This is a genomic window from Colwellia sp. 5_MG-2023 (assembly GCF_030547795.1).
GTDB lineage: Bacteria > Pseudomonadota > Gammaproteobacteria > Enterobacterales > Alteromonadaceae > Colwellia.
In genome coordinates this window covers 1-54901 of the sequence record NZ_JAUOPW010000027.1, presented here as the reverse complement: position 1 = coordinate 54901, position 54901 = coordinate 1, and the positions used below count along the sequence as shown (strand labels likewise).

Here is a 54901-nt window from a genome sequence, read left to right as displayed (position 1 = left end):
TCAATGGCAAACACCTGCGTTAGGCTAAGTAATTTATCCTCTACCCAACCTCGCCTGTGGTCAAAATTTTTCCCTGTGTTTTTATCTTCACCGCACAAAAAGGCACGACGAACACAACGTGAAATACAGTGATAATAAGGTGTATCAGCTAAGCTAATAAGTTGTTTTCTTGGGGTTGTCATGGAATCCTTCCCACTTACAGTTTATTTATTAACCTTAGTAGAGAAATCTGTGTTGTTCAAATTTAAGCGAGTGCCCGCTTAATTTCTTTAAAAAATTTGAGCGACTGTCCTAATTAATTTTTTAAACGCCTTGTTATATTGCTCTTATCAAAAGTGCTATTTAGGTAGATTACCTTCTACTAAATTTTGCTAATATTTCTTCATCAGTTTCTTCTTGCTCGATCTCTGATGAATAGAAAAAACTAATTGATTGATCATCGCAAAATAGTAAATAAAGATCAGGCCTAAGCAATCTTGTTTTATTATCATTAAACGGTGATCTATTTCCACTTCTACGGACATCATAGCAGAACCGTCTATTGGGGTTCTCACTGTCACTTGAGGATAAATCGTTAACCATTGGATCTTTTAACCAATCAGGTTTATTTAAAGTAATTTGGGTGGGTATAAACCTAGCAAAGTTTTCAGTGAATTGTGTCAATATATCACCAAGATTGGGTGCATATTCTATACCAAAAAACTCTCTAAATTCTTTTACGTCTTCAGTTCTGATAATAAACCCGTTCACATTCACAGGAATGGTTATATTTATACTCGCATCGCACCTTCTCATTATTTTAGTTTTCATGAGAGCAAATTTAGGTTTCTTTTCATTACCCAGATACAACTTAGCTAAAACTATATAGTTAAAATTATTGTATTGAAATGGAAAAGCATCAATAACCCAACCATTATCCTCCATATCTTTTTTAAGATGCCGAAAGTTTTCAAAAACACTCATATTATTTTCCATTCTAGATTAAAATTTACCTACTACTGTAAAACTATTTCAAAAAATTTATTAAATTTTCATCAGCTTAGTAAAATCACATAGTCTCACAGCGAGGCAAACGCGAACATATAGCAATATAACGCCAAGTTAAGCCGTGCAATGCGTGGAGTTTTTTTGTGCAATAATTCGCGAAGCGAAGCACAAAAAAAACGGAACGTATTGCGTCGGACTTAAACGCCTTGTTAGATGACATATTAATTAAGTGCCACCTAAATTTAAATTGATATTTTCTATACTCACAAATTTTGTGACAGCATGGAAAACTTGATGAAACAGATTGTACTAAATTTTTCGATGAATGACGAAACACTTTGTTAAGTAAGGCTTCGATGCATAATTGACAACTTATGCCGGAACTTAAAACCAAAAAATAATAATCAAAATCCCAGAAATACAATGAAAATTAATAATTGTGAGACATCTAACAGCTTTATTATGATGCAACATACCTTCTTTCTACAAGAGGATATCAATCGTCCATAATTTTATAATATATTCACATTACTCGATTGTTATCAGCAAATCAATTAGTTAAAAACATACCATTTGACTGGTTGACGTGTGAAAGGAGGCATTTTTCCTTCTTTCTTGTAGAAAGGAGAAACCACAAAAAGTTGTATTTATATACAGCTACATTTAAGCAGCTATAAAATCAAAGTAATTGACCAATATTACTTTGAAAAAAATCCAAGAAAATGCGGGTTTTCATCGCAACATTTCTACTTTGATACAGCACGCTTAAACGTTGCGCCGTCGGTTTTTTAGTTAGTGATAAACGTTGTAGCTGCTCTTTTTGAGACGAAGACTGTAAAACATAATCAGCAAGCTTACACAAACCAAGATTTTTCTGAGTCGCCTGTAAACGCATTTCAGGGCTAGAGAGCGTAATACGGTTCTGACCATAAACGGCTTGTAATTTATTATTATCACGAAAAAACCATGGCTGGCCATCCTCCGATAGAATACAGGGGTATTGAGATAAATCTTCTGGTGTTTTAATGTTGCGCGTATCAAATTCTGATGACGCATAAATAGATTGAGGAAAACTTAATAGTTCTTTTCCTATCCAATTAGATGCTGGTAATGTCTGCTCGTGCAACACAAAACATAAGTCGTAATGATGATCAAATTCAGGCATTGCTGCTGAGTAATGTTGACAGTTCAAGGCAATTTTTGGATATAACTGCACAAAATCTACAATCAAGGTACTGATCACTTTATTGAAGAATTCTAACGGTAATAGAATATTCAAATTACCTTGTGGCTGGTCTATCAATGAGCCAATTTTCTCTTCCACTTTGCTCAACGCATCAATGTGGTTTTTACAAGCACAATAAAGTAAGCGCCCGCTTTCTGTTAACGTTTGGTTACGTGTAGTACGTATCAATAACTCACTACCTAACTTATCTTCTAACTGCGCTAGCCGCCTACTTAATGTTGATTTAGGCATGTTGAGTTTTTTGGCGCCCGCGGTAAAAGTCCCAGCTTCTACTAATACAACAAAAAGTAATAGATCATCTAAATTCGTTATCATTAAACATCACTGTTTCATTTATGGAACAATAGTTCTCATTAAACACGGCTAATCAAGTTAATACAACTTGAATATACTTCGGTTTGTATATTTATTTGGAAACCTATTTGTAAACTTAAGGAATAAAAAATGACTGTTCAAACACAATTAAATACCGTTAAAGCCATCACTGCAGAAGAATATGAGACAGAGGTACTGCAATTTGAAGGAGATGTTCTGGTTGATTTTTACGCCCAGTGGTGTGGGCCGTGTAAAATGATTGCGCCTGTAGTAGAGCAAATAGCACAAGAGAACGAAAGCCTTAAAGTAGTTAAAATTGACGCAGATAATAGTCAAGAGCTAATGGTAAAATATGGTATTAGAGGTCTTCCAACACTGCTGTTATTAAAAAATGGTGAACCAATTGCAACCAATGTTGGGGCTTCATCGGTCAGTAAAATTAGAGCTTTCGTTAATCAATAAGCTCGTACTAGCTAAGTAAATACCAACTAAGTTAAGATCGACCTAGCAAGCAAGGTTTTATCTGACTTAGGTTGGTACCTTTTCCCCTATTTTATTCTGTTGTCATTTCATTGATAAAAGCATTTTATTGATCTAATTCAAGCAAATTAAAAACTATTTCATTACAATACCTCCATAATACCCGAGTAAATTACTCAAGAATTTTACAAGGTAACAATGATGCAAATTACCGACCTAGAAAAAGATCAAAAAATCACACCACTACTACGTTTAGGCTTCCGGCCATTTTTTCTTAGTGGTGCTATTTTCAGTATGGTGGCGGTCATACTTTGGTTATTAATGTATAAGGGCACAATCACTTTATCACCTTTGGGTGGTGGTTATTGGTGGCATATTCATGAAATGATTTTTGGTTTTGGCTGTGCAATTATTGCAGGATTCTTACTGACCGCTGTACAAAATTGGACTGGAGCGCGTGGTGCTCAAGGTAGCACATTACTGATGTTGTTCTTAATTTGGCTTACGGGCCGTATTGCCCTGCTGTTTCCTGACATATTTGGCCATTCATTAACAACGATTCTTGATTTAAGCTTTCTGCCTGCCGTTGCTTTTGTTTTAGCAAAACCACTGATAGCGATTAAACAATATCGCAATTTATTTTTTGTTCCTTTATTACTATTGTTTTCTATTGCCAATTTAGAAATGCATTTAGCGATTTATTATCCTGACACCTTTACCATCAATTATTCAGCCTACGCAGGCGTGATGCTAGTCACTTTTTTAATGTCTGTAATGGCGGGGCGCGTTACGCCTATGTTTACTGCTAACGGAACGAATACCCCTAAAGCAACCCCTTTACCATGGTTAGATCTGCTCACTAATGGTAGCTTAGGTATCGCCATGTTGTATTTGTTATTAGAGCCTGTTATCGGCTTTGCTGATTTAAGTTTTGGCGTGTTATTAATTATTGCTGGGGGCTTTCAAACAATGCGCTGGTTAAGATGGAAGCCTTGGTTAACGCTTGAAGTCCCCCTATTATGGTCTTTACATATCTCAATTAAATTTATTGCTTATGGGTTAATCATTTTAGGCGCTAGTTACTTAACGACTGAAATACCAAGTAATCATATTTGGCATTTGCTCACTATTGGCGGCATGGGTGGTTTAATTTTAGCTATGATATCAAGGGTGTCACTAGGTCATACCGGTCGCCCATTATCTCCTCCAAAAGCAATGACATTGGCTTATATATTCATTACACTGGCTGCACTAATGCGTGCTATTGGTCCCTGGATTGCGCCTGAAAAAACGCTATTATTTATCGATATTAGTGGATCTTTTTGGCTATTAGCATTTGGAGTATTTGTAATAACTTATGCGCCTATGTTAATGCGCGCTAGAAAAGATGGTCGCCCTGGATAAAGCAACGTAGCCTTATTAATGCTAAGTGGCGAAAAACTGCTAACATGCAAGATGACAATAAAGACAATAGGAAATAATTCAATTTGAAAGCCGTTTTTTTAGATAGTAAAACTTTTAGCGCAAACATATCTTTTGCGACAATAGAGCAAGCAGTTACTAGCCTTACTTGCTACCCAACAACGACAACAGAGCAGATACTTGAACGCTGTATAGATGCTGAAATTATTATCACTAACAAAGTAGTTTTTACCGCTGAAATGTTAGCGCAACTACCACAGTTGAAGTTAATTTGTATCGCTGCTACCGGGTATAACAATATTGATATCGACGCGGCAAACCAACACAATATTGCTGTTACCAATGTTAGTGGGTATGCTGGTAATTCTATTGCGCAATATGTCTTTGCTCAAATACTTGAGTATTATCAACAAACATCACACCATAATAACAATACCGCTCAGGGGCATTGGCAAAAAAGTGATACTTTTTGCTATCATGGCAATGCAATTACCGAGCTTTCAGGTAAAACCTTAGCCGTTATTGGCTACGGATGTTTAGGAAAAACGGTGGTCGATCTTGCGACGGCCTTTAATATGCAGGTATTAATTAGTGAACGCCCAGGTAGTACGACAGTGCGCCAAGGCAGAGTTAGCTTTGACCAAGCGATAGCACAAGCAGATATTATCAGCTTACATTGCCCGCAAACCAAAGACACAACCAACTTAATTAATAAAAACGTTTTAGCTAAGATGAAGCCTAACGCATTGTTAATTAATACCGCACGTGGTCCATTAGTCAATAGCATTGATTTACTGGCTGCATTAAAATCTAAACAAATAGCTTACGCTGTGCTTGATGTATTAGAGCAAGAGCCACCACCGGCTGATCATCCATTACTCATCGCCTTACAAGAAAACAGTGTCGATAATTTAAAAATTACGGCGCATATTGCTTGGGCAAGTAATGAATCGCAGCAACGGTTAATTGATTTGCTTAGCGAGAATATTGCCGCCTTTAAACAAGGTAAAAAGTTGAGTCGCCTCGACAGCCTTTAATTGGCCTAACATTAACTAAGCCAAAATTAAGTAGGCTAAGATCAATTAGCCTAGCATCGACGGCCGACAATTAATTAACCTAGAAATAGTTGTCTTTAATCATACCGTAATGAAAATATCCCCATTGCCCTACTCTGCGTAATGGGGCAAAGGGAAATTTAGGTAATGCTGTGTTGTACAAAGGCAGGTTTGGTAATGTTTTTCCTACCACTTTCTCGGCTAAACGTTTACCTGCTTGTACCGAAAATGACACACCGCTGCCACAATAGCCCATGGCATAAAAAATATTTTCATCCTTAGTACCTTTGTCACCTTGGTAAATATGCGGTAAATCATCAAGTGCCATACAAATCCAACCTGACCAAGCATAGTCAATATTCAATGCAGTAAGCGCTGGAAAACTGGTTTTTAACACCGATAACAATCGTTTAGCATAATAAGGATCATCAGCGCTTTTACCTGTAATAGCACCTCTTCCGCCAAATAAAATACGGTTATCAGGTAGTTTTCGGTAATAGTACTTTAGTGCGCGTGTATCCATCACCACATTACTCGTTAAAAAGTTACACGCCGCTAATTGCTCGGCCGATAACGGCTCAGTCACTATAATCTGTGACAATACAGGTAAGGTTCTATTCGTTATTAAAGGATGAAACCCTTTAGGTGTATATCCATTAGTGGCAATAACTACTTTTTTAGCTTTAACAGTGCCTTGCGGCGTAGTAAGCACAATATCCTGTCCAGCTTGATGCTTGGATTTACTTTGTGCAAACTGTACTGGTGTTGACGTATGTACTTTTACGCCCGCTTGACGTGCTAATTTTTGATAACCCCACGCTAATTTAAGCGGATTTAACCCAAAACCATCTTGATAGCGAATAGCGCCATAGGCATTTTCATCAGCCATAAAATTCTGATGTAATTCATTTTTTGAGAGTACTTGTACATCATAATTAAACATTTTTTTCTGCAATGTCGCCTGTGTTTGCAGTGACTTAAACATATTCGGATTATGAGCAACTTTAATATAACCGGCCTCTTGTTGGTCGCAATCAATCCCTTCGCCAATTAAGCTATTAACGGTTTCTACACCTGCGCACATTTCTTGATAGATACCACGCATAACTTCCTCACCCCATTGCTTTTGCATTGTAGTGTAAGGTTTTCTGCCAGATGATTTTAAAATAAAGCCAGCATTTCTACCGCTACATCCCCACGCTGTTTGATTCGCTTCAAATATATGTGCCTGAACACCATGTTCGCGCGCCAAATGTAGCGCACAAGAAAGTCCGGTATAACCCGCTCCTATTATGGCAATGTCAATTGTAATATCTTTGGTAAGCGGTCCGTCATCTTCAGGTTTATTCTCGCTATGCCCTCCAGAAACATCTGCCCAATAACTATTAGGATAATGAATACCACAACCAGGTGAATCATCTAACATGGGATCGTACATCTTTCATTCTCTCAATTACTGAAATTTACTAGCTGTCTCATAGACAGTCATTGTTTATCACTCTAATCTGACTAGGTGAATTAACTCTTACTCTATATGAGCATTAAGCATGAATACACTTTATATTATAGTGAGATGATTTTGTTATTTTTTATTTATTTGCGGTATGATCGCTATACTCACCAAAGCAAGTGTGAGCTTATTGATAAACCTTAATGCGGAGTTTTTATAAATATTATGCCACATGTTAGTTACGAAAAATTAACACCACAATACTTCAAACAGGTTATTCATTTAGCTAATGAAGTACATGGTGATGGCTACCTCAATGAAGAAAGCATCGCCGACTGGGCTTCACGTGGCATAAGTAAAAGTGAAAACTGTTGTTATGTCGCATTATGGAATTCAGATGCAAGCCCTGACAAAACAGAGCTCGATAAAAAACTTATTGGTTTTCGGATTACTTTTGCGCCAGAGCATTGGAATATAGATCAATGGTATAGCCCAGAGTTATGGCAAGTACCTAAAGAGCAATGCTGTTACTTCAAGTGTAATACTGTAGATGAAGCATATCGTGGTTTAGGTATAGGAAAAGCATTATTACAACTCTCTATTCAAACCGCTAAAAAGCAAGGCGCTCAAGCTGGAATATCACACCTTTGGAAACAGAGCCCTAATAATAGCGCTGTCGCTTACTTTACGCATTGCGGTGGGGAATTAGTTAAATCTCACCCAGATAAATGGAACGAAGACAGTAAGCAGGGATATAACTGTACTTTGTGTGGGTATGACTGCCATTGTGAAGCTGCGGAAATGATTATTTATTTTAAATAACGCCATTCCAACCTGCTAAATCAATTTACGTTGAGCACTATATCTGCTGAAAGGATTTGAACTTGTCGCAACTCTTCGACAGAAAGCGCGCCATAAAATCTAGGATAACTCCAACCATAACCCCATCGAAAACTTGTTGGTAAATAAGGTGTACCACCCACCCTGACACCCGCTAACATCAGTGCAGCAATAGTAGGCTCGCCTACTTGTGTTACACACATTTTTAAACGGTTATCCGATGCTAATCGTTGTTGATAGGTGCCTCCTTGCCAATAATCAAAATCATGTCGTTGGCAACAGGTTAACCACAATTTCTTTTGTGCAAAAGTACCGTCAGGAAATGCACTACAGCCATCACTTGTAAAAGGCTTTAACGTGTCAGCGAATACAACAGATCCAAAGATCCCAAACGTAAGTACAATGAAAATACGTATCAACATGCTAACGCACACTTTTCATTAATGCTGCTAACCTTACAATTTTGATATTAGATAATTGGCGATAATCAAAATAAGGACAAACAATAACACTTTCTTGCTGGTTAATCGCAAACTCCTCATCAAGCCAAGTCAGTGGTGCCGTTAATAGTTGTGAGTTAACTAATGACTTAGCATAGGTTTTTCCCATAATAATATGGATAACTTTTTCGTGTGAAAAGGCTGTTTGGTTATGACTCGATAAAATCGGTGCATTGAATAATAATGCGGTATTGGAATGGGCTTGTAATAAAAAGCTGTCCCTATACTCTTGCCATGTAGGGGCTAATTTTTTGAAAGAAAAAAGTTCTGTATCTAAGCTATAGAGTAGCTTTGCGTAAACATTAAAAACCTTACGCCAGCCGTTACCGCAATGTTGCACTATATTAGCAATATCACCTGAGCTAAGCGTGGTTAATTGATTTAATTCTTGATATTGCTCCATTGGTGGCTGATTACCAATATATACCGCTATGCTACAACACTTATCCCCAAAACCAACATTTTGAGCAACGTTAAGCATTTAAGCACCAATCTATTGGAGCGACACCTTGCGCTACCAACCAATTATTTGCTTTGGAAAAAGGCTGACTGCCAAAAAAACCGCGATAAGCGGATAGCGGTGATGGATGAGGACCATTTAATATAAGGTGTTTTGCGTTATCAATATTGCGCCCTTTCTTTTGTGCGTGAGCGCCCCAAAGAATAAAAACACAGCCCTTATTGTGTCGATTAATTTGTTCAATTATTTTGTCGGTAAAAGCTTCCCAGCCTAACTTAGCATGTGAATGCGCCATGCCTTGCTGTACTGTCAGCACAGTGTTTAATAATAAAACACCTTGTTCGGCCCAAGCGGTTAAATTACCGTGTTTCGGCGTAACAAAACCTTCAATATCGGTAGTTAATTCTTTGTATATATTCACTAATGAAGGTGGGACTTTGACGCCAGACTGAACAGAAAAAGCTAAACCATGAGCTTGAGGAATGTCATCAGGCATGCCTTGTTTTAAGGCCGCTTTTCCTGAAACACCATGATAGGGATCTTGGCCTAACACAACCACTTTTACATCTGCTAAGTCTGCAAACTCAAATGCTCTGAAAACATCTTTTTCTTCAGGAAAAATAGTAATTCCCTGCGCTCTTTGATAAGTAATTTCAGCCTGTAGCTGGCAATAGTAATCTTGCAATTGTTCATGCTTAATTATCTGCTGCCAGTGAGGTTTGATCATAATAAACGCTTATTTCTGTGTGTTACTTTAAAAGATAAGCACGTAAGTCTGCAAAGTCGGTACTCATATCTTGCGATAAGATTGGCTCGCCTGCACAGTCTGCTAGCTCTTTTGGTAACCCTAAAGGCTGACCTAAAATACTTTCAACCACATCTTTAAATTTAGCAGGGTGAGCAGTTCCTAAGAAAACGCCAAACTCACCTTCTTCAGCACTATGCTTTAATGCTTTATAAGCAACAGCTGCATGTGGTTCGCTAATATAACCTAACTTACCTAAACCAATAACTGTAGATTGTGTTTGCTCTTCGTCAATTGAAACTGATGTTACACAGCCATCTTCAACAATACCTGACTTAAGCATGTGTTCTACACGCGGCCAGTTATTAGGATTACTCACATCCATTGCGTTAGAAATAGTAGCAACCGTGGTATTAGGGGTCCACTCACCTGTTTCTAAATAACGTGGCACAGTATCGTTTAAGTTAGTTGCGGCAATAAAACGCTTAATTGGTAAACCCATTGCTTTAGCAAACAAACCAGCAGTTAAGTTACCAAAGTTACCGCTTGGAATAGAAAAAACAATATTTTCTAAATCGCTTTTAGCACGAGAAAGTTGAGCAACAGCTTCAAAGTAATAACAAATTTGCGCTAATAAACGGCTAATATTGATTGAATTAGCAGAGTTCAAACCAATAGTATTAGCTAGCTCTTTATCGTCAAAAGATTTTTTAACTAATGCTTGGCAGTCATCGAAATCACCATCAACCATCAATGTTTCAATGTTACCACCTAAGGTAGTAAACATTTTTTCTTGAAGCAGTGAAATTTTACCTTTAGGGTACATAATTACTACACGGATATTATCAATACCATGAAAAGCATGAGCAACAGCAGCACCAGTATCACCAGAAGTAGCTGTTAATATTGTTAACGGCTTCGTTTCACCTGTCGCTTTAGCATCTTTGGCAACAAATGCTTGTAAACATTTCGCCATAAAACGGGCACCAAAATCTTTAAATGCTAATGTTGGTCCATGAAATAATTCGAGAATAGCACGATCGTTACTAATAGGTTGTAACACAGCAGGAAAATTGAAAGCATCTGTAACAATTTGGGTTAATTCAGCTTCGCTAAGGTCATCTTCGACAAAAGGATGTAAAATCTTAACGCTACGCTCAACAAGTGGCAGTGCTAATAATTCATCGATATTGTCAAATTTAGGCATAGTTTCAGGAAAAAACAGCCCCTGATTTTTACCTAAACCTTGCTTAACTGCTTGAGCAAAACTTACTTGCTCGTCATTTTCTTTTAAGTTATAAAATTTCACTGTTTTATCCTACTAATTCTTAAATATGTTTAGCGACTTATAGCCATGCTATTAAACTTCTACTGCACCCGCTTCATCTACTTTGCAAACATGTACAAAGCCTAGTGCTGTTTGTAAATAATTTTCTTTAAGCCATAACGCATAACGTTGTGCTTGTTGTTCGTTATCACATATACAAAATAATGTGGGGCCCGAACCAGAAATACCAACCGCGTGAGCGCCTTCAGCCATTAAATAATCATGGGCTTGTTGATATTTCGGTAATAAATTAACTCTATAGGGTTCAGCAACAACATCCGTTAATACTGAAAATGCTTGCGCTTTGTCTTGTCGATGACACGCATCAACAAACGTTGCTAAATTTTGACCATAGCTTATCACATCAGCACGACTATAACTTGTCGGTAATACATCACGAGCCGCTTTAGTTGACACCTCAATACCAGGATAAGCCATAACATAATAGCAATCATTGAAACCAGGTAAAACTCGGCTAATAACTTCGCTATCTGGCACCATTAACTGTAGACCACCTAAGTAACAAGGTGCGACATTATCATAATGTAAACTACCGCTAATTTGCGCTTCCATTTGCCCGGTCATTTTCAATACAGTTTTTTCGTCAAAGCTGAAATTATGGTGTTTACTGTAAAAAGTATTTAAGCCGGCAAGTGCTGCTACTACCGAACAAGCACTAGAGCCTAACCCACTACCTACAGGCATTTTTTTGTCTAAGGTCATTTTAACAGTAACAACGGTTTGCCCTTGGGCAACCAATGCTTGATTAAACAATTGCAAACATGACCAAACAATATTATTTTCTTTTTCTTTAGGTAATTTATCAGCAAAAGCACCAACGACGACTAAACTGTCTTCCGTTGCGCTTTCTACAGTGACAACATCACCAAGTAAAGTGCCATCAACAGGTTTAACAGCTACGCCTAATACGTCAAACCCGACACTAAGATTGCCAATAGAAGCTGGAGCGAAAACAGAGGTACTCACTGATGAAGAAGATAAAGTAGACATTAGTGTTGTTGCTCCCACGCTAGTGTTCTTAATATATCACCAAAAACACCAGCCGCTGTTACTGCAGCGCCAGCGCCATAACCACGTAAAACAAATGGTAGTGGTTGATAATAACGGCTATGTATTGCCAATGCATTTTCGCCATCTTTAATACTATAAAGTGGATGGCTAGCATCTACCGCTTCAATAGAAACCTGACATTTCCCATCAACAATATTACCAATATAACGTAACACTTTTCCTTCGGCTTTTGCGGCTTCACAACGAGCATTCACAGCAGCGTCTAGTTTTGATAAGTTATTCATAAAAGTATCAACATCACCACTATCATCAAAATCACTTGGTAATACTGATTCAATGTTAATATCAGAAAGTTCAAGCTGCATGCCAGATTCACGCGCCATAATTAATAATTTACGCGCAACATCCATTCCACTTAAATCGTCACGAGGATCAGGCTCAGTAAAACCATTTGTTTTAGCAATAGCCGTTGCTTCTGATAAAGACATACCTTCATCAAGCTTGCCAAAAATATAAGATAACGAACCTGATAATATACCTTCAAAACGTAATAATTCATCGCCTGCTTTAATCAAGCTTTGTAAGGTATCGATTACTGGTAAACCTGCACCTACCGTTGTTTCATATAAGAATCGACGATTAGTTGCTTGTGCGGTACTACGTAATTGTTGATAGTATTCCCATGAATCAGTATTGGCTTTTTTGTTTGGTGTCACAACATGAAAACCTTCCGCCAAGTAATCTACATAGCTCATAGCCAATGCTTCATTAGATGTTGAGTCAACTAAAACAGGGTTAATTAAGTGGTTATCACTAACAAAAGTTTTTAAGTTTTTAGCATTAACTTCAACGGCATTTTTATTTTCAATGCCTTGCGCCATCGCTTCTTGCCAGTTATCTAAATCAATACCTTCTTTTGCAAAGACCATACCTTTTGAATTGGCGATACCATAAACAGTTAAGGCGATATTTTGTTTTTTCAAGCTTTCTTGTTGGCGTGAAATTTGTGCAATTAACTCACTACCTACGACACCACAACCAACTAAGAACACATCAATTGCTGGTTTATGTGAAAAGAAGTTTTGATGACTAACTTTCATAGCAGCAGTACATTTTCTTTCTTCTATTACTACCGAAATACTACGCTCTGAAGAATCCTGAGCAATAGCAACGACGTTAACGCGTGCTTGTGCTAATGAACTAAAGAATTTAGCGGCAACACCACGTTGATGATGCATCCCATCACCCACTAGCGACACAATAGATAATTGACCTTTTAGGGCAATCGGCTCAAGTAAGCCATTAAGCAATTCAAGTTCAAATTCTTCTTTTAAGCTTTCTTCAGCTTGTTGAGCATCCGCTGAATGAATACAGAAACTAATACAATATTCGCTTGATGATTGGCTAATTAATACTAACGAAATGTTTTCTCTACTCATGGTAGCAAATACGCGACTTGCCATGCCTACCATACCCTTCATACCTGGTCCTGAAACATTAACCATAGTTAAATCATCAAGATTAGATATCGCTTTAACGCGCTTTTGCTGATCATTTTCATTTGAAATGAGTGTACCCGGTGCCGCTGGATTACTGGTATTCTTGATTAAACAAGGGATGTGATATTGAGCGATTGGACCAATTGTTTTCGGATGTAACACGCTTGCACCAAAATAAGATAACTCCATTGCTTCTTGATAAGACAAGTAATCAAGAAGTTTAGCTTCTTTAATCATACGAGGATCAGCATTATAAACACCGTCAACATCTGTCCAAATTTCACAGCATTCTGCTTGTAAACATACTGCTAAAACGGCTGCAGAATAATCAGAGCCATTACGTCCTAGTGTAGTAACTTGATCTTCTTTATTATCTTTGCCGAGACAAATACCAATGAAACCTGGCATTAATGAGATCTGATTCAATTTTTCATATTCTATTGAAAACTTCTCTTTAGAAAGCACTAAGTCAGCCACAGCATTTAATGACGATTCATTAGTACAAAGGAATTTTTCAGGTGAAAGTAACGAAACTTGTAAACCTTGAGATTGTAAAACTGAATCAAGAATGGCAACACTTAATCGCTCGCCTGTACTAATAATTCGAGCACGGATATGATCAGGGCAATAAGTAAGCATTGTAGCGCCTTGCATATAACGCTGTAGCTGATGCTCATAATTAGCTAATGCCTGTTCACAATGATGTGAATTAAAGTTACTTAAACTTGCAGACAAGTCTTCAATAATGGTGGTAATAGCACGTTTGAAATGTCCTAAATCGGTGATTAACTTTGCTTCATCAGTAATATTTTCAGCCATAGCTACCAAATGATTAGTAACACCTTGGGGTGCTGAAACAACGATAGCAACTTTGGTCAATTGGCTTTTGTCTTTGATGATATCAGCAACTTGACGAAAACGCTCAGCTGATGCCAACGATGAGCCACCAAATTTAAGTACACGCATTATTTTTTCCCTTTCTTGAAAGCAAAAAACTCGTAACCTTTGCAGGTTACGAGCTTCGATAAAATTATTTTTTTTACACGTCAGCCTGCAACCATCATCCTATTCGGGTGGTGGTGGTTATAATAATAATAATTTGGCTAAAGGTAATATTCATGGGTCATAAAATGCCTGATTTACTTAATAGTGTCAACATTTATTGACCAATTAGAAAGAGAATAAAAAGTTATAGTATATGCATATATATTAAAAAAAAGTTATATGTGGTTAATTGATCAACTATATTGTCACTTAAGTAATCTTCAAGGATAGCTATATATTCATTGATATTAATAAATGTTCAAGTACAGCGTGATTTTTATGCACCTAGCGTTACTTGCATATTCATAGTTTATTAATTACAAGAGCAACCAATAAAATGATAGGAAAAACATTAGACAATAGGCGCTATCGCTAACTGGGTCGATGAGAATTTATGCAAACGTTAACTCGATACAGGAGACTGCCAATACAACGCTGACTGATGCGTTTTTACCCATTGTTGCGCTTCAATATAATCGGGAAAGTGTTTGGCCACTAATTGCCAGAAGTACTTTGAATGATTTAAATAACGCAAGTGACACAATTCATGCACAATAACATAATCAATAACTTGCCTAGGTAGCATCATTAATAAATAGTTAAAGCTCAGCTCACCTTTATTATTACAGCTTCCCCAACGAGCACGATATTGTCTTATTTTTATTGAGGTATAGTTTAACTTGGTTAATTTTGCGTAATACTCTACTCTCGGTAAGATAATATTTTGAGCTTGCTGTTTAAAATAGCATTCTAGTTGTTTTTTAACGGCAATAGCCAAGCTTAATTCATCGAGTTGTTTACGTTGAATACGTGTTGGTAATTTAACAGTAAGGGTTTGTTGTTCGCTCGTGGTTTCGGTAAGTACAACATTACTTTTTGGATCTAATTTTTCAGCTGTATCAGCAAATATAATATTGAGTGTAACCAGTTGACCAAATACAAATAGCTTTGAGCCCTGAGTAAAATCACAACAAAGATCAGCACTTTGATTTTGCTCGGTAATTTTAGCTTTCAACCATGCGCTTTTTTTCTGAATAAAGAGGCTAATAAACTTTTCATCAACATGATGAGGGGCACGAACATAAACCAGCCCCTGTTTTACCTGCAGCGAAAGTGTTTTACGATGACTGCGTAAAACTTGATAATCAATCATGATAATCTTTGATTTTGCGTTACAAAATCAATTCTCTTTAGTTAATTTAGCTGACTTAGTCGCTGCTTTTGCTGGTTTTGCTTCAACTGTTTTTTCGGCCACCTTTTCGGGAGTTTTATCAGCGGCTTTCTTAGGTGCTTTTTTGGTAGGAGCTTTACTTGCAGGTTTCTTCGCAAGTAAAGCAACTAGCACTTCTTCGCGATGTTGAGCTAAATAAATACTCAGTTCTTCGCTAACACTGTCACTTAATTCTATTGGTGATTGCGCAAATACATCAGCCAAGTTATCAGCCATATCCAACATTTTGTCATATTCATCTGCTGATTTCTTATCCATAAATGTTTTTGCCTCCACCCCGTGTCTAATGACGACGAATCGACTTTCAACTGCCATTATTCTTCCTTAGTCATGTTATACCAATTTTTACTAGCTATATGATCATTTCTACTTGCTAAGATCACCAACGACATCGTTATTTATTTAATAATTATAACCACTAGTTATTAAAATAAATGCCTTCTATTTGTTGGCAATTTTTTTACCTATAAAATTGCTCACTTAATTAATAAAATTGGTATTAAAAGAGAGCTCAATAAAAATAAAATTTTTATTGTTAATAAACTAACAATATCACAACAAATAACAAGCTGTATATAAAAACAGTTATTGGGTTATCATTTACTAGTAAATATTTAAAGTTTACTTCATGGTATAAGGTGATATTAATCAGAAAATAACTTTTCAAACCAAGATCGTTCATCTACTTTTTCTTTCAAGCAACCATCTTTTACTGTTATTCCAGCCGATATTGCAGGGTAAGCTTTAGTATTATCGCACTGATCTGACACTGCATGCCCTGTTTTTTCCTCAAATAAGGTTGTCGCTATGGCCTCAGGTTTAATGCGCGTTTTATTCACAACGCCTTGCTTTTTAAGAAAGTCAGAAAATAATACCAAAGCTCCACTACTTCCGGTTAAGCCAGTTGGTTTATTATCATCTTTACCTAACCACGTAGTAACTAAATGCTGGTCATCATATCCAACAAACCAGCTATCACGTAAATCATTACTGGTACCTGTTTTTCCCGCTAGCTCATTATTTTTTAATCGCCAAGTCAGTGATCTGGCGGTGCCTGTTTTAGTAACCTGCGTTAAAGCATAATCCATTAAATAAGCAGCATTCGTTGAAATAACTTGAGCATTACTCGCTTGATATTGCCATAGGGTTTCCCCCTTGTTGGACGTAATGATGTTAATTGTATGCGCCTGTTCAGCATAGCCTTGATTAGCCAGCGATAAATACAACTGATTAATCTGTAAAGGTGACATGTTAATCGCCCCCAGTAGCATTGACGGTCTCATAACAATATCTTCGTCAAAACCAAATAAATGAATCGCTTTGGCCACATTATCTAACCCTAAAGCCATACCTAAATTGACAGTAGGAATATTAAGCGAATTGACTAAACCATCAATTAACGGTACTTGATGACGATACTTGCCATCATAGTTTTTAGGTTGCCACGCAGCTTCGGCTTGGCTCCCTTGCTTACTAGTTGTATCTACGCCATTTGTTAAGGTTATAGGTTCATCTGCCAATAAAGTAGCAAAATTAAATTGTTCATAACGCTCTAAAGCCGCTAAATAAATAGCCGGTTTGATTAATGATCCTATAGGACGTTTCGCATTTATTGCCCGATTAAAACCTGCGTAACCAGCTTTTCTATCGCCAACTAATGCCCTAATTTCAGCACTGTTAATATCGGTCACAATCATTGCAGCTTGTAAATCAGTTTGCTTATATTTTTGTTCGAGTGCCGTTAACTGACTGGTAACCGTTTGTTCTAGAAATTGCTGTGATAAGTGAGAAAACCCCGTAAATACGCGAATACCATTTTTTTGCTGAACAGAGGGTAACAATTGATTTAACTCTTGCTGTACTACTTGTAAATAAGCGGGGTACTCTTGCGCTTTGAAGCGTCTATTTTTACGTATTGATAACGGCGAACTAACCCTTTGTTTAAACTCTTCGACCGTAAGAAAGTTTTCTTCAAACATAAGTCTCAAAACCAAGTCTCGACGTTCTTTTGCTCTAACAGGGTTTCGCCATGGATCGTAATAACTTGGCCCTTTCACTTGTGCAACTAACAAGGCTATTTGTGCACTATTTAATTCTTCAAGTGTTGTGCCAAAATAGAATTTAGCTGCTAAGCCAAACCCATAAATACCATTCGCATAATGTTGACCTAAATAAACCTCATTAATATAGGCTTCAAGTAATTGATCTTTGCTATAGCGCACTTCAATAATGATAGCCATTATTGCTTCTTTCACTTTACGCGTCAGGGTACGTTCTTGCGTTAAAAACATATTTTTAACTAGCTGCTGAGTTAGCGTGCTCCCGCCTTGAACAGTTCGCCCTGCAATAATATTATTATAAAGCGCACGTAAGATACCTAAAGGAGAAATACCTTGGTGATGATAAAACTCACGGTCTTCAATCAGTAATAATGTATCTAATAATAACGTAGGAGTATTTTCTAAAGCCGTTAAGATACGATCTTCTTTGTTATTAGGGACTAATCGAGCGAGTAATATGGGCTCTACCTGTAATGAAGTTACGGGAACATCATCAATAAAAAGCTGACTTATTTTCCCCGCGGAAACATCAATTGTTAGTTGAATGGCATCAGTCGTAGTAACGGTATGTGTTTGTGGAAAAACAAACGGACGACGGTAGATAATAATTCGATGGGCTGATTGAGCATACTGTCCTGAAGCAGTAACAGTTCTTACTTTTTTATAGCCATTTAATTTTAACGATTGTGCTAAATGGTTAAGGTTGAGTCGCTCACCAATTACCAACGATTCAATTTTACCATAGACTTGTGCAGGTACTTGCCAACGTTGCCCTTCAAACGTTTGCTGCACTTTTGCATCAAGGTAAATAGTAAAAATAGCCAGCGTAAAAAAAAGCGCAATTGCAAGTTTTACACCTATAACAGTAATGCGACGCAACCATGCTCTTTGAGGTTTACTAACATTTTTACCCTGCTTTGATTTAACAGTATTTTCTGCTTTATTACTTTTCTTCTTTGTTGTCATTTAGGTATAAAATCCTAGCATTGATGAGTATATGATATTTACCATTTATTAAATCATTAAGTGTTAAAATGTCGTCGTTATCTTAATGTTATACCTTAGTAAATTCTATAGAATCACCAGTATCCGCATTAATAACAAATGCTTCTATTTTTTGATTTTTGTCACTTATTTTAAGCAAACCTATACCGCTACCATTATACAAACTCATGTTCGAGTCATCACTGAATTTACGTACTTTAATTTTCATGCGCCTACGTTTCGTAAACCAATTAAGCGGTGAATATGTGGCATATAAAAAGCGATTAAGTTTTTCCAGTGTATTTAATAAAGTAGAAGGAAATTGATTTTTAATACCACTACAGGTTACTTGTAATATTTTTGAATGGTTTCGTATAAATCTATGTGTAACTTCATAAACAAAAGAATAGTGAACATCGCCCGATAAGATAATAAAGTTTGGCGGTGTTTTGTAATGCCGAAAAATATTTAGCATAACATTCGCTGTACCTGGGTGCGCCATCCAATTTTCAGCATCAACCAGTAAAGGTTTACCAAAAAAAGTAAATATACGCTGTATGGTTTCAATTAATTTTACTCCATATATTGGTGCAGGGGAAACAACAATAACATCAGTTTCATTTATTAATTCTTGTTGTAATTCAGATAACGATTCCCAATCCATTAAACCTGAGGGTTTTCCTGCATTACTTTCAGAGCGCCAGCGTCTTGTGCGGGTATCTAACACCACTACTTTAGGTGAAGTGGCCAAAGTATAATGCCATTCTTCCCAAGAAAATAACTTATTAATTAATGACGTATGCTCTTCTATGCCGACGTCAGTAAAGTGCTTTGGAATATCCTCATTCAGTGCGGTAAATTTGTCAGGCGCATTTCCCCACCCTTGGCACAACCAATAACCAATTAATGCATTACCTAAAATATGCTTAGAAAAACTATTGTTATAGGCCGCTTCCTCCCAACCTCGCGTTAAATTCCAGTCATCTGTGACATCGTGATCATCAAAAATCATATAACTCGGTAAATGTGCCATCGCACGTCTAACCTTTGTTAATCCCGATGAAAAATCATTAATAACAATCAGCTCATCTTGATATTTTTGCTGAAATGAAAGAGGAATATTCGTCTGTTTTTCTAAGGATAAATCAACAACGCCCCATAACTCTGGCGACCAAACTAACAAATACATTGCCATGACTTCAGCAAACGTCACTAAATGATTTTTGGCATTATCAGATGTGAATATAGGTTGCTTATTAAGCGAGAGATATTTATTAATACCGCCTCGATTAACGCGTTCGTGAGGTAATATTTTTTCTCTCTGATAATAACAAAATGGGCTATCTAACAGTTGTTGATTATTATGTATATGAGGAGAGTTCGAAGACTCATTACGCCATGATTCATCGAATAAACCAAGTAATGTTATCACTTGATGAATAGCAACCAGCATAGGTCCTGACACATCATCAGCATAGACTTGATCACCTGACATCATTAACATTGAAGGCCGTTGTTCAGCTGAAAAATCACTTCCTTTTAATAAGTTATCAACTTGGCATAACGCATCACTACTTTTAAAGTGAGGTTTTCGACAAGAGCCATGCAGTATTTTATTAATATTTTTCTTAATAACAAAGCTAGGTAGACTTTGGTTTGGGTAAATCAGATCGGGTAATAACTCAACTAAGCTATATTCTGCAACGCTATCTTTAAAGCAAAAATCATATGCTAATAATTCATTTTCAGGTAAACCGTCAGCTACCTTGATTGAAATAAGATTGATAAATGCCTGTTTACCAACTTGAATTTGTTGTAGTTCTGCAGAATCTAAATGCTTATCAAAAATTACGTTATGATCTTTAGCCATCACTATTTTACAAGCAATACTATATTTTTGTGTTGTTACCAACCAAAAGTTAACTTGGTCAACATCACAATGACGGACAACAGGGCCAGCAACAATTGATGATAATGGTGTTTGAGTGCTAATAAGAGACCTCGAAAAAGTAAAGTATTAATAGTATGTTAAAGATCTAAGCAAATGATATATCTCTATTTAACTACAATTATTATTCATATTCAAAATGCTAATTGATACTTTTTATTTCATACGGCTTATTTTGGCTTAATAGAACGGCCTGCTTTTTCAGAAAAAGGGTCAATAGGCCATCGATGTCGAGGGTATTTAGCGCGCATATCTTTAGCAACTTCAACATAAGACCCGCCCCAAAAGTTAGCTAAATCACTGGTTATTTGTATTGGCCTTCTAGCAGGTGATAACAGTTCAAAACGCAGTGCAACGCTATTACCTGCCAACATGGGAGATGCAAGCTCACCAAATAACTCTTGCAGTACAACAGCAACGGTAGGCTCTGAGTTTTTATCATACAAGATGGACACTTTTTTATTGCTCGGTGTGGTATAGGTTATTGGTGCTTCTTGCTCAAGTATTTTTGATTCTTCATAAGTTAATAATGAAGATAAGAGCGGCAGTATTTTCACCTGTTTTAATTCCGATATTTTTTTAATATTGGTAATGTAAGGCAACAACCAATTTTCGGCACTTTCCATAATTAACGCTTCTGATAGCACAGGAAAACCCTCCATCTTACTACCAAGCCATTCGACTCTTTTTAACCAATCTTCACACTCCTGAGTCCAGTGCAATATACTTTTAGCATCAGTTTTTATCAGAGATTGAATACTGTCTAATATAAACTCTGCGGGGACATCATTACTTCTTGTTTCCTCAATAATTAAACTGCCATATTTTTTCAGTCTTCTTGCATATACTCGGCTATTATTGGCTGCTAATTCATAGTCTATTTTTTCTGAAATTTGGTGAGAAAACTTGTCAACTAAAAGATGTTTATTAAAAGTAATAGCACTAAAAACACGGCCTTCTTTGGTTTGAGCATCACAGTCATTAACCACTAAATATTCATTATTAATAAGCGGATCTTCTTCTGCCAGATAAACGCCCTTACCATTCGCTAATTGATATTTATGGCTATTAGCTGAACGCCTTTTCGCTAACCTTTCTGGAAACGCTAACAACAATAAATAGGCGGCGATATCAGGCATACCTGAGATGTCTACTTTACTTTTCTTATGTTGTATCAATGACTGCAGTGTCCGAACATCTCTAACGACCGTTTTCAGCGTATTTCTATTAACATAAGCTTTATTAATATTGTCTGTATCACTCTCAATCAAAACTTGTAATCGCATCAATAAATCGGCACTACCGCCACCCTGTAATATATCTCGCTCTGACAAAAGAGCAGCAAGATTACACGCAATTTCGCGCTCTTGCTTGTCATTGGCAGCCAACATCATCTTGGCTAACCTTGGATGAATTGGTAGCCCACTTGCTTTTTTACCAAGTGCAGTGATCTTTCCTAAAGTGTCTAACATTCCTAGTTTTACGAGTAAATCTTGAGTTGAATCATAATGGGCTTTTGGCGGGGGCGTTAACCAATTGATTTCTGCATAACTTGCATGGCCAGCACTAGCAAGCTCTAACACTGCATCAGCTAAATCTGCATTTAAGATCTCTTCTTCTTGATAGTCTTTCAACGATCTGTGTTCGGATTCACTCCACAATCTTAAGCACTTGCCTTGAGACAACCTACCGGCACGGCCTTTGCGTTGCTCAGCTGAGGCTTTTGATATCGTTGTTGTTGTTAGCTTTGACATACCACTTGAAGGATTGAAAATAAGTGTCTTTTCAAGTCCTGAGTCAATAACACAGGTAATCCCTTCAATGGTTAAACTCGTTTCTGCAATGTTGGTGGTAAAAATAACCTTTCGAGTGCCTTGGGGTGCTAATGCAATCGCCCTTTCCTGCTCTTCTAATGGCAATGCACCATATAAGGCAATAAGTTTAAGGTTTTGATGGGCTGAAAATACGGTTGTTGCCTGTGAAATACACCTTTTGATATCCGCAACTCCGGGTAGGAATACCAAAATATCACCTTCATCTTGAATAACATTAGATATCGCTTTACAGACATTTGATGCTAATTGTCTGTTGTCAGTTTTCTGATGAGAAACACTAACAGGATAAGCCCTCCCTTTACACAACATTACAGGGGCATCATCAAGGTACTTTGATACTAAATTAGTGTCTAGTGTTGCTGACATCACTAACAAACGGAGATCTTCGCGGATCACTTGTTGAATTTCGAGCGAAAGCATAAGTGACAAATCAGTATTAATAGAGCGCTCATGAAATTCATCAAAGATGATCAGCCCAACACCGTCTAATTCAGGATTTGACTGAAGCCTTCTCGTTAACACGCCTTCGGTTAGAATTTCAAGCCGAGTTGCTGCAGATATTTTCTTATCATTTTTGACTTGGTAACCAACCGTTTCCCCAACTTTTTCACCTAGGCATTTAGCTAAGTAATTAGCAATTGATCTTGCCGCCATTCGTCTAGGCTCTAGCATAATAATGCGCTGACCATGTAAGAAGTCAGCATTTAATAACTCAAGCGGCACAACCGTAGATTTACCAGCGCCAGGCTCGGCTTGTAATACGACATTAGGGTTGTTTTTTAGCTCACGCAGTAGGCCAGCTAATATGTTATGAATTGGAAGGCTAATTTTTTAATACTCTATTTTATTAATAAGGACAAATTTAAAAGATCAACATAAATTATTTTATAAGTATGAAGTAATAATGTTAACGGTGCGATGATAAAATTGTCTAGATGAATAGAGATTTTATTGCTTTTGTACCAAATAAAATTAAGCCCTGGCAATAACATTCATTACCAGGGCTTCTATGTTTTTCGTCGCTAATCTCTTAACGACGTTAGCTTATATTGCGTCTGTTTCGGCAAATATTTATCAACCCTTTAGTTGAACCATCTTCGTGCAAAGGTATATCCACATTCGACAACTTACTAAATATCTCATTTCCAAGGGCTTTCCCTAATTCGACCCCCCATTGATCAAATGAGTTTATTTGCCAAATAACACCTTGCACAAACACTTTATGTTCATACAATGCAATCAGGCTACCTAACGCTTTAGGGGTTAATTTAGGCATAAGTAAAGTATTGCTAGGTTTGTTACCTTTCATCACTTTATGAGATGACAAGTAACTGATTTCATCAGTGCTACATTTTGCTTTTGTCATTGCGGCAATAACTTGCTCTTCTGTTTGACCTTCCATTAACGCTTGGCTTTGCCCTAAACAGTTAGCGATTAACATATCGTGATGATCAGAAATATCTACATGTGGGTTAAGCGGCAAAATAAAATCTACTGGTATAGGGGTTTTACTTTGATGTATCAATTGATGAAATGAATGTTGTCCATTCGTGCCTTCACTTCCCCAAATAATCGGGCCAGTATCGTAGTTAGTTTCTTTATTATCTAAATTGACCGATTTACCATTACTTTCCATATCAAGCTGTTGTATGTAAGCTGGCAACCCGCGTAAATAATGGTAATACGGTAATAATACTTGCGATTGTGCACCATGAAAATTTCGATACCAAATGCCCAATAACGCCATAATGACAGGCATATTTTCTTCAAATGGTGCTTTTCTAAAATGTTCATCCATTTCAAATGCACCATTTAAAAACTCTAAATAGTTGTCAAAACCAATACCAATGGCAAGTGGTAAGCCAATGGCTGACCAAATTGAGTATCGTCCACCAACCCAATCCCACATTGGAAAAATATTTTTTTCACTGATACCAAAACGTTTAGCAGCTTCAACATTGGCTGATACACAAGCAAAGTTATGTTGAATGTCACTAATGTCAGCTTTTTCTAAAAACCATTCTTTAGCTGTTTCAGTGTTTCTTAACGTTTCTTGCGTAGTTAAGGTTTTTGATGAGGTAATTATCAAGGTTGTTTCTGGATCTAATCCTGACAACACATCATGAATATGGCAACCATCGACATTGGCGACGTAATGTACATTTAAGTGTTTTTGACGATAAGGCTTTAGTGCCTCAGACATAATTTTAGGGCCTAAAAATGAGCCGCCAATCCCAATTGCGACTATATCTTTAAATGCCTTGCCGCTATAACCTTTGGTAACACCTGAAGAAACATCATCCACAAAACTTTTTATTTTGTCTAAAGTGCTTTTTACTAATGGCATTACATTTTCACCATCAACATGCACGGGTTCATCAGAAAAATTACGTAGCGCTGTATGTAACACCGGACGATTTTCCGTGGTATTAATTGGCTCACCTGAAAACATTTGTTCTATTTTTTCTTTAACACCACATTGATTAGCCAACTCAACAAGTAACGCTTTAGTCTCTGGTACTAAGTGATTTTTTGAATAATCTAAAGTTAATCCAGAGGCTGATATTGTAAATTTATCAAATCGCTCAGGATCCATACGAAACAATGATTTTAAATGAATTGATTTACTGTCTAAATAGTGAATTTGTAAGTTTTGCCATGCCAGTGAATTAGTTAACATGTTTAATAAGCCTTTATAATAAAATTTAAGTTTGTTTCAATAATTGAATCTGACATCACCAGCTAGCTCAGTCATCATCATTAATTTCGCATAACGCTAGTAAATATTGTAGATTTTACGCAATACTCAATAAGCGTTCAGCCGTATATTCATTGGTGATTAAACCATTAATTAGTTTAGATCTAAGCGCACCTAATATTGCTAATACCTTTTCTTCCCCCGCTGCAATAGCATACACAGGTTTCTCTGGATTTACTTTCAAAGGAGTACTGGCAACTCGTTGATTAACAGTGCAATCAATCAAATTACCGTCAACATCTAAAACCCAACTAATTAACTCTCCTACCGCGCCTTTCGTTTGTAACTCTTCAAGCTCTTCAGGACTAACAAAACCGTCTATATGCAGCGGTGAGTTAATGGCTAAATTACCTACCCCAATAAAAGTAACATCAGCTTGTGACGCTAATTTTAAATTATTCGCAATATAGCGCTGCGCATGCAATTGCTCTTTTTCTTCTTTGCTACTTGGAAGTACAGGTAAAGGCATAGGGTAATGCTTGGCATTAATATGTTCAGCCATACGCATCACAACATCATAGGATGAAGCCGAACCATCTAAAGCCATATTTCCCAATAAAGCAACTATTTGATGCTGCTCACAGTTCAATAACGTCAATTCTTCTACACAAGCGCGTAAAACTCGTCCTGTTCCCATCGCAATTACTTTCGGCTCTGGTGACTTTAAATGAAATTCTATTTCTTTAGCGCCAGCTTGAGCAAGCCCTAATGTAGAATTAGGCGCACTATTATCACTGGGCACAACAATGCAAGAGGTTAATCCAAAACGACTTTTAAGCTGGAGTTGCAGGTCCATACATTTCGCTATTGGATGCTCTAACCTGACTTTAATCAAGCCTTCGCTGACGGATAATGCCACCATTCGCTGCGCTGATTGACGCGATATATTGAGTTTTTTAGCTATTTCTTCTTGCGTATTACCTGCAACGTAATATAACCAACCGGCTTTAGCAGCATCGTCTAACTTTCTTATTTCTGACTTAGATCGCTTTAACACGTGTTACCTCTCGATGTTGCATGATGAAATAAGCGAAGGTACTTGCTCAAATAATTGTGACCAATGTTCTATAGTGCAAACGCGACTAAGGTTATCACTATTACTGCCCTCAGATATTTGAGTCAGAATATTTTTACTGTTCAGGTGGCTCGCACCTACATACCTAATAACATTCATATTGGCCGCTTGGGCTGCGCAAACACCAGCATGAGAGTCTTCTATCACTAAACAGTTTTTAGCTGCTACCCCCATTGAATTGGCGGCATGTAAAAATAAATCAGGGGCAGGTTTACCATGTTTAACCTCTGAAGAAGTAAATACCTTGCCAGCAAAATAGTCTTCAAGCTTGGTATAATGTAACGAGTTTTTTACTTTTTCTGGGCTACCACTTGTCGCAACACAACTGTCTATTTTAAGCTGAGATAGCATCCACTCAAGATCATTGGTCTGTTGCAGTTCTACAGCAAACACGTTAATCAGTTCTGCTCGATAGCGTTCACGAAATTCACTCGTCAGCTTGACTGAAAAGTCTTCAAAAACTTTCGCGGTGACATGCTTAAAATTAAAGCCTAAAAAGTTAGTGAGGAAATAGTCTTCAGAGACAACAACGTCTAACTTTTTTAGCATACCTAGCAGTACACGCTGACTTAATATTTCACTATCGACTAATACACCATCACAATCGAAGATAATTAATTTTATCGGCTCATGTGGAGATAAAGCTATAGATTTGTTCAACTCTACTTATCCTTATTGAGTTTTGGTCAATTACTGAGTTTTTCAGTTAGTTAATCCAATAGATACTACTACAATCATACCAAATTGATTCAATTATTACCCATGGAGTACTAATTAAAAGTTAAGTCGCTCCAGATGATAGTTCTGCAATATAATAAATGACTGTATTAGCCAATTAATCTCACTTAATAAACGGTTTAATAGGAGGCTTAAACGATATTTTAGCCTCCATCTATTACTAATAATGGATTAACTGTCGTTACATTGGGTTGATAAACTGTTCAATATCTTTAATTGATAATTCAGGTGTCGCACCATGATTTTGAGCCACCATAGCACCGACAGCACAGGCAAAATCAACCGCATATTGTGCATTGGTTGTATTGCATAATTGATAGATCAAAGAACCTAAAAATGAATCACCAGCCCCTACCGTATCAACAACCTTAATTAAAAAACCTGAGTTATAATAATTTTTATCATTAATTTTAAGTAACGCACCATGAGAGCCTTTGGTAACGCACATATAGGGTGTATTGGTTTGTTCAGCAATAAACTCAAGGTTTTGTTCTAACGAGTTAAACTTAGAGCCCATAGCATGCGCGATTTCGTAAAGTTCATCATCGTTCAGCTTAACAAAATCTGCTTCTTGCATTAGTTCAACTAAGGTTTCTAGTTGGTAATGCGGTTTGCGTAAGTTCACGTCAAAAATCTTAAACTTGGCTACCTTTATTAACTCTCTTAAAGTATTTAATGAGGTAGCTTGACGACAAACTAAACTACCAAAAACAAAAATATCAGCAGACGTCACTTGCTCAATAAGGTCTGGAGTTAAGGCAATGTTATCCCAAGCAGTGTCCGCAACAATTTCGTAGGAAGCTGAGCCACTTTGATCTAATGTCACTTCAACCGTACTGGTTTTCTTTTCAGAATTAATTGCAATAAAATCAGTGTTCATTTGTCGATCTTTTATTTGATCAACAATTTCATGACCTAAAACATCATCACCCACAGCACTGAGCATTTGTGCTTTTATACCAAGAGAATTTAAGCGTAAACAGACGTTTAGCGGCGCGCCCCCTAAACGTTTACCACTAGTAAAACAGTCCCATAACACTTCACCAAAGCAGTTAATGGTGATTTCACTTGCCGCTTTATCATTGATGAATAAGCTATTCATTATAATTTCTCCGCTGCTAGTTTTTGGTTAAGGGTATTCTTCATAATATTTTTGATATTACTGATTGGTAAATATAATTCATCAATCGCGTTGCCATACAACTCACTAAAAACAGGTTGTTCAATGAGATCACCAAACAAGCTATTAATTCTTAAGAAAGCTAACTTATCTTCAGTGGTTTTATGCGCATACTTAGCAAGATCATTTTTCATTGCATCTTGAATATCTAACGCTTCTAACGCTTGGTTAACTTGTTTGTCACTGTATAAACACCATGTTGCAATAACTAACGTAGCAAGTGAACAGTCACGCCCAAGCGCTAAGTTTTCATTTATGGTGGCGATTAAAAACTTAGGTAATTTAGCTGAACTTTCAGAACAAATACGCGCTAAACTATCTTTAATGTTTGGGTTTGAAAAGCGTTCAATTAACGTGTCTTTGTATTCATCGAGATCAATACCCTCTAATTCATCAAGTAGCGGTGTAACTTCTAAGTCCATAAAAGCACGTAGATATTGGGCAAAATCTTTATCTGATACGGTTTCATCTATTGTTGCATAACCATGGATTGAACCTAATAAACCTAATACTGAATGACCTGCGTTCAATAAACGTATTTTCATTTTTTCAAATGGTGTTACATCTGTGACAAACTGCGCACCAACTAAATCCCAATTAGGACGACCATCACTAAAGTTATCTTCAATTACCCATTGTGAAAATGATTCACAGGTAATTGGCCATTCGTCGATTAAACCAAAAGTATCTGCCACATAGTCAATATCAGCTTTTGTTGTTACCGGGGTAATGCGATCGACCATAGCATTAGGGAACTCAACATGATCTTCAATCCATTGACTTAATTCAGGATCTTGTTGCTGAGTAAAAGTAAGTAGCATTTTACGTGTTACGGCACCGTTATGTTGAATATTATCACAAGACTGCACAGTAAAAGCTTTCATACCTTGGCTTTTACGTATTTGTAATGCTGCAGCAATATAACCAAATGCTGTTGTTGGATCTTCAGGATTGGCAATGTCGTGTATTATGCTTTCGTTTTCTAAATCTAAATCGCCAGTAATAGGGTTTAGGTTATAACCTCCTTCAGTAATAGTTAACGACACAATTTTTGTATCGTTATGCGCTAGCTTGTCTACCACTGCCTGTTTGCTATCTGGTGCAAAGATAAAGTCAATCATTGAACCAATAATTTTGTTATCTATTTCGCCATTTGGATGACGTACCACTAAAGAATACAAGTAGTCTTGTTTAACTAAAACATCACGTAAACCCCGATTATTTTCTAATAAACCTACACCACAAATTCCCCATTGCTCAGAGCCTGGTGTTTTTAATAATTCATTAATATATACCGCTTGATGGGCACGATGAAAACCACCAACACCAATATGAACAATACCCGGCTTAAGCTGACTACGATCATAAGTAGGAATATCAATATTGCTAGGTAAACTCGCTAATGTTAATTGGTTTAACGAGTTGCTTTGTGTTTCATTTAATGAAGTAATAGTCATGTTTTTTGCCTTACGGTATAGGATTAACCCTAAAAATATAGGCTGGATAACGCTAATTCAGGCTATCCAGTTTGTTGAATTGTATTTATTTACTTTTAAATTACTACTTGTTCAGCGCTTTTTGACGTTTTAGCGACATATAAGCGCTCGCGAAATAGGTGATAGTAAAGATAAAACAGTAAAATTCGAATTCCGCTTTATTTACATCATAAATATCCATGGTTTCACTGAAAAACATAACTTGACAAGCAAAGGCAGTAATAACCAATAATGAAATAACTGAGACAACATTTAATAGTTTGCTCATGACACTTGTATCAATAATAAAAGGCTTATTGTTAGTAGCTTGCTTAACTTGATAAGCGACAATTTCTTGCTGCTCAAGTAATTCTGCCGCTTCTGCTCTGGTATAGTCTCGATCAGCACCATATTGCTTAGCTAAAAAGGTGTAAATAACAATGCTGAATATCCAAGTAGGGATGAATAAGTAATAGAAAGACATTACGTCTAAAATATTTAAACCAAAACCAAAAACTAAAGCTAAAGCCCAAGTAGCAATGGCAGGAATACTACGAGAAATATTTTGGTATTTAGCCCAATAACGCGTTAAACCAACTTTTGGAAACAATACATGCTCTGCAAAAACAATACCGCCAACAGGAACAACTAATAAACCAGCGTAAGTTAATAATGGTAACATTTGAGAGAATACAAACGGGAAACAGGCAATAATTACGGTAACAACACCAACAATAGCGGTTGTTTTTTCACGTGATTGATTAACAAAAATAGACTGAGCAGCTAGCCCTGCACGATATAAATTAGCATTCGCCGTGGTCCAACCGGCAATAATAATAATAACAAAGCCAGTTAAACCTAATGCATGGTAAGCAACATCGCCTGGGTCTAATGAACTAATACTTGTTTTAAGTAATACCGCAGCACCTGCGCCCATAATACCTGCCGAAATCCAAGCTAAGTAATGCCCAAAAAACATACCAACACCAGAGAACAAGCCATAACTTTTACGTTTAGCAAAACGAAATATCGCCATATCAATTAAACCAAAGTGTGTAATTGAGTTGGCTGCCCAAGCGAAACCAATAACTTCAAACAAGCCAATACCTTTTTCACCATCACTGGTAAATCCAGTCCAAATAGAGCTATCACCAATAGTCATAAAATCACCCCACCCAGTTAAGGTGGTTGTACCTAAAACATGATTAGATAAGGCAGGGAAAAGCGTGAAAGAGCCCGCTATAAAAATAACAAATAACCAAGGCGCGCATATTTTAGAGAAGTCCGCAACGGTTGAAAAACCGTACATAGCAACAAACACAACAATAGAACCAACCGCTAAGACGATTGCCACAAACCAAAAACTATTTGGATACCAATTAAGTTGTGCAGGTATGTCGAATAAAAACCTGACCGCGGTAGAAGATACTGTGATCATGGCTGCAGAGATAACCGAGAAAATAACGACATTAGCCCAGTTATAAAGCTTGGTCATTGAATTACCAGCAATTTTATTAAGGTAATTATATAAACTTAAGCGAGTTTCAACAGCAATAGGTGCTGTTAATAACCACCAAGACATCATTGCTAATAAGTTACCGATAACTAAACCTAAAAGGATATCTTTGGTCGATGCACCTAAGGCAACAAAGGTTGCCCCAATAACAAATTCGGTCGCAGCAACATGCTCTCCTGCATACAAACCAGCGAAATGTTTCCAGCCATGTAATTTGCTTTTTGCAACGGGCATTTGTTCTTCATTTATATCACTAAATGAATTATCTCTCTGAATATCAGACATTTATCTTTTCCCCATTTTCATTTTATAAACAAATATTAAGAGATAAATATGTGTTTCATATTTACGCCTCTATTATTTTGCTTTTATTTTATGTATTAACCGTAAATTCAGTAAGATCGAAAGTATTTGCGTAACAATCAGCAAAGTCAGACCTAGAAAAAATGAAACTATTATTTAGCGCAATAACTTCACTTTGTTTAAATATTTTATTTTTATAAATTACTAGGGCAAATGCCCAGCTACCGAGCATAATCCCACCACAAGTTTATATAGTCAACAAATTTATTAATAAAAATAATGATAGTTGTAGATAAACCTACAGTTAAATTTTAAATTAATTGATGTATTCATGGTAATAAAACTTATAAAATAAAAATAAAAACAATCACTTATAAAAAATAAGAAAAGGATCATCTAATTGATTTTGAATTAAAATATGATCAAATAATAGAAAGAGTGACTGCTTGGGGTACAGTAGTTAATACAAGTGTGTGATATCTAAGTGCTGATGGCTAAGCACCATTGAAGAAGAAGTGAAATAAAGTTAAGCCATACTAATCAAAACTATGGTCAGATTAGCTTGTTATTTTATGGTATAGACAAGGTATAAAAATGGCTTCAACCTGTTTGTTTATTGCGAACATAGCCTTGAATAACCATTTCATCGAGGTCTTTATTTTCTTGTTGCTGTAACTGCTCTTGTAAGACTTGATGGCGACTTTGTACAATCCCTTCTATTCCTTTGGTAAAGTTCATCTGCTTTAAACAGGCTTGCTGTTGACGTGATTCGTCATTTTGTGACTGAGTGATTAATGCACTTTGTTGGTTAGATAAGTTGTTCAAGATCACTTTCATACCTGAAAGATTTTGCAAGCATATAGATGATTTCATACTTACATTCTTTTCCATGCTGTCGATATGTTGCTGCAATAATTGTAAACGTTGTTGCTCTTGAGCACTACGCTGTTGTAATTCCGATTGTTTAGCTAGCATCTGATCAAGCTTATCTTTTTGCATATCTTTAAACTTAGTTAGCATTATACTTCCCCATTATTAATTCTAACTGTGTAGCTGAGTCTGAAAAATCAATTTTTTCATTAAGCTTTTGACACAAAAAATTTTCAATTTCTGGATATAACGTCACAGCGGCATCGAGTTCGGCATCTTTACCTGCTTGATACGCGCCAAGTGGAATAAGTTCATGAACTTGTAAATAGCGACTATATAATTTCTTTAATGTATAGCAATTTTGCAATTGCGATGGATTCACAATATTTGGCATAACACGACTAATAGAAGCACCAATATTTATCGCTGGGTAATGCCCTTTTTCAGCCAGCGTACGATCAAGAACGATGTGACCATCTAAAATTGCCCGAGCGTTATCGGCGATAGGATCTTGTTGATCATCACCTTCGGCCAATACCGTATAAATTGCTGTCATTGAGCCCTGGCTTTTTTCGCTATTACCTGAGCTTTCAACAAGCTGAGTTAATTTACTATAAACTGAAGGAGGATAGCCTTTCGAAGCGGGTAACTCTCCTACAGATAAGCCTATTTCTCTATAGGCTTGCGCATAGCGTGTTAGGGAGTCCATCAGTAGCAGCACATTAAGGTTTTTATCTCGAAAATATATAGCAAGTTGATGGCTTAACTCCGCAGCTTTAACTCTAAGTAAAGGAGAATCATCAGCAGGTGAAGCGATAATAATTGCTTTTTTTAAGCCTTCAGGACCGAGACTTTGTTCGATAAATTCCTTAACTTCCCAACCTCGCTCACCAACAAGCGAAACAATAACCACGTCCGCCGAGGTAAATTTAGTCATCATGCCCAATAGCTTACTTTTACCTACGCCTGACCCTGCAAATAGTCCCAGACGTTGACCTTTTCCAACAGTAAATAAACTATTGATGGCTCGAATACCAACATCCAATGGCTCAGTGACCCCTTTACGTTGTAGAGGGTTTAATTGAGTCGATTTTGAAAGCTTAAGCGCAACATTTTCTTGATCTTTTGCTAATGGCCCGAGGTCATCAATAGGATTCATTTGTGCATCAAGCACACGCCCTAACAATCGTTCATCAATACAGACAGAAGGCTCATTCTTGGCAACTCGAACACGAGCGCCAGCGTACAAATCTTGAATTTTATTCAATGGCATTAAATAGGCTTCAGACTCATGAAAACCAATAACTTCAACGTCATACCAAGTACCATCAATACCCTCAACTTGATACTTTTTCCCCATGGTGAAAACACCTCCTACTGCTGTCAGCGTCAAGCCATTTACACGGACCAAACGGCCGTAGCTTTGCAAGAGTGGTGGAGATGTTAACGCGCAAGTTGCTTTTCCTAAGCGCTCTAATAGGGTGCTAGTCATGAATTAATCATCACTCAATAGTGCTGTAGTTGCTTCATTTAGCAAGGCATCTAAGCGTTGCGAGAATGATAAACTATGTGTTTGCTGATCAGCAATTAGTTGAACATCACCTTGGGAGAGTTGTTCATCAAACGTAACTTGTGTAGTAAGCACCTCTAATGCAGCACCATCAAGCCAGTCTTTATCTGCTGATGAAAAAACAACCTCTTTGATCTTATCCCGTCCAGCTAATAACTCTATAGCTTGCTGAACAAGCACAATCATGCGCTGAGGTTGTATTTTTAGCTCACAATCTAAAACCGTTTTGGTGACTTTAGTAATTAAAACACATAACTCTTTAATAACGTCATCTGATTGTAAGTTAATATTTTTTTCAGACTGTTCAAATAGATCATTAAAGCGCAAAAGTAATGTTTGCTTATGCTCATCTATCTGCTCTTTAATTAAAGTTTCAACACGCTCATTCACTTCCTGAGCCATTTTTTCTTTTTGTTCCTCAATACTTTGACGAATTCCTTCATCAAAGCCTTTTTGCCAACCAAACTCTTCCGCCTGCTTTAAGCGTTGATGTAAGCTTTGCTGTTGATCGGTTTTTGTTAGCGTAGGAAATCGAAACGGTTCACTCATCATTAACCAGCCGTTTCTTCTTGGTAGAGTCTATAATCAACTTCACCTTTTTTGCTCATATCTCGTATTATGTTCATAATTTCCCGTCTAGCGGCTTCAACTTTGCTAACAGGTTGCGCCGATAAATTTTCGATTTGCTGTGTATATACTTGCGCCAAACGCTTAGGTAACGAGCTTAGTAGACGTTCCATAAAATCAGGTTTCGACCCTTTTAATGCCATGGTCCAAAGTTCATCTGGGATATCATTTAACAGTTGAGATAGTATTTCGTCTGACTGTAAAGTTAGACTACTAAAGTCATACATACGCTCTTGAATCGCATCAGCAACATTATTATCGTGCTTTTTCATTACCGAGATAATATGACTCTTATTACCACTGTATCGACTCATAATTTCAGCTACTTTATCAACACCATTGACCTGTGCACCAACTTGACAACCAACAAATTCAATACACGCTTCAATTGTCAAACGAATATCGTCCATTACATGTTCACTTACTTCGCGTAAACTTGCTATTCGATACAATAAATCATCATGTTTTGGCTCTGGAAATAGTGATATAACAGCCGCCGCTTGCTCTGGCGGTAAAAAAGCCAAAAATAGTGCCTGCATTTGTACATGTTCTTGCTCTAAAAAGCGCATAATAAGTTCGGCAGGCACCCATTCCAAACGACGTAAATCATCATTCATAGCCCCACCGTAAATATCATCAAGCATTCCTCGAGCAAGACGTCGACCTACAGCCTTATCTAAAGCACGTTCTAGGTATGCACGAGAAGCACCATTTACACCGCTTTCGTTACGATAACAATCAAAAAAGTGAGTCAGTGTATTAGCAACATCATTTTTAGTAATATTTGATATTTTTGCCATACGCTCTGAAATAGCTTTAACTTCACGTCGACCTAATTTACGTATCACACTTGCCGCATTTTCTTCACCCATACTGAGTAATAAAATAGCGGCACGGTCTAGCGCTGGTATTGATATAGCGGCACGGTCTGGACCCGGTACCGATATATCTATACCATCATGATTTTCCTGATTCACTTTCAACCCCTTGCTCTACCCAATATTTAATGACTGATGTCACACGCTCAGTTTCACGGCTAGCCAATAATTGCATATGCGCAATTTGCTCTTCGAAATCACTACCGACTTTAGGTAATGCAATAGTAGAGTTAGTATTAGCGTTAGCGTTAGCGCCAGCAGTGTTATTTTCTTCAGTTGTATTTTTCTCAAGTGCGTCATCCAACGGTGTACTTTGACGCTCAAAAGGATGCTCTGAGCTAGCGCCATTAACTTGATTTTCAACAAGAGTTGCAGCAGGTGCAGTAATATTTTTACCTTTAATTAAATGGTTAACAAGCGGACGAACACCAAATAAAATAAGTACTAAGCTTATTAATAAACCGAAAATATAACGCGCATATTCTCTAACTTCAGGCATCTGCCACCACTGTAAACCTTCACCAGGGGCGAGTACTTTTGCCTCAACAAAAGCGAAACTAGTAATATTGAATTGATCACCACGTTCTAAATTATATCCTGTTGCGGTTTTAACCATTTGACCTAAAGCATCAAGGTTTGCTTGTTGCCAGCCCTCTTCAGAGCCTGATGCAGCCTCGTTTACCAGCACAGATAGACTCATATTAGTTAAACGACCAACTTCGTAACGCGTATGTGTTACAGAACGACCATTTTCATATTCACGACTGCTCTCACTGCGCTCAGAGATTCGTTCATTATTGTCTTCTTCCCCATCAGCCTCAGGTAATGGTGGTTGATTCGCAAGTGCTCCCGGTATACCACCGGCAAATTGGTCTTCCGTTGAGTCTGATTTTAATCGCTCTTGCTTAAGAACATTTTGCGGGTCAACGGCTTCTTTCGTTTCTTCAACTACACTGAAATCGACTTCTGTTGAAACCTGAATTCGATAATTCCCTTCACCTAAAATAGGTAATAGCATGATCGATGCTCGTTGCTCGATATTACGCTCCACTTTTTCAATAAAAGCGAGTTTCTTATCTGTCTCTTTACCGATGGGAGTACTATCATATAAATTACCACTAAGTAACTCACCACGTTGATCCACAACAGAAACAGAACGTGGATCTAGCCCAGGTACACTGCCAATCACTAACGAGATGATAGCCTCTACATGTTCAGCTTTGAGCTCATGTCCTGGTGCTAAATCAACCATTACCGATGCCGCAGTTTTTTGCTCATTACGACCAACAAATAATGTACGTTTAGGAATAGCTAAATGGACACGGGCATTACGTACTCCTTGCATATTAATAATGGTACGAGCAAGCTCTCCTTCAAGCGCATGTTGATATTGCATTGATTCAATAAATTGACTAGTACCCATTGATACTTTACTGCCAATATTTTCAATACCTTCAGGCATAGAAGCTTTAATACCTCTTGCTGCTAAAGTGATACGGGCGTCAGCAAGTTTTTCTTGAGGTACCAAGATATTGCCGCTATCCGTATCTATTCGAAAGGTAATTTCTTCTTTATCTAAAATTTCAAGAATATTTGCTTTATCATAACTTTCTTGATTGCCATATAAAGGCACATAATTTTTTGCGGAAGTCCATAAAATAATAACAATAGTGGCTGCAACTAGGGTGGCTAACAATGCAATTGTTGCTACATTCTTCTCACCATGACTCGCTGCTGTACTGATTTTATTGGAAAAGTTAACCACTTTTTCGCGCAAGTTCACTTCATTACGTGGCTGTGAGTCAGCTTTTGTTAGTTCACCTTTCATACTTTAATACTTTCCCATTACAGTGACATGCGCATGACATCATCAACGCCATTTAACACTTTGTTTCGAATTTCCATTAACATAGAAAAACTTAAGCTAGCTTTTTGACTCGCAACCATTGCACCGACAACGTCATCACTACGCCCAGTATCTACAGCAGCCATCATTTGACCTGAAATATTTTGCTGCTCATTAATAGAGCGCACAACTGATTTAAAATCCCCGCTAATAGAATCACTTCTTCCATAAAACTGAGTATTAATTTCAGTAGACATAATTCTATCTGCAGTAATATCAGCAGGCATAATGCGATCGCTCGCAATTTGCTGCATATCAGTCATTTTACTCAGCATTAATCTTTGGCTTTCAATTGGTGACATTTTTAAATTCCTTACATTTAAGCTATTGCATCTATATCAATGCCATTTTCACGCATGGCAGCAAGTTTGTATCTAAGTGCACGAGTACTAACACCTAGTGCCTCTGCAGTCTGTTTTCGGTGTCCCTTAAAGCGACCTAATAAATCATATATATAATCAAATTCCGCTTGTTTTTTATTGTTTTTTAACTGGTTAGCACAAATATTTGCTGCTTTTTGAAAACAATGCGGTAAATTTAAATCACCGACTTGGATCTCTACCCCTCTAGCCATAACAATCGCTCGTTGAATTACGTTTTCTAACTCTCGAACATTACCTGGCCAGTTGTAACAAAGTAAAATATCTTCGGCTTGTGGACTAAAACTAAATTTATCTGAGCCATACTTAGTAATAAAATGCTGTGCAAGTGGGAGTATATCTTCAGAGCGTTCTCTAAGCGTTGGACAACTAAGGGGGAGTACATCTAAACGATAAAACAAATCTTCTCTAAATAAGCCTTTTTCTACTTGTTCTCGCAGTGGTTTATTACAAGAAGCTATTATCCTAATATCAAGCTTAATACGTTGGTGACTACCTAATCTCTCAACTTCTCGCTCTTGAATAACTCTTAATAACTTAGCTTGTAGCTCTAATGGTAACTCAGAAATTTCATCTAATAAAATCGTACCACCGTTTGCTAATTCAAACTTACCAACTTGATTACTCGTAGCACCTGTGAATGCTCCTTTGTTATAGCCAAATAACATTGACTCAAGCATATTTTCTGGAATCGCGGCACAGTTAATAGCCACAAAAGGCTGGCTTGCACGAGCAGACGCTTTATGAATAAAATGCGCCAACTTCTCCTTACCTGTTCCTGATTCCCCCATAATTAATACACTTGCATTCGTCTGCCCTGCGCGGTTAGCTAAGCGTAGCAATTGTTGAGATTTATTAGAAACAGCAATTAAACCTTCGGCTCCTTGCTTCATAGAATCAGCGTTACGGATAGTTAATTTCAGCTGTTCAGGAAAAAAAGGTTTAAGTAAAAAGTCAACTGCGCCGCCTTTAGTTAACGATAAGGAAGCAAGCTCACTTTGAGACGAATCAACAAGGGATATAATTTGTCCATGTTGACAAGTTCTACGAATGAGTATTACTAAGTCTACCAGCGACATTTGGTCATTATCAGCATCAATAAAAATCAACTGAGGCTTTAGGTCTAAACAGTAGCTAATTGCATCAGGTAGTGAATTAGTATGCAATAGTTTAAAGTTTTCACCACTTACAGCGCTTTCAATTTCTTGACTAGGCTTTGTATGTGCAAACCACAATAGGTATTTTTGATCCATTATTTTCTCCTTGCCCGAAATCAATTTGAGCGTCTAAATAAACGAACTAATACTCGTCTATTTGAAGATTTCCCAAGAATGGTACTATTGTTAGCAACAGGGTAACGCTGACCGTGCGCGCGTACTTCTAACATACTTTCTGGTAAGCCAAATTCGACTAAGCGAGCCGCAACATCATCAGCACGTTCTTTCGAAAGCAGTCTATTTGCTAGTGGTGAACCAACATCATCGGTATGACCATCTATCATCACTTTTTCAACGCTAGGATCTAATGCTATAAAGCGCGCTAAATCTTTTAAAAAAGTAATATCTGCTTGTTTTCTTACTATGCGTTCACCTAGTTCAAATTCAAATTCATGATCTCGTGCTTGATCCCACGATAATGGAGAAAGTTGGTGACGACAATCTTGATACTTTGAAATGACATTATCGCTAAAGGTATTTGCAAACGTTAGACGTAGTTCTTCATCACCAAAACCAACAATAGCATCGAGCCAAAAACCTTGTTTAATAGCTCGTAGTAACGAGGCGATTCCTGAATAAAAATAGACTTGCTGCTGTTCTATTTCAGATGAATTAAACATTATCTTAGGGGGTATTGTTTGTGCTGATTGCCAATCTGCTCGACGTGTAAAAACTTGCACATTGGTAATTTCACGATCAGTTAATAACCATCGAAGACTCAAGTTTTGAGGCTCTCCTGCTCTCGAGGTTACACTCAACTCTGCATATTCATCAATGGTTTGTGATAACTGACAAAAAAAAGAATCACCACTAACTTGCCAAGTGCTGTTTTCATAGGTTTGTTGAATATTACGCTCGGCATTACTGTACTGCGTAAATAATAAGGTGTAAAAAAAGAGAATAAAAATACAAAATTGACGGAAACAATTTAACATTTATGTACCTGTTCCTTGTAAAATATTAGCAATAAGCGGAACATCACATATAAGATGAGATGAAAAGTGCCGCTAAGTTAATGTAACTCCACGATCTTGACTTAATATTATTTTCATTAAGCTTTAGACTGGCAGTTTTGCGTCCTATTCTTTCAAATAGTTTGCTAGTTAATTTTCTTAGTTTATTCCTACCCGATTCCATAAAAAATAGTTATTAATTACTATTTCGATTCATTCATTATAAGTAACCGCAACTGAATTGCAATCACCCATTATCAAATATACATACATAATTCGCATTTACTTCATATTTAATTAGGAATTAATGCGTTGTAAATAAAAGCTTTTTAATAAATTTAATTAAGCAAGTATTACTTTTTAACAAATAACACATGAAGACACAACCAAAACGATACTGTAAAAGTGTGACAACTAAGTGGTGCATGCAAAAAAATAAATGCTAAAAAAACAAAACAAGTACTAATTTACTATATTTGAGCGCAGTTATTAAAGCAAAAGGTTTTCACCAAAATATAATAACGATGCTAACCTAAGGAGCCAATAATATTCACCCTCACATTATCTGGCACTTCATTATAAGATAATACACTTAAGCTGCCTTTAGTAAACGAACGAGCATAACGTGCTAATAAAGGCCTTAACTGAGGAATCACTATAAGTACAGGGGTAATCCCTTTACTTTTCATATCATCCATAATAGCTGGCATAGTACGTTGAAATTGACCAAGTAAATTAGGATCCACCGGGAAGCTATCTAATGCGACTTTGCCTGACTGCATTGCTTGGTCAAGAGAACTTTGCATCGTTTGTTCGAGTTTTTCATCTAAGCTATATACGGCTAGTTCATCTCGCTCACCCATCACTTGTTTAACCAACACTCGCTGCAGCGCGCAACGAACATCAGAAGTAAGTAAAATAGGATCCTTTGTCACTTCAACACTATCAATGAGAGTACCAGCAATTGTTACTATATCACCTAACGCAACATGTTCACGTAAAAGTAAGCGCATCACTTTAAGTTGTAAATTGATCGGTAATGCTTTTTCAAGCGCTTCAGCTAGACCTGGTGAAATCTCTTTCAAACGTTCATTGAGGCGTTGGATATCCTCATAGCCAAATAATTCATCTAAATGCTCTTTAATAACTTTACCAGTATGAGTCGCAATAACAGTGCCCAAATCAACAACTGAATACCCCATATTTAAAGCTTTAGCTTTCGCCTCTTCTGGTATCCACACTGCTTCTAAGCCATAAGCAGGATCCGTTGTTAATTCACCATCTAGCTGCCCATATACATCCCCCGTATTTAACGCTAACAATTGTTTAGCATTTAGCTGCGACGAAGCAACTGCTATACCAGCAAGTTTAATTTTATACTCTTGTGGGTTTAATCTCAGGTTATCTTTAATTCTTATTTCTGGCAGTAAAAAGCCTAATTGTTCCGATAAATTTTTACGAACACCTCGTAATGTCTTTACAAGTTCTTCACCTTTACCTTTATCAGCAAGGTAGACCAGTCGAAAGCCTAACTCAACAGATAACTGTTCAACATGAGGTATGTCGTTCCATTTTAGTGCAGTCTGCTCATTGGATATTGACTCGGTAATACTTTCAGCTTCTATTAAACCATCATCTGGTGATGACTTTTCTAAACGCCAAGCAGCATATAATAAGGGTAAACCAAAGCTCACAAAAGCAAGCATTGGCATACCTGGCACAACACCTAAAATGAGCATTACTAGTGCAGCGGTAAAAATAACGCGAGGTGAGGCTAATAGTTGCGATCCAACAGTTTCACTAATATCACCGGCATCATTCATTCTGGTAACAATAATTGCCGCAGCCACAGCAAGTAGTAATGAAGGAATTTGTGCTACAAGGCCATCACCAATGGTTAATAATGCAAAGCGTTGAAATGCTTCAGCCATACTCAAATCATGCTGAAAAACACCGATGCAGACACCACCAAGTAAATTAATGACTAAAATAATGAGTCCTGCAATCGCGTCACCACGAACAAACTTTGAAGCACCATCCATAGAGCCATAAAAATCAGCTTCTTGCGCAATGGTATTACGTCGCTCTTTAGCTTGTTCAGGACCGATTAAGCCGGCATTTAAATCTGCATCAATTGCCATTTGCTTGCCAGGCATAGCATCTAAGGTAAATCGAGCAGCAACTTCAGATATTCGCTCTCCACCTTTCGTAATAACTACAAAGTTGATAATCATTAATATAATAAATACAACAATACCAACAACATAGTTACCGCCAATAACCACTTCACCAAAAGCTTGGATTACACGACCAGCAACATCTGAACCTTCATGACCATGGAGTAAAACTACACGGGTTGACGCAATATTAAGTGTCAACCTCATTAAGGTCGCCACTAATAAAATCGTTGGAAAAACAGAGAAATCGAGTGGTCTTTTACTCGAAACAGCAACTAATAACACAATAACAGAAAGCACGATATTAAAAGTAAATAGCGTATCTAATAGCCAGGCAGGTAAAGGCAATATAACCATAGATAAAATGGCTAAAAGTAATACAGGTATCGCTGTATAAGGTCGAGTAAGGCTACGCCAGTTCAATGTAATACTCCACAGTTATGGTTTCTGCAAATTTGCAGGGATTTTAAGTTTAGGTAATGGGGCTGGGGCTTGTCCACGTCCCTGTTTATAGGCTTTTAATTGCATAACATACGTTAAAACATAGGCAACGGCAGTATAAAGTCCTCTTGGTACCTCTTGATCAATACGAGTTGAAAAATAAACAGCTCGTGCAAGCGCAGGTAATGCGATAATTTCTTTATTGTGATTACGGGCGACCTCGCGAATCCGTAAAGCCATCTCATCCATCCCTTTAGCAACAACGTAGGGTGCTTTTGCTTTATCTTCACTATAGCGAATGGCAACAGCATAATGGGTTGGATTGGTAATAATGACATCAGCATTAGGCACTCGTTCTTCTATTTTTCGGTTAGCTTGTTGATACTGAATTTGCCTAATTCGATTCTTTATTTCAGGGCTACCATCTGATGACTTTCTTTCTTCTTTTACTTCTTGATGAGTCATTTTTATTTTACTTAGCGTTTGATGCTGCTGAATAGGTACATCAATAGCTGCAACAATTAGTAATAATGTTACGGTAATAATCATTGCTAGAAACAATAACTCTATACCATGAGAAATAGCTACATAGAGATCTTGGCTTTGTAAAGCCACTAGTTGCCCCCACAATTGCGTCAAAAAAGTATACAAACAAATACTGAGCAAAGTTATTTTGACAATTGATTTGAGTAATTCTATTAATGTCTGTTTACCAAACATTTTCCCTAAACCTTTTAGCGGATTAAGTTTACTAAATTTAGGAGCGACTAAGCTCATAGAAAACACAAATCCGCCGGGTAAAATACCCGTAATCCACATAGCGACAAACCCTAAAAGTAAATAAGGCACTAATGTAGAAAGCATATCTAAAAGTGCATTACCTAACGCTATAGGCATTAATTTTTTGTTATCCAGAATACTATGATCTAACATCATAGTGTTATGCATTATCTCTAACAATAAACTATAAAACATATCTGCAAAAAAAAGTAAGCCCGCGATACTAATCATTAACAAGATAGCGGTATTCAATTCTTTAGAACGCGCAACTTGACCATCTTTACGCGCTTTTTTCAAGCGCTTTTCGGAGGGCTGCTCTGTTTTTTCTTGTGAACTATCTTCAGACATTACTTATCCCATAGCCTCAGAAAAAACAGACAATACATGGTAGGTTAGATTTGAAAAAGCACCACCAGTATATGTTAATGTCATAAATACACAAAAGAAGCCCATTAACAAAGCCATTGGAAAACCTAATACAAAAATATTTAACGAAGGTGCTGCTCTACTAGCAACACCAAAGGTTAAATTAACTAATAACATTGCAATTACACCAGGTAAAGATAACAACAAGGTAGAAGCAAAGAGCCAAGCAAACAAATTAAGGATTGCACGAATATCAACCTCATAAATACTTGTACCTATCGGCCATACCGTAAAACTTTGTGTCATTACATGCAACGTTATTAAATGCCCATCAGCAGCAAAAAAAAGCAACGCCGCCATCAACCAAAATATCTGGCCTAATAACGCGACCTGACTACCACTGCCGGGATCCATAACCAGTGCCATGGATAACCCCATTTGCATTGACAGTACCAAGCCCACTAAAGACATAACTTCAAACAGAATACGTAACGAAAGCCCCATCAATACGCCAAATATGACCTGCTCAACGGTTAATAATACAGCATCAAAAGAGAAAATATCAATTGCCGGAGCCAATGGTAATTGTGGCGCAATTAAAAAAGACAACATCATTGATAGTAGAATTCTAGATCTAGGTGTTACCACTGGGCTATCAAAAATAGGCATAGACCAAAGTAATGCTGAAAAACGCACAAATGGCCACCACATGGTACCCATCCAGCTCACAATATCTCCACTAGTAAGCTCAATTAATGAATTCAACCAAGTGTTCCTGGAATCATAAATTTCAAATTATCAAACCATTCCAACATCGTCCGTACCAGCCAGTGCCCGGTAAAGACTATCATCAAAAGGGTTAGTATCATTCGCGGTAAAAAGGTCAGCGTTTGTTCCTGAATAGAGGTAGCACCTTGAATAACGGCGACTATAATGCCAAGAATTAAACCAGGTACAATTAACACTAAAATCATTTCGATAATAGTATAAATTGCACTTGCTACAAGCTCCATTGCCATTTCAGGGGTCATGGTAACATTCCAAAAGTTGCAGCTAGCGTCCCAGCCAACATTGACCAACCATCCGCTAACACAAAGATCATTAATTTAAAGGGTAGACTAATAATCAACGGTGATAACATCATCATCCCCATTGACATCAAGATACTAGCAACCACCAAATCTATAATCAAAAATGGAATAAATAACATAAAACCTATTTGAAAGGCTGTTGTTAACTCACTTAACACAAACGCTGGCATAAGCACTTCAAAAGGTATTTCTTGTGCGCTCAATGTCGTAGGTTCGTTGGCAATAAGTAATACCTGATGCAATTCACTTTCACGCGTTTGTTTAAGCATAAATGCTCGAAGTGGTACTTCAGCCTTAAGTAACGCTTCTTCAAGGCCAATGGTTTCTTCTTGAAATGGTTTATAGGCATTATGATACACATCTTGCCAAACAGGTCGCATTATCAACACAGTAAGCATCAGCGCAATCCCAATCAATACACGATTAGGCGGACTTTGCTGTAACCCCATCGCTTGGCGCAAAATGGCTAATACAATAATAATGCGAGTAAACGAAGTGAGTACCATCAGTAATGCAGGAATTAAACTCAACAGAGTCATTACTAATAGAATTTGTAACTTTACGTTATAATCTTGACCTTCCTCTGTTGATTTCAAAGAAAATAACGTTAATTCTTGCGCATTTAACCAACCAGGCAATAGCAAAGTCAATAACAAAAAGCCTATTTTAATGTATGCGCTTTTGCTCATTGCTTTATGATTCCTGCGTAGATGATTCTTCGTCGTTGATAAATTTTAAACCATATTGACCATCAACCATCACCACTTCAGCTTGAGCAAAACAAACGCCGTTAACTTTAACATCTAAAGGTTGCCCCGCTTCTTTATCTAAGCGAAGTACATCCCCTTGTTTAGCTTGACTTAACTCACCTAAGGTAATTTCTGTGCTGGCCACTTCTAATGTAATCGTTAAAGGTACACCTTCAAATAAAGACATATTATTGTCTTGCTTATTATCAACTAACTCATTGTCGATATCGTCTAAATCTAAGGCATCTAATGCAGCATCTAAATTGTCATTCATACTATAATTCACTCTTTTCTGGTATATCAGTAACTTGAAATGTCAGATTTGCATCTTGCTCTGCAACCTGTCCTTTTAAAAATGTTGTTTTACCAAGCTTAAATAGTGCTGGAGTATTTAATTCAATTGGTAAAATAGCGCCATTCATACACGCTTTTAATTGTTTTAGTGTCACTCTTTTTGAAGCCATTTCAACACGGCCTTTTACTATAAATTTATGGCTACAAGCCATAGATAATGGCTGAGCATCCTTGTTTTGAGCATTTGTTAATTTTGAAGTATTAAAAAAGCTAACAGGTAACCAAATAAACCAACTAACCACCTCTTCTTCAAGAATAAGTCTCACTTTAAATGCTAAGTGATTTAATGAATTAGGAATAGCTTCATCTTTACAAATTTCTGCAGCAAGGCTACCACGTTCTTTAAATAATAAATATTGTATGCCTTGTATTTGCCTTTGTAATAGACGCCCACAAATTCGTGCTTCGGTCGCACTAAGTTCAGACTTTGGCTTATCAACTGATTCTAAATTACCATCTTGAGCTAAATTATCATCTGACGCTAATTTTTCATCTTGAACTGAGTTATCATCTGATTCTGACTTATCATCTTGGATTGAGCTATCAACTGGCGCTTTTTTATTTACCGAGTTTAGCACGCCACCGAGACATAAATCAGCCATCCGGTGAGCACTTTGATAATCGAACGACAAATAAGTATCTTCATCCTCTGGCACAAAAGAAGCACTTTTCACAAACACCCTAGGCGCTTCATTAAACCAACTATAGATAGCTGTATACGAACAAGGGGTTACCTCTATAGAGAAGCTACTATCATTAAAGAGTTTCGCTAGCTCAATTTCTAACACCTTATTTAAATTTACATTTGCAGCAGATTTAACCGCTGCTTCGTGAATTCTTTGTTCTAAAGTCAAAGGCAGCACTGCAAATTTACTCGCTTGTTCAGCTTTAATAAGCTTACTTTTTGACGGGGATAAAATTTTCATTGCTATCGCTTTCCAATTAAAAATGTAAATACATTCATGTTATTTTTCTTGCTTAGATAAAGCCTGCAAGTTTGCGACTAAATCCATTCGTTCTTGCTCGTTCTTTGTTGCCCATTCAAGTCCAACAAATTTCAACTGCTCATTAATGCTTTTGCTGTACTTAACCAAACCAGTAAAACTCTCTATTTGGTTAAAAGCAACAACTACTCTTTTTGGTAATTTTTTTTCGGCCGGAACCAATAACCCTGCACCACCAACACTGACATTTTTAATAACCCCTTGACAAATTTGATAACCAAATAGCCAAGGATGCTTTAATTTAACCGCAATACCACTTCGTTGTATTGCCAACGACAAATGCTCATCTTTATGATTTAAATACCAACGTTTATATAGACGTTGGTTTTCTTTTTCCCACTCTTGTTCTGTTATCTTATTGTCATTCATCATTGCTTTCCAAGCGCATCACTGGCTTATTTGCTGTCGCCGCGCTCGCTGACTGTTTAATAGGATTTTGCACATTATCGTCGGCAAAAAGATCGTTAATTTTCTTTTCTGCATCAGATGTAAGCACGAGTAACTCAACCCTTCTATTCTCACTTGCTGTTTTATCTTTCTTGTTCAATAGGCGATTTGAAGAAAATGAATTAACTTGCATTACTCTCGAAGCTGGCATACCACCCGCAGCCATAATTTTTCTAGCTTGTTGTGCTCGTTCAGCTGAAAGCTCCCAATTGGTATAGGTTTGTCCTTTAAATGGGCTTGCATCACTATGCCCTGATATTATAATTTTATTGTTAATATCTTTAAACATTCCGCCTAGATACAAGAACAAATCCTCAAAAAAAGGTGACATTGTTTTTTGTGAAGGAGCAAACATCGTATGATTGTCATCATCCTTAATAATTATTCTCAAGCCTGAAGGTACCTCTTCAACTAATATATTATTATTTAATAGCTCTTCCTTCGAAAGCTCTTCAAAACTTTTTAATAACAAACTTAATTCTGATGAAGCAGCAAATTCGCTATCAATAGCCGAATTCAATTTATCTCCATTACCTGCAAGTGGTTCTTTATCTCCTTCAGGAACTTGAAGGTATTCACTTATACCTGGCAGAGGATTATCTGGTGGTAGACGATTTGAGGCTTGATTATCAATAATTGATGGCGACCCCCCTAAATCGATAGGAAAAGGACTATTGCCCTGCTTAAAAAAAGATGGACTGCCATCAAACACTGAATGAGTACGCATATAATGCGCAATTTTTTTACGCTCTGCATCATTAGTAATAGCTAAAATCCAAAGCACCATAAAAAAAGCCATCATTGCTAACGTAAAATCAGCAAACGCAACTTTCCAGGCTCCGCCATGTTTACCATGACCTTTATTACGACGGCCACGCTTTATTACAATCAGTTCAGAATTTGACATTATGCTGCTCGGTTATTAATCCATTGTTCCATGGTTGTAAAGCTAGGCTTAATTTCTTCATTGATAAGCTTACGTCCAGAATCAATAGCAACAATAGCAACATGTCCTTTAGCGTGCGCAACCAACATAGCTCTAACACATTCTAACAATGCCATTTGTTTTTTTACATACGAGGCCATCGCTGTAGATAGAGGCGCCATTAAACAATAACAGGCAAAAATACCAATAAAAGTACCAACCAATGCCGCAGCAACATGGTAACCGATCTCACTCATTGGGCCATCAAGATGTTGCATAGTAATAATAATCCCGCCAACCGCTGCCAAAATACCAAAACCAGGCATAGCTTCAGCAATATCACCTAGTGCATGTGATGGTTTTAGTTTTTGCTCTTCAATGGTATAAATTTCTTGCTCTAATATTGCATCAAAATCATGAGAATTAATTTTACCCATACTGTAAAGTCTAAAGTTATCACAGATAAAGGTTACTAATTGTGGAAACTCGGCCACTTTAGGATAAGCGAGAAATATCGAGCTTGTTTCACTATTCTCTACATGGTCATCCAATGCCTTGATGCCTTTACTTTGAACTAAGTCAAGCAATGAGTACATTACCATGAGTATGTCGTGATAAAGATCTGTTGTATGACTGTTTTTATTACTAAATAATTGATACTTTAGCTGTGATAACATTTCGAGCAATACAAACTTTGAGTTACCCACAATTAACGCTCCTATACCAGCGCCAAATATAATTAAAAATTCCGCAGGCTGCCACATTGTGGCTAGATTCCCACCGGCGAATGCAAAACCACCTAATACGGTACCAAGCACCACCAGTAAACCTATCAATCGTTGCATATTTGCTTCCTCGGTTATTCGCTATGTTTGAGTTTTCGGGTTAAGGCAACTAATGCCTCTTTATGAAGTTGACACACTCTCGCTTCAGTAAGTTCAAGGGTCAAAGCTATTTCTTTCATATTCATTTCATAGGTGTAATAAAGCTGTAGTAACAGTTTATTTCGCGCCGGCAGTGTTGCCATAGCGGCTTGTAATTCCATTGCTGATTCAGCTTTTGACAGTGTATCATCTGTAGGCGAGCAATATTGTCCACCATCATCAAGTAAACTTTCTAAGCTATCCATCGCTTCTGCTTGGGTAATATAATGAAGTTCTAGCAATTCATCAGGGCTTACCTTTAATGCCGCGCACAGCTCACTATCATTTGGCTCTCTGCCAAGCCTCTTCACTAAGGCTCTTGTACAATCTCTTAATTTATGGGATTTTTGTCTTAACTGTCTAGGTCGCCAATCAACACGCCTAAACTCATCCAGCATCGCACCACGAATACATTTGAACGCATAAGCCGCAAATTTTTCATCTACATCACGCCCATAACGACGTATAGATGAAAGTAAGGCAACCAAACCAATCTGTTGAATATCATCGACATCAACAATGACACCAAGTTGAGTGCGCATATGAGCACCTGCACGCTTAACTAAATAAGCATACTTTGCTAATAATTCACTTTCTTTTTCTGCAGTCAAGGTGCTATTTTCACTGACTTGTTCAGACCATTCCGTTTGAACTAACATGCTTTTCCTTACTGGATAAAAACATTAGTTATAATAACATTACTTAACTCGAGGTCCGATTTCGTCTTTAATACCGAGTTAAATTTCTCCAACAGTGTTTTTTGCATTTGTTCTATATCGGTAAACTCACTTTTCACATGGTCTCGATCTAAGTTCACAAACCTTTTTACTAATTCATTACGCAAAAGTGGCGCATAAGTTTCTGCAGTAATTGAGCTTTGTCCATCAGCAGGAATCGCTAGACTTAAATCTAATACTAAATAGCGAGTCAAATTTTCATCGTTAATACTTATAATAAAACGTTCCATAGCAAAGTACTGCTCGGTTGCGCTTACCACTTCTCCTTTGCTTTGCTCTTCTGAGTCTTGACTATCTAACAATTTACCTGCAAAAAAAGCACCTGCAAGTAACACCACTACAATAATTCCTATAACGACTTTATTCACTTATCCATACTCCAACTATTCTTAAACTAATCGATTCAACCAATCTCTGGCACTATTTTCTGTTGTTTTTAAAGTAGCTTCTTCTTCAATAGCTGTATTTTCAGCTATATCCATTTCAGATGTATCCCCTGAATTATCGGATTGTTGCTGTTTTTCCCCTACATCAACTTCAACGGTAACATCACCAGCTTGTGATAGTGAATGTCGTAACTGATCCAGTGTTTGTTGCATAGCTTCACGTATTTGTGCATTACCTGCAACTAAGTGAACTGTCGTTTTATCTCCTTCCACACTAATGGCAATTTCAATACTACCTAACTGCGGCGGATCTAAGCGTATTTGTGCTCTTTGTATTTGTTGGCCTATTTGTAAGCTCACTTTATCACTAAGAACATTTAGTAAACGTTGCCCCCACTCATTTGTGTTACTCGTTAATTGCTCTTTACGCCATTGTTGACTCACAGTTTGAGTCTCTGCTGTGGATCCAAAAGCAGGTTTTGAAAGGGTATGTTCACGATTTTCAACACTACTTAAAACTTGCTGGATTAATCCTTTTTGAAAATCTTTTTCATCATTTAATACTACCGACGAAGCCAATGTATTAATAGCATCAGCCGTTGTAGACTTATGATTTATATTACTTACACCACTGTTACTTGATGAATTCTCAGATAAAAGTCGCGTAGCTAAATATTGGTCTTGTACTGTATTATTAACTCCCGAAGGTTTCACTAATAACTCACTCTGTTGGCTACTTGAGAGCAACTTATCTGCTTGTATCAATGGCTTTATAATATCGGGGTTTGTGGTAGCGTTTGCTGCGTCATTAATAACGGTTGAAGCTGGTTGAATAGTCGTTGATAGTGGCAGTACGTCATTGCCATCTAACTTACTCATTGTATTTATTTGAGTAACTATTGGATCCACTAACTTAGCATCACTAGCTTTGGCTCCATTTTCAACCGGAGATATTGACGTTATGTTTGACAAAGAAGAGGTTAGATTATTTGACACCGATGCCTGTACAATAAGATCTTCTGACAACGTTATCGGTTGTGTTTTAAAGCTCTGCGCTCTAGGGTTTTGAATAAATGCTTGTAATTCATTCGGCGTATCTTTATTTGTACTATCTAGTTGTTCATTATCAAGCAAGACATCACTCGCTTCTAGACTCTGATCATCTACCAAAATATCAGGCAATACAAATACCAATGCTTCTTCCGCATCATCATATGTTTGACTAGGATCAGTAGAGTGCTCCGATGGCTTGGAGTCCAACGACTTCGATGTTGGCGCTAACGTAGCTGTAGCTGCATTTAGGTCAGCAGTATTTGTGTTCGCTGATGAATTTGAACTTTGCGAAGAATTTGCCTTGATTTGGCTATCACCTAAAACGTCTTGTTGCGCTATAGTTTGTGTGCGTAGTTGAACCGTCATTGCCCAATGCTCTCTGTCAATTGTTTATAAGCTAGTATTCCATCACTATCTGTTTGGTGACGTTGCATTTTTTTACTCATATCTTCTTTTTGAGCATTAATCAGTTGTATTTTTTTTTCATAATCTCGTTTTAATGAGACTAATTTGGGTTCAAAAGATGTAAACCAAGAAGCTTCTTTGATTCCATTAATTAAGGACATCAATTGACGATCAGCCTCACGAATCTTATGCCAATTACCTTTTTCAATGGATTCTGCCATATACAATAAAAGTGATTGTATTTTTTGTTCAGCCTGCAACTGATTCATAAATAATTGTTCCGCTCAAAACCACAATGACAACACTTCTGTTGATACCAAATTTATTTAATTCATTAATATTGCAAAAAACACACCAACTGTCAAGTAACTGAAAAACAAGAAATAATCTTACTTTGATTCAAACTCTGCGGAAGCGGAACTTCCGCATAACGGAAGTAAATGGAAGAGAATTTACCCATTTATTATTTAACTGAATTCAACTTAATAAACATCTCTCTAGCAACCACTTTCCTGACTTCATCGTCAAATTCACTTATACAAGATGAGCTATTGAGACTCTACTTGCTTTACTGACTTTTTATATAAAATAGAAAAACTATCATTCTTTATTTTATTAATGTATATATTCATCTATTTGATCAGAACAATTCAGTACTCTTAAAAATAAAAAACCAGTTGCGATGCAACTGGTTTATAAAAACATATTTCTTAGGTAATTATGCTACCTGTGAACCTAATCCTTTCCAACCTTCTTGTAGATTAGTCATGACAGTACGAACAGAATCAATATAGCTTAAATCATTTTTTAAACTTGCTTGTAAAAGTGATTGTCCACAGTGTTCATATAAATTTCGCATATTAACGGCTACTTCACTACCTGACTCTAAATCAAGTGAGGCTTCTAACCCCCCCAAAATACGCATCATTTTTTCAATACTTTGCGCTTTTTTATCATAGCGCTTTTGATTAATATGGCCAGTGACACTCTCTAATTCATCTAAAAAACCATCAAACAGCATCAACACTAACTTATGAATATCTGCACCGGCAGCACGACCGTCAATAGAGGTGCTTTTATAAGCCGAAAAGCCGTCATTTATGTCTAACATTATTAATCCTTAACCAAATTGACCCATTGTAGATTCTAATTGTGCAATAGTCTGCTGCATTTGTGTAAATTGTGATAAATAACGTTGATATACTTGCTCCATTGAGAATTCATGGCTTTCTTGTTGTCTAGTAATAATATCTAAACTAGCTTGCAAGGTATCTTTTTTATCAGTAATTAAGCCGTAGCTTTTTGTATAAGGTTCTATTCTTTTTTCTAATTTCGACATTATGCCGTTATCGCCGGTAAGCATCTTAGTCAACAAATCAGGATCAGAAATCAATGCATCTTCTAATCTATCACTATTTATTTGTAAATTACCACTACGATCAAATTCGATCCCTACCGAATAAAGTGTTTTACCTTCGAATGTACCCTGAAAATCATTACGTAATGAACGCGCTAGACTACTTGCTAAGTTATCTCTTTTTAAATCATCGTTCGTTGTTATACTGCTTGATAAATTGTTAAACGCATCGACAAAACCTTGAATATTACTCTTGGTATTTTCTACATCTTGCCCAACCGAAACGTGCGCTGGACTATCTCCGGCTGCTTGTACTTTCGTTAGGTTAAGCGTTACCCCTTCAATAACAGTATCAAGTGTATTGGTTGAAGAGGTAATTGTAATAGCAGACGTTGCCCCTAACTTAATGATAGAGTCTTGTGCTGCGGTAAGCTCGGTTTGCCCAGTGATAGCGCTAGCTATATTACCACCATTGATATCAGGAGCAATTGCAGCAGGTGTAAAGCTAATCGCTATTTGATTTGCAGCACCCGACTCTTCACTAGTCATAACTAAGAATGTTTCAGTGCCTGAACGTATAACACTTGCTTTAGCACCTTTATTATCAACATGCGAATTAATAGCAGTGGCTAAATCACTTAACGAAGCGCCTGCTGCAAGTGTTGATAAATCAACACTGAACGAATCACCTGCTAAATCAATATTTAATTCACCATTAGTACTTAAGGGTAAAGTGGTATCAAAACTAAGTGCCACTTGGTGTGCTTGTGCTAATTGTTCAACAAAAACATCATACTCACCTGGTGATGCACTACCTGTCGTTGTAATATTAAGCGCAGCTTCATCAGTCACAGTAGCTGAATTTGCTAAAAAACTGCTATCGCTATCAAGATTATCTGACAAACTATCATAAAAGCTGGTTAATGTGCTTTTTAAACTATCAAATGCACTTATTTTACTAGAAAATTCATAACTTTTATTACTCAACAACTGATCTTTTGAAGCACGTTCAATTTGTGTATATTGACTAGCCAAATTAGCTGGGTCAATACTTAATGCTGATAAAGACATTTTATTCTCCAAGTATTTATTTTAATAAATAAAAACTCAAATGAATTTTTATTTATTAAAATAGCTATATTACCAATAGCTATTTTAATTTGTAACATCAATTAGTACATTAAACTATTAACGAAGTAATGAACCAATCATTTGTGTTGTGCTGTTCGCCGTACTCAATACTGAAATACCTGAGTTCATTAACAACTGCTGCTTAGTCATGTTAGACGTTTCTGCCGCAAAATCAGCATCCATTAACGTAGATGACGCAGCTTGCGTATTCTCTTTCATGTTAGTTACGTTCGTCATGGTGTGCTCAAGACGATTCATTGACGCACCTAACGCTGAACGAGCACCACCAACACCTGCAATCAACGTATCAATTAGCGCTAAATGAGCTTGCGCCTCAGCTACAGATGCAAAACCACCTGTAGTTAGACCTTGAATATCATCAATATTTTTAGCCACACCTGTAGTGGCATCCAAGGATCCTGAGATATCAACCGTTAGCGTTTCAGCAGTGCTTGAGCCTACTTGAAATTTAACACCAGCAGCATCAGCAAATTTATTCCCCGTACCCTCTAGTAATAAGGTACCACCAAATGAAGTGTTTTTCATAATGCTATCAAGCTCTGAAGTCAAGGCTGTATATTCTGCACTTTGCGCAGCCCATTCAGTAGCGCCATTCGCGTCACTAGCACCTTGTGTTGCAAGCTCTTTCATACGGTATGCAATGTTAGT

Annotated in this window: 49 protein-coding genes, 1 pseudogene and 1 riboswitch; of the genes and pseudogenes, 4 read left to right on the top strand and 46 right to left on the bottom strand. The window is 37.1% G+C overall.

The window, feature by feature from the left end; all coding sequences use genetic code 11:
• From Q4496_RS15160 to Q4496_RS15150, 3 genes and pseudogenes are all read right to left on the bottom strand, one after another.
• Positions 1 to 182: pseudogene (locus tag Q4496_RS15160) on the bottom strand (transposase); the annotation flags it as partial.
• 169 nt (positions 183 to 351) lie between these two features.
• Entirely contained in the window at positions 352 to 963 is a 612-nt protein-coding gene (locus tag Q4496_RS15155) for a DUF6037 family protein (protein ID WP_303610770.1), read from the bottom strand.
• A gap of 703 nt (positions 964 to 1666) precedes the next feature.
• Positions 1667 to 2548: a LysR family transcriptional regulator gene (locus tag Q4496_RS15150; RefSeq protein WP_159817288.1), complete on the bottom strand. Its 882-nt coding sequence runs from the start codon at positions 2546 to 2548 to the stop codon at positions 1667 to 1669.
• Positions 2549 to 2677: 129 nt separating this feature from the next.
• Between Q4496_RS15150 and trxA the strand changes: the two genes are divergently transcribed.
• The 3 genes from trxA to Q4496_RS15135 all read left to right on the top strand — a co-directional run bounded on the left by trxA (position 2678) and on the right by Q4496_RS15135 (position 5487).
• Complete coding sequence (trxA, locus tag Q4496_RS15145; RefSeq protein ID WP_303610769.1) at positions 2678 to 3010, top strand: thioredoxin; 333 nt, start codon at positions 2678 to 2680, stop codon at positions 3008 to 3010.
• Positions 3011 to 3229: 219 nt separating this feature from the next.
• Positions 3230 to 4432, top strand: a complete 1203-nt coding sequence (locus Q4496_RS15140) for an NnrS family protein (protein ID WP_303610768.1) — start codon at positions 3230 to 3232, stop codon at positions 4430 to 4432.
• Between the two features lie 83 nt (positions 4433 to 4515).
• A complete protein-coding gene (locus Q4496_RS15135) occupies positions 4516 to 5487 on the top strand; it encodes a D-2-hydroxyacid dehydrogenase (protein ID WP_303610767.1) in 972 nt (323 codons plus the stop codon).
• 79 nt (positions 5488 to 5566) lie between these two features.
• On the opposite strand, the gene Q4496_RS15130 is transcribed toward Q4496_RS15135, so the two are convergent.
• Positions 5567 to 6943, bottom strand: a complete 1377-nt coding sequence (locus Q4496_RS15130) for an FAD-binding oxidoreductase (RefSeq protein ID WP_303610766.1) — start codon at positions 6941 to 6943, stop codon at positions 5567 to 5569.
• A gap of 237 nt (positions 6944 to 7180) precedes the next feature.
• Here Q4496_RS15130 and Q4496_RS15125 point away from each other — a divergent pair, with 237 nt between their 5' ends.
• On the top strand, positions 7181 to 7777 hold the full coding sequence (locus tag Q4496_RS15125) for a GNAT family N-acetyltransferase (protein ID WP_303610765.1): 597 nt from the start codon (positions 7181 to 7183) through the stop codon (positions 7775 to 7777).
• Between the two features lie 20 nt (positions 7778 to 7797).
• On the opposite strand, the gene Q4496_RS15120 is transcribed toward Q4496_RS15125, so the two are convergent.
• From Q4496_RS15120 to Q4496_RS14915, 42 genes are all read right to left on the bottom strand, one after another.
• Positions 7798 to 8217: a phospholipase gene (locus Q4496_RS15120; protein ID WP_215974180.1), complete on the bottom strand. Its 420-nt coding sequence runs from the start codon at positions 8215 to 8217 to the stop codon at positions 7798 to 7800.
• 1 nt (position 8218) lies between these two features.
• The gene (locus Q4496_RS15115) at positions 8219 to 8776 is read right to left on the bottom strand and encodes a hypothetical protein (protein ID WP_215974179.1); all 558 of its coding nucleotides are present in this window, start codon (positions 8774 to 8776) and stop codon (positions 8219 to 8221) included.
• The gene (ung, locus tag Q4496_RS15110; protein ID WP_215974178.1) at positions 8769 to 9482 is read right to left on the bottom strand and encodes a uracil-DNA glycosylase; all 714 of its coding nucleotides are present in this window, start codon (positions 9480 to 9482) and stop codon (positions 8769 to 8771) included. Before ung ends, Q4496_RS15115 begins: the two co-directional genes overlap by 8 nt.
• Before the next feature lie 22 nt (positions 9483 to 9504).
• The gene (gene thrC / locus Q4496_RS15105; protein WP_215974177.1) at positions 9505 to 10809 is read right to left on the bottom strand and encodes a threonine synthase; all 1305 of its coding nucleotides are present in this window, start codon (positions 10807 to 10809) and stop codon (positions 9505 to 9507) included.
• A 51-nt stretch (positions 10810 to 10860) separates the two neighbouring features.
• Positions 10861 to 11838, bottom strand: coding sequence for a homoserine kinase (thrB, locus tag Q4496_RS15100; RefSeq protein WP_303610764.1), 978 nt, complete (start codon positions 11836 to 11838; stop codon positions 10861 to 10863).
• Positions 11838 to 14324 carry a bifunctional aspartate kinase/homoserine dehydrogenase I gene (gene thrA, locus Q4496_RS15095; RefSeq protein ID WP_215974175.1) on the bottom strand — a complete coding sequence of 829 codons (2487 nt, stop codon included), beginning with the start codon at positions 14322 to 14324 and terminating at the stop codon, positions 11838 to 11840. Before thrA ends, thrB begins: the two co-directional genes overlap by 1 nt.
• A gap of 481 nt (positions 14325 to 14805) precedes the next feature.
• On the bottom strand, positions 14806 to 15555 hold the full coding sequence (locus Q4496_RS15090) for a M48 family metallopeptidase (protein ID WP_303610763.1): 750 nt from the start codon (positions 15553 to 15555) through the stop codon (positions 14806 to 14808).
• A 27-nt stretch (positions 15556 to 15582) separates the two neighbouring features.
• Positions 15583 to 15948: a YebG family protein gene (locus Q4496_RS15085; protein WP_215974173.1), complete on the bottom strand. Its 366-nt coding sequence runs from the start codon at positions 15946 to 15948 to the stop codon at positions 15583 to 15585.
• 329 nt (positions 15949 to 16277) lie between these two features.
• Entirely contained in the window at positions 16278 to 18659 is a 2382-nt protein-coding gene (gene mrcB, locus Q4496_RS15080) for a penicillin-binding protein 1B (protein ID WP_303601772.1), read from the bottom strand.
• Between the two features lie 88 nt (positions 18660 to 18747).
• Positions 18748 to 20547, bottom strand: a complete 1800-nt coding sequence (locus Q4496_RS15075) for an alkaline phosphatase family protein (RefSeq protein WP_303610762.1) — start codon at positions 20545 to 20547, stop codon at positions 18748 to 18750.
• A gap of 248 nt (positions 20548 to 20795) precedes the next feature.
• Positions 20796 to 23276 carry an ATP-dependent helicase HrpB gene (hrpB, locus tag Q4496_RS15070; RefSeq protein ID WP_303610771.1) on the bottom strand — a complete coding sequence of 827 codons (2481 nt, stop codon included), beginning with the start codon at positions 23274 to 23276 and terminating at the stop codon, positions 20796 to 20798.
• A gap of 223 nt (positions 23277 to 23499) precedes the next feature.
• Positions 23500 to 25140: a glucose-6-phosphate isomerase gene (pgi, locus tag Q4496_RS15065; RefSeq protein WP_215974171.1), complete on the bottom strand. Its 1641-nt coding sequence runs from the start codon at positions 25138 to 25140 to the stop codon at positions 23500 to 23502.
• 115 nt (positions 25141 to 25255) lie between these two features.
• Positions 25256 to 26215 (bottom strand): sugar-binding transcriptional regulator, encoded by a 960-nt coding sequence (locus Q4496_RS15060; protein ID WP_215974170.1) that lies wholly within the window; start codon positions 26213 to 26215, stop codon positions 25256 to 25258.
• Between the two features lie 3 nt (positions 26216 to 26218).
• Entirely contained in the window at positions 26219 to 26953 is a 735-nt protein-coding gene (locus Q4496_RS15055; protein WP_303610761.1) for an HAD family phosphatase, read from the bottom strand.
• A gap of 259 nt (positions 26954 to 27212) precedes the next feature.
• Positions 27213 to 28133, bottom strand: coding sequence for a carbohydrate kinase (locus Q4496_RS15050; protein ID WP_303610760.1), 921 nt, complete (start codon positions 28131 to 28133; stop codon positions 27213 to 27215).
• Complete coding sequence (locus tag Q4496_RS15045; RefSeq protein WP_215974168.1) at positions 28133 to 29668, bottom strand: mannitol dehydrogenase family protein; 1536 nt, start codon at positions 29666 to 29668, stop codon at positions 28133 to 28135. Before Q4496_RS15045 ends, Q4496_RS15050 begins: the two co-directional genes overlap by 1 nt.
• A gap of 103 nt (positions 29669 to 29771) precedes the next feature.
• Complete coding sequence (locus Q4496_RS15040; protein ID WP_303610759.1) at positions 29772 to 31487, bottom strand: cytosine permease; 1716 nt, start codon at positions 31485 to 31487, stop codon at positions 29772 to 29774.
• A gap of 618 nt (positions 31488 to 32105) precedes the next feature.
• The gene (locus tag Q4496_RS15035) at positions 32106 to 32525 is read right to left on the bottom strand and encodes a hypothetical protein (RefSeq protein WP_215974166.1); all 420 of its coding nucleotides are present in this window, start codon (positions 32523 to 32525) and stop codon (positions 32106 to 32108) included.
• Positions 32515 to 33867, bottom strand: a complete 1353-nt coding sequence (locus tag Q4496_RS15030; protein WP_215974165.1) for a FliI/YscN family ATPase — start codon at positions 33865 to 33867, stop codon at positions 32515 to 32517. The genes Q4496_RS15035 and Q4496_RS15030 overlap by 11 nt, the downstream gene beginning before the upstream one ends.
• Before the next feature lie 3 nt (positions 33868 to 33870).
• Positions 33871 to 34497 (bottom strand): FliH/SctL family protein, encoded by a 627-nt coding sequence (locus Q4496_RS15025; protein ID WP_215974164.1) that lies wholly within the window; start codon positions 34495 to 34497, stop codon positions 33871 to 33873.
• Positions 34497 to 35549, bottom strand: coding sequence for a FliG C-terminal domain-containing protein (locus tag Q4496_RS15020; RefSeq protein ID WP_303495283.1), 1053 nt, complete (start codon positions 35547 to 35549; stop codon positions 34497 to 34499). Before Q4496_RS15020 ends, Q4496_RS15025 begins: the two co-directional genes overlap by 1 nt.
• Positions 35530 to 37278 (bottom strand): flagellar basal-body MS-ring/collar protein FliF, encoded by a 1749-nt coding sequence (gene fliF / locus Q4496_RS15015; protein WP_303610758.1) that lies wholly within the window; start codon positions 37276 to 37278, stop codon positions 35530 to 35532. Before fliF ends, Q4496_RS15020 begins: the two co-directional genes overlap by 20 nt.
• 17 nt (positions 37279 to 37295) lie before the next feature.
• Positions 37296 to 37658 carry a flagellar hook-basal body complex protein FliE gene (locus Q4496_RS15010; RefSeq protein ID WP_303601780.1) on the bottom strand — a complete coding sequence of 121 codons (363 nt, stop codon included), beginning with the start codon at positions 37656 to 37658 and terminating at the stop codon, positions 37296 to 37298.
• Between the two features lie 17 nt (positions 37659 to 37675).
• Positions 37676 to 38989 carry a sigma-54 dependent transcriptional regulator gene (locus tag Q4496_RS15005; protein ID WP_303601781.1) on the bottom strand — a complete coding sequence of 438 codons (1314 nt, stop codon included), beginning with the start codon at positions 38987 to 38989 and terminating at the stop codon, positions 37676 to 37678.
• Positions 38990 to 39009: 20 nt separating this feature from the next.
• On the bottom strand, positions 39010 to 39888 hold the full coding sequence (locus Q4496_RS15000) for an OmpA family protein (protein WP_215974160.1): 879 nt from the start codon (positions 39886 to 39888) through the stop codon (positions 39010 to 39012).
• A 78-nt stretch (positions 39889 to 39966) separates the two neighbouring features.
• Positions 39967 to 40064: riboswitch (cyclic di-GMP riboswitch) on the bottom strand.
• A 369-nt stretch (positions 40065 to 40433) separates the two neighbouring features.
• Positions 40434 to 42506: a flagellar biosynthesis protein FlhA gene (flhA, locus tag Q4496_RS14995; RefSeq protein ID WP_215974159.1), complete on the bottom strand. Its 2073-nt coding sequence runs from the start codon at positions 42504 to 42506 to the stop codon at positions 40434 to 40436.
• A gap of 15 nt (positions 42507 to 42521) precedes the next feature.
• Positions 42522 to 43652: a flagellar biosynthesis protein FlhB gene (gene flhB, locus Q4496_RS14990; protein ID WP_215974158.1), complete on the bottom strand. Its 1131-nt coding sequence runs from the start codon at positions 43650 to 43652 to the stop codon at positions 42522 to 42524.
• Between the two features lie 3 nt (positions 43653 to 43655).
• A complete protein-coding gene (gene fliR, locus Q4496_RS14985) occupies positions 43656 to 44435 on the bottom strand; it encodes a flagellar biosynthetic protein FliR (protein ID WP_215974157.1) in 780 nt (259 codons plus the stop codon).
• Complete coding sequence (locus Q4496_RS14980) at positions 44432 to 44701, bottom strand: flagellar biosynthetic protein FliQ (RefSeq protein ID WP_215974156.1); 270 nt, start codon at positions 44699 to 44701, stop codon at positions 44432 to 44434. Before Q4496_RS14980 ends, fliR begins: the two co-directional genes overlap by 4 nt.
• Positions 44698 to 45450 carry a flagellar type III secretion system pore protein FliP gene (gene fliP, locus Q4496_RS14975; protein ID WP_215974155.1) on the bottom strand — a complete coding sequence of 251 codons (753 nt, stop codon included), beginning with the start codon at positions 45448 to 45450 and terminating at the stop codon, positions 44698 to 44700. Before fliP ends, Q4496_RS14980 begins: the two co-directional genes overlap by 4 nt.
• A gap of 4 nt (positions 45451 to 45454) precedes the next feature.
• Positions 45455 to 45784: a FliM/FliN family flagellar motor switch protein gene (locus Q4496_RS14970; RefSeq protein ID WP_215974154.1), complete on the bottom strand. Its 330-nt coding sequence runs from the start codon at positions 45782 to 45784 to the stop codon at positions 45455 to 45457.
• Between the two features lies 1 nt (position 45785).
• A complete protein-coding gene (locus Q4496_RS14965; RefSeq protein ID WP_215974153.1) occupies positions 45786 to 46790 on the bottom strand; it encodes a flagellar motor switch protein FliM in 1005 nt (334 codons plus the stop codon).
• 39 nt (positions 46791 to 46829) lie between these two features.
• Entirely contained in the window at positions 46830 to 47240 is a 411-nt protein-coding gene (locus tag Q4496_RS14960; RefSeq protein ID WP_215974152.1) for a PilZ domain-containing protein, read from the bottom strand.
• The gene (locus Q4496_RS14955) at positions 47230 to 48222 is read right to left on the bottom strand and encodes a flagellar motor protein MotB (protein WP_252727638.1); all 993 of its coding nucleotides are present in this window, start codon (positions 48220 to 48222) and stop codon (positions 47230 to 47232) included. Before Q4496_RS14955 ends, Q4496_RS14960 begins: the two co-directional genes overlap by 11 nt.
• The gene (gene motA / locus Q4496_RS14950; protein ID WP_215974151.1) at positions 48222 to 49085 is read right to left on the bottom strand and encodes a flagellar motor stator protein MotA; all 864 of its coding nucleotides are present in this window, start codon (positions 49083 to 49085) and stop codon (positions 48222 to 48224) included. Before motA ends, Q4496_RS14955 begins: the two co-directional genes overlap by 1 nt.
• 14 nt (positions 49086 to 49099) lie before the next feature.
• On the bottom strand, positions 49100 to 49822 hold the full coding sequence (locus Q4496_RS14945) for a FliA/WhiG family RNA polymerase sigma factor (protein ID WP_215974150.1): 723 nt from the start codon (positions 49820 to 49822) through the stop codon (positions 49100 to 49102).
• Between the two features lie 8 nt (positions 49823 to 49830).
• Positions 49831 to 50268 (bottom strand): flagellar basal body-associated FliL family protein, encoded by a 438-nt coding sequence (locus Q4496_RS14940; protein WP_215974149.1) that lies wholly within the window; start codon positions 50266 to 50268, stop codon positions 49831 to 49833.
• A gap of 21 nt (positions 50269 to 50289) precedes the next feature.
• Positions 50290 to 51705 (bottom strand): flagellar hook-length control protein FliK, encoded by a 1416-nt coding sequence (locus tag Q4496_RS14935; protein WP_303610757.1) that lies wholly within the window; start codon positions 51703 to 51705, stop codon positions 50290 to 50292.
• On the bottom strand, positions 51702 to 52013 hold the full coding sequence (locus tag Q4496_RS14930) for a hypothetical protein (RefSeq protein WP_215974148.1): 312 nt from the start codon (positions 52011 to 52013) through the stop codon (positions 51702 to 51704). Before Q4496_RS14930 ends, Q4496_RS14935 begins: the two co-directional genes overlap by 4 nt.
• A gap of 449 nt (positions 52014 to 52462) precedes the next feature.
• Positions 52463 to 52855, bottom strand: coding sequence for a flagellar export chaperone FliS (gene fliS / locus Q4496_RS14925; protein WP_215974147.1), 393 nt, complete (start codon positions 52853 to 52855; stop codon positions 52463 to 52465).
• 9 nt (positions 52856 to 52864) lie between these two features.
• Positions 52865 to 54172 carry a flagellar filament capping protein FliD gene (gene fliD / locus Q4496_RS14920; RefSeq protein ID WP_303601785.1) on the bottom strand — a complete coding sequence of 436 codons (1308 nt, stop codon included), beginning with the start codon at positions 54170 to 54172 and terminating at the stop codon, positions 52865 to 52867.
• Between the two features lie 117 nt (positions 54173 to 54289).
• Positions 54290 to 54901: flagellin (locus Q4496_RS14915; protein ID WP_303610756.1), on the bottom strand; the 612-nt coding region annotated here is incomplete at its 5' end.

Coding starts and splice junctions, on each gene's coding strand:
- Q4496_RS15155 (WP_303610770.1), bottom strand. CDS start 963: ATGAGTGTTTTTGAAAACTTTCGGCATCTTAAAAAAGATATGGAGGAT.
- Q4496_RS15150 (WP_159817288.1), bottom strand. CDS start 2,548: ATGATAACGAATTTAGATGATCTATTACTTTTTGTTGTATTAGTAGAA.
- trxA (WP_303610769.1), top strand. CDS start 2,678: ATGACTGTTCAAACACAATTAAATACCGTTAAAGCCATCACTGCAGAA.
- Q4496_RS15140 (WP_303610768.1), top strand. CDS start 3,230: ATGCAAATTACCGACCTAGAAAAAGATCAAAAAATCACACCACTACTA.
- Q4496_RS15130 (WP_303610766.1), bottom strand. CDS start 6,943: ATGTACGATCCCATGTTAGATGATTCACCTGGTTGTGGTATTCATTAT.
- Q4496_RS15125 (WP_303610765.1), top strand. CDS start 7,181: ATGCCACATGTTAGTTACGAAAAATTAACACCACAATACTTCAAACAG.
- Q4496_RS15120 (WP_215974180.1), bottom strand. CDS start 8,217: ATGTTGATACGTATTTTCATTGTACTTACGTTTGGGATCTTTGGATCT.
- Q4496_RS15115 (WP_215974179.1), bottom strand. CDS start 8,776: ATGCTTAACGTTGCTCAAAATGTTGGTTTTGGGGATAAGTGTTGTAGC.
- ung (WP_215974178.1), bottom strand. CDS start 9,482: ATGATCAAACCTCACTGGCAGCAGATAATTAAGCATGAACAATTGCAA.
- thrB (WP_303610764.1), bottom strand. CDS start 11,838: ATGTCTACTTTATCTTCTTCATCAGTGAGTACCTCTGTTTTCGCTCCA.
- thrA (WP_215974175.1), bottom strand. CDS start 14,324: ATGCGTGTACTTAAATTTGGTGGCTCATCGTTGGCATCAGCTGAGCGT.
- Q4496_RS15090 (WP_303610763.1), bottom strand. CDS start 15,555: ATGATTGATTATCAAGTTTTACGCAGTCATCGTAAAACACTTTCGCTG.
- Q4496_RS15085 (WP_215974173.1), bottom strand. CDS start 15,948: ATGGCAGTTGAAAGTCGATTCGTCGTCATTAGACACGGGGTGGAGGCA.
- mrcB (WP_303601772.1), bottom strand. CDS start 18,659: ATGACAACAAAGAAGAAAAGTAATAAAGCAGAAAATACTGTTAAATCA.
- Q4496_RS15075 (WP_303610762.1), bottom strand. CDS start 20,547: ATGGCTAAAGATCATAACGTAATTTTTGATAAGCATTTAGATTCTGCA.
- pgi (WP_215974171.1), bottom strand. CDS start 25,140: ATGTTAACTAATTCACTGGCATGGCAAAACTTACAAATTCACTATTTA.
- Q4496_RS15050 (WP_303610760.1), bottom strand. CDS start 28,133: ATGAATAGCTTATTCATCAATGATAAAGCGGCAAGTGAAATCACCATT.
- Q4496_RS15045 (WP_215974168.1), bottom strand. CDS start 29,668: ATGACTATTACTTCATTAAATGAAACACAAAGCAACTCGTTAAACCAA.
- Q4496_RS15040 (WP_303610759.1), bottom strand. CDS start 31,487: ATGTCTGATATTCAGAGAGATAATTCATTTAGTGATATAAATGAAGAA.
- Q4496_RS15035 (WP_215974166.1), bottom strand. CDS start 32,525: ATGCTAACTAAGTTTAAAGATATGCAAAAAGATAAGCTTGATCAGATG.
- Q4496_RS15030 (WP_215974165.1), bottom strand. CDS start 33,867: ATGACTAGCACCCTATTAGAGCGCTTAGGAAAAGCAACTTGCGCGTTA.
- Q4496_RS15025 (WP_215974164.1), bottom strand. CDS start 34,497: ATGATGAGTGAACCGTTTCGATTTCCTACGCTAACAAAAACCGATCAA.
- fliF (WP_303610758.1), bottom strand. CDS start 37,278: ATGAAAGGTGAACTAACAAAAGCTGACTCACAGCCACGTAATGAAGTG.
- Q4496_RS15010 (WP_303601780.1), bottom strand. CDS start 37,658: ATGTCACCAATTGAAAGCCAAAGATTAATGCTGAGTAAAATGACTGAT.
- Q4496_RS15005 (WP_303601781.1), bottom strand. CDS start 38,989: ATGGATCAAAAATACCTATTGTGGTTTGCACATACAAAGCCTAGTCAA.
- Q4496_RS15000 (WP_215974160.1), bottom strand. CDS start 39,888: ATGTTAAATTGTTTCCGTCAATTTTGTATTTTTATTCTCTTTTTTTAC.
- flhB (WP_215974158.1), bottom strand. CDS start 43,652: ATGTCTGAAGATAGTTCACAAGAAAAAACAGAGCAGCCCTCCGAAAAG.
- Q4496_RS14980 (WP_215974156.1), bottom strand. CDS start 44,701: ATGACCCCTGAAATGGCAATGGAGCTTGTAGCAAGTGCAATTTATACT.
- fliP (WP_215974155.1), bottom strand. CDS start 45,450: ATGAGCAAAAGCGCATACATTAAAATAGGCTTTTTGTTATTGACTTTG.
- Q4496_RS14970 (WP_215974154.1), bottom strand. CDS start 45,784: ATGAATGACAATTTAGATGCTGCATTAGATGCCTTAGATTTAGACGAT.
- Q4496_RS14965 (WP_215974153.1), bottom strand. CDS start 46,790: ATGAAAATTTTATCCCCGTCAAAAAGTAAGCTTATTAAAGCTGAACAA.
- Q4496_RS14960 (WP_215974152.1), bottom strand. CDS start 47,240: ATGATGAATGACAATAAGATAACAGAACAAGAGTGGGAAAAAGAAAAC.
- Q4496_RS14955 (WP_252727638.1), bottom strand. CDS start 48,222: ATGTCAAATTCTGAACTGATTGTAATAAAGCGTGGCCGTCGTAATAAA.
- motA (WP_215974151.1), bottom strand. CDS start 49,085: ATGCAACGATTGATAGGTTTACTGGTGGTGCTTGGTACCGTATTAGGT.
- Q4496_RS14945 (WP_215974150.1), bottom strand. CDS start 49,822: ATGTTAGTTCAAACGGAATGGTCTGAACAAGTCAGTGAAAATAGCACC.
- Q4496_RS14935 (WP_303610757.1), bottom strand. CDS start 51,705: ATGACGGTTCAACTACGCACACAAACTATAGCGCAACAAGACGTTTTA.
- Q4496_RS14930 (WP_215974148.1), bottom strand. CDS start 52,013: ATGAATCAGTTGCAGGCTGAACAAAAAATACAATCACTTTTATTGTAT.
- fliS (WP_215974147.1), bottom strand. CDS start 52,855: ATGTTAGACATAAATGACGGCTTTTCGGCTTATAAAAGCACCTCTATT.
- fliD (WP_303601785.1), bottom strand. CDS start 54,172: ATGTCTTTATCAGCATTAAGTATTGACCCAGCTAATTTGGCTAGTCAA.